The 57671-nt window shown below is 50.9% G+C and carries 53 protein-coding genes, 3 tRNA genes and 5 pseudogenes (1 of these 61 cut by a window edge); 32 read left to right on the forward strand and 29 right to left on the reverse strand.

Features of this window, described 5'->3' with window-relative positions; all coding sequences use genetic code 11:
• The 5 genes from yceG to ptsG form a co-directional block, all read left to right on the forward strand.
• Positions 1–519, forward strand: partial view of a cell division protein YceG gene (gene yceG, locus On2M_RS13330; protein WP_210904959.1) — the 3' portion only. It extends 504 nt beyond the left edge of the window; 519 of the gene's 1023 nt are visible here — the last part of the coding sequence; its start codon lies beyond the left edge, outside the window; the stop codon is at positions 517–519.
• Complete coding sequence (tmk, locus tag On2M_RS13335) at positions 509–1150, forward strand: dTMP kinase (protein WP_151218929.1); 642 nt, start codon at positions 509–511, stop codon at positions 1148–1150. Before yceG ends, tmk begins: the two co-directional genes overlap by 11 nt.
• Positions 1147–2151: a DNA polymerase III subunit delta' gene (holB, locus tag On2M_RS13340; RefSeq protein WP_210904960.1), complete on the forward strand. Its 1005-nt coding sequence runs from the start codon at positions 1147–1149 to the stop codon at positions 2149–2151. The genes tmk and holB overlap by 4 nt, the downstream gene beginning before the upstream one ends.
• A 10-nt stretch (positions 2152–2161) precedes the next feature.
• Positions 2162–2959: a metal-dependent hydrolase gene (locus tag On2M_RS13345; RefSeq protein ID WP_210904961.1), complete on the forward strand. Its 798-nt coding sequence runs from the start codon at positions 2162–2164 to the stop codon at positions 2957–2959.
• A gap of 293 nt (positions 2960–3252) precedes the next feature.
• Positions 3253–4686 (forward strand): PTS glucose transporter subunit IIBC, encoded by a 1434-nt coding sequence (gene ptsG, locus On2M_RS13350; RefSeq protein WP_151218926.1) that lies wholly within the window; start codon positions 3253–3255, stop codon positions 4684–4686.
• Between the two features lie 55 nt (positions 4687–4741).
• On the opposite strand, the gene On2M_RS13355 is transcribed toward ptsG, so the two are convergent.
• From On2M_RS13355 to On2M_RS13370, 4 genes are all read right to left on the reverse strand, one after another.
• Positions 4742–6520, reverse strand: a complete 1779-nt coding sequence (locus On2M_RS13355; RefSeq protein WP_210904962.1) for an aminopeptidase P family protein — start codon at positions 6518–6520, stop codon at positions 4742–4744.
• A 15-nt stretch (positions 6521–6535) separates the two neighbouring features.
• Entirely contained in the window at positions 6536–7990 is a 1455-nt protein-coding gene (locus On2M_RS13360; RefSeq protein ID WP_151218924.1) for an AMP nucleosidase, read from the reverse strand.
• A gap of 118 nt (positions 7991–8108) precedes the next feature.
• Entirely contained in the window at positions 8109–9425 is a 1317-nt protein-coding gene (gene shiA / locus On2M_RS13365; protein WP_210904963.1) for a shikimate transporter, read from the reverse strand.
• Between the two features lie 208 nt (positions 9426–9633).
• Positions 9634–9709: transfer RNA gene (locus On2M_RS13370), tRNA-Asn, on the reverse strand.
• Between the two features lie 326 nt (positions 9710–10035).
• Here On2M_RS13370 and nac point away from each other — a divergent pair.
• Together nac and cbl are read left to right on the forward strand one after the other, a co-directional pair.
• Positions 10036–10953 carry a nitrogen assimilation transcriptional regulator NAC gene (gene nac / locus On2M_RS13375; RefSeq protein ID WP_151218923.1) on the forward strand — a complete coding sequence of 306 codons (918 nt, stop codon included), beginning with the start codon at positions 10036–10038 and terminating at the stop codon, positions 10951–10953.
• Between the two features lie 101 nt (positions 10954–11054).
• Positions 11055–12005: an HTH-type transcriptional regulator Cbl gene (cbl, locus tag On2M_RS13380; RefSeq protein ID WP_187252634.1), complete on the forward strand. Its 951-nt coding sequence runs from the start codon at positions 11055–11057 to the stop codon at positions 12003–12005.
• Between the two features lie 42 nt (positions 12006–12047).
• On the opposite strand, the gene On2M_RS13385 is transcribed toward cbl, so the two are convergent.
• Together On2M_RS13385 and On2M_RS13390 are read right to left on the reverse strand one after the other, a co-directional pair.
• Positions 12048–12123, reverse strand: a tRNA-Asn gene (locus On2M_RS13385).
• Between the two features lie 99 nt (positions 12124–12222).
• Complete coding sequence (locus On2M_RS13390; RefSeq protein ID WP_282096867.1) at positions 12223–13710, reverse strand: EmmdR/YeeO family multidrug/toxin efflux MATE transporter; 1488 nt, start codon at positions 13708–13710, stop codon at positions 12223–12225.
• A gap of 160 nt (positions 13711–13870) precedes the next feature.
• On the opposite strand from On2M_RS13390, the gene On2M_RS13395 reads away from it, so the two are divergent.
• A tRNA-Asn gene (locus On2M_RS13395) sits at positions 13871–13946 on the forward strand.
• Between the two features lie 43 nt (positions 13947–13989).
• Here the strand turns inward: On2M_RS13395 and On2M_RS13400 are convergent.
• Positions 13990–14682: pseudogene (locus On2M_RS13400) on the reverse strand (MFS transporter); the annotation flags it as partial.
• Between the two features lie 26 nt (positions 14683–14708).
• Between On2M_RS13400 and On2M_RS13405 the strand changes: the two are divergent.
• The 9 genes and pseudogenes from On2M_RS13405 to On2M_RS13445 form a co-directional block, all read left to right on the forward strand.
• Positions 14709–14984: pseudogene (locus tag On2M_RS13405) on the forward strand (LysR substrate-binding domain-containing protein); the annotation flags it as partial.
• Between the two features lie 271 nt (positions 14985–15255).
• Complete coding sequence (gene hinT, locus On2M_RS13410) at positions 15256–15615, forward strand: purine nucleoside phosphoramidase (protein WP_016156204.1); 360 nt, start codon at positions 15256–15258, stop codon at positions 15613–15615.
• Between the two features lie 2 nt (positions 15616–15617).
• Complete coding sequence (locus On2M_RS13415) at positions 15618–15992, forward strand: YcfL family protein (RefSeq protein ID WP_151220019.1); 375 nt, start codon at positions 15618–15620, stop codon at positions 15990–15992.
• A gap of 22 nt (positions 15993–16014) precedes the next feature.
• A complete protein-coding gene (gene lpoB / locus On2M_RS13420) occupies positions 16015–16647 on the forward strand; it encodes a penicillin-binding protein activator LpoB (RefSeq protein WP_151225697.1) in 633 nt (210 codons plus the stop codon).
• Positions 16628–17452, forward strand: coding sequence for a thiamine kinase (gene thiK / locus On2M_RS13425; protein WP_151225257.1), 825 nt, complete (start codon positions 16628–16630; stop codon positions 17450–17452). Before lpoB ends, thiK begins: the two co-directional genes overlap by 20 nt.
• 10 nt (positions 17453–17462) lie before the next feature.
• Entirely contained in the window at positions 17463–18488 is a 1026-nt protein-coding gene (nagZ, locus tag On2M_RS13430; RefSeq protein ID WP_210904965.1) for a beta-N-acetylhexosaminidase, read from the forward strand.
• Between the two features lie 21 nt (positions 18489–18509).
• Positions 18510–19052, forward strand: a complete 543-nt coding sequence (gene ycfP / locus On2M_RS13435) for an alpha/beta hydrolase YcfP (protein ID WP_187252632.1) — start codon at positions 18510–18512, stop codon at positions 19050–19052.
• 236 nt (positions 19053–19288) lie between these two features.
• Entirely contained in the window at positions 19289–20593 is a 1305-nt protein-coding gene (gene ndh, locus On2M_RS13440; RefSeq protein WP_151220016.1) for an NADH-quinone dehydrogenase, read from the forward strand.
• Between the two features lie 167 nt (positions 20594–20760).
• Positions 20761–21300 (forward strand): glycine zipper 2TM domain-containing protein, encoded by a 540-nt coding sequence (locus On2M_RS13445; protein ID WP_003030814.1) that lies wholly within the window; start codon positions 20761–20763, stop codon positions 21298–21300.
• Positions 21301–21357: 57 nt separating this feature from the next.
• Here the strand turns inward: On2M_RS13445 and On2M_RS13450 are convergent, their stop codons facing one another.
• Positions 21358–23538, reverse strand: coding sequence for a TonB-dependent siderophore receptor (locus On2M_RS13450; RefSeq protein WP_210904966.1), 2181 nt, complete (start codon positions 23536–23538; stop codon positions 21358–21360).
• 254 nt (positions 23539–23792) lie between these two features.
• A complete protein-coding gene (comR, locus tag On2M_RS13455; RefSeq protein WP_210904967.1) occupies positions 23793–24428 on the reverse strand; it encodes a TetR/AcrR family transcriptional regulator in 636 nt (211 codons plus the stop codon).
• Positions 24429–24670: 242 nt separating this feature from the next.
• Here comR and bhsA point away from each other — a divergent pair, with 242 nt between their 5' ends.
• Positions 24671–24928, forward strand: a complete 258-nt coding sequence (bhsA, locus tag On2M_RS13460) for a multiple stress resistance protein BhsA (RefSeq protein WP_029139491.1) — start codon at positions 24671–24673, stop codon at positions 24926–24928.
• Between the two features lie 84 nt (positions 24929–25012).
• Here bhsA and On2M_RS13465 read toward each other — a convergent pair whose 3' ends face one another.
• The 3 genes from On2M_RS13465 to On2M_RS13475 form a co-directional block, all read right to left on the reverse strand.
• Positions 25013–25978 (reverse strand): L,D-transpeptidase family protein, encoded by a 966-nt coding sequence (locus tag On2M_RS13465; protein ID WP_151220014.1) that lies wholly within the window; start codon positions 25976–25978, stop codon positions 25013–25015.
• 148 nt (positions 25979–26126) lie between these two features.
• The gene (gene mfd, locus On2M_RS13470) at positions 26127–29573 is read right to left on the reverse strand and encodes a transcription-repair coupling factor (protein WP_151220013.1); all 3447 of its coding nucleotides are present in this window, start codon (positions 29571–29573) and stop codon (positions 26127–26129) included.
• A 116-nt stretch (positions 29574–29689) separates the two neighbouring features.
• Positions 29690–30754: an acyltransferase family protein gene (locus On2M_RS13475; RefSeq protein WP_210904968.1), complete on the reverse strand. Its 1065-nt coding sequence runs from the start codon at positions 30752–30754 to the stop codon at positions 29690–29692.
• A gap of 261 nt (positions 30755–31015) precedes the next feature.
• Here On2M_RS13475 and lolC point away from each other — a divergent pair, with 261 nt between their 5' ends.
• From lolC to cobB, 5 genes are read left to right on the forward strand one after another with little or no spacing between them, the layout of a single operon-like run.
• Positions 31016–32215 (forward strand): lipoprotein-releasing ABC transporter permease subunit LolC, encoded by a 1200-nt coding sequence (lolC, locus tag On2M_RS13480; protein WP_003030806.1) that lies wholly within the window; start codon positions 31016–31018, stop codon positions 32213–32215.
• Positions 32208–32909 (forward strand): lipoprotein-releasing ABC transporter ATP-binding protein LolD, encoded by a 702-nt coding sequence (gene lolD, locus On2M_RS13485; RefSeq protein ID WP_151220011.1) that lies wholly within the window; start codon positions 32208–32210, stop codon positions 32907–32909. The genes lolC and lolD overlap by 8 nt, the downstream gene beginning before the upstream one ends.
• Entirely contained in the window at positions 32909–34153 is a 1245-nt protein-coding gene (lolE, locus tag On2M_RS13490; protein ID WP_210904969.1) for a lipoprotein-releasing ABC transporter permease subunit LolE, read from the forward strand. Before lolD ends, lolE begins: the two co-directional genes overlap by 1 nt.
• 43 nt (positions 34154–34196) lie before the next feature.
• Complete coding sequence (gene nagK, locus On2M_RS13495) at positions 34197–35108, forward strand: N-acetylglucosamine kinase (protein ID WP_151225263.1); 912 nt, start codon at positions 34197–34199, stop codon at positions 35106–35108.
• A 15-nt stretch (positions 35109–35123) separates the two neighbouring features.
• Positions 35124–35945 carry a Sir2 family NAD+-dependent deacetylase gene (gene cobB, locus On2M_RS13500; protein ID WP_151220008.1) on the forward strand — a complete coding sequence of 274 codons (822 nt, stop codon included), beginning with the start codon at positions 35124–35126 and terminating at the stop codon, positions 35943–35945.
• A 51-nt stretch (positions 35946–35996) separates the two neighbouring features.
• On the opposite strand, the gene potD is transcribed toward cobB, so the two are convergent.
• From potD to potA, 4 genes are read right to left on the reverse strand one after another with little or no spacing between them, the layout of a single operon-like run.
• On the reverse strand, positions 35997–37043 hold the full coding sequence (gene potD / locus On2M_RS13505) for a spermidine/putrescine ABC transporter substrate-binding protein PotD (protein WP_003030797.1): 1047 nt from the start codon (positions 37041–37043) through the stop codon (positions 35997–35999).
• Between the two features lie 27 nt (positions 37044–37070).
• Complete coding sequence (gene potC / locus On2M_RS13510; RefSeq protein WP_003030794.1) at positions 37071–37850, reverse strand: spermidine/putrescine ABC transporter permease PotC; 780 nt, start codon at positions 37848–37850, stop codon at positions 37071–37073.
• Positions 37847–38704, reverse strand: a complete 858-nt coding sequence (potB, locus tag On2M_RS13515; RefSeq protein WP_003030793.1) for a spermidine/putrescine ABC transporter permease PotB — start codon at positions 38702–38704, stop codon at positions 37847–37849. Before potB ends, potC begins: the two co-directional genes overlap by 4 nt.
• The gene (gene potA, locus On2M_RS13520; RefSeq protein WP_043015989.1) at positions 38688–39824 is read right to left on the reverse strand and encodes a spermidine/putrescine ABC transporter ATP-binding protein PotA; all 1137 of its coding nucleotides are present in this window, start codon (positions 39822–39824) and stop codon (positions 38688–38690) included. The genes potB and potA overlap by 17 nt, the downstream gene beginning before the upstream one ends.
• A gap of 250 nt (positions 39825–40074) precedes the next feature.
• Here potA and pepT point away from each other — a divergent pair, with 250 nt between their 5' ends.
• Entirely contained in the window at positions 40075–41301 is a 1227-nt protein-coding gene (gene pepT / locus On2M_RS13525) for a peptidase T (RefSeq protein WP_187259991.1), read from the forward strand.
• Between the two features lie 53 nt (positions 41302–41354).
• On the opposite strand, the gene roxA is transcribed toward pepT, so the two are convergent.
• The 5 genes and pseudogenes from roxA to On2M_RS24225 all read right to left on the reverse strand — a co-directional run.
• Complete coding sequence (gene roxA / locus On2M_RS13530; RefSeq protein WP_003030786.1) at positions 41355–42476, reverse strand: [50S ribosomal protein L16]-arginine 3-hydroxylase; 1122 nt, start codon at positions 42474–42476, stop codon at positions 41355–41357.
• Positions 42477–42568: 92 nt separating this feature from the next.
• Positions 42569–44032, reverse strand: a complete 1464-nt coding sequence (gene phoQ, locus On2M_RS13535) for a two-component system sensor histidine kinase PhoQ (RefSeq protein ID WP_151220004.1) — start codon at positions 44030–44032, stop codon at positions 42569–42571.
• Positions 44032–44703: a two-component system response regulator PhoP gene (gene phoP, locus On2M_RS13540; RefSeq protein ID WP_151220022.1), complete on the reverse strand. Its 672-nt coding sequence runs from the start codon at positions 44701–44703 to the stop codon at positions 44032–44034. The genes phoQ and phoP overlap by 1 nt, the downstream gene beginning before the upstream one ends.
• Positions 44704–44790: 87 nt before the next feature.
• Positions 44791–45339 (reverse strand): hypothetical protein, encoded by a 549-nt coding sequence (locus On2M_RS13545; protein ID WP_247604990.1) that lies wholly within the window; start codon positions 45337–45339, stop codon positions 44791–44793.
• Positions 45340–45512: 173 nt separating this feature from the next.
• Positions 45513–45641, reverse strand: a pseudogene (locus On2M_RS24225) (hypothetical protein); the annotation flags it as partial.
• A gap of 10 nt (positions 45642–45651) precedes the next feature.
• Here On2M_RS24225 and On2M_RS24230 point away from each other — a divergent pair.
• A pseudogene (locus On2M_RS24230) lies at positions 45652–45783 on the forward strand (cold shock domain-containing protein); the annotation flags it as partial.
• Positions 45784–45914: 131 nt separating this feature from the next.
• Here On2M_RS24230 and On2M_RS13555 read toward each other — a convergent pair.
• Positions 45915–46085, reverse strand: coding sequence for a YnfU family zinc-binding protein (locus On2M_RS13555; protein WP_210904971.1), 171 nt, complete (start codon positions 46083–46085; stop codon positions 45915–45917).
• A 411-nt stretch (positions 46086–46496) separates the two neighbouring features.
• On the opposite strand from On2M_RS13555, the gene cspG reads away from it, so the two are divergent.
• The 4 genes from cspG to On2M_RS13575 all read left to right on the forward strand — a co-directional run bounded on the left by cspG (position 46497) and on the right by On2M_RS13575 (position 47589).
• Positions 46497–46709 (forward strand): cold shock protein CspG, encoded by a 213-nt coding sequence (gene cspG / locus On2M_RS13560; protein ID WP_000066494.1) that lies wholly within the window; start codon positions 46497–46499, stop codon positions 46707–46709.
• Positions 46710–46719: 10 nt separating this feature from the next.
• Positions 46720–46908 carry a cold-shock protein gene (locus On2M_RS13565; protein ID WP_151220020.1) on the forward strand — a complete coding sequence of 63 codons (189 nt, stop codon included), beginning with the start codon at positions 46720–46722 and terminating at the stop codon, positions 46906–46908.
• A 73-nt stretch (positions 46909–46981) separates the two neighbouring features.
• A complete protein-coding gene (locus On2M_RS13570) occupies positions 46982–47212 on the forward strand; it encodes a hypothetical protein (RefSeq protein ID WP_151220003.1) in 231 nt (76 codons plus the stop codon).
• Positions 47213–47415: 203 nt separating this feature from the next.
• Positions 47416–47589: an addiction module toxin, GnsA/GnsB family gene (locus On2M_RS13575; RefSeq protein WP_003841960.1), complete on the forward strand. Its 174-nt coding sequence runs from the start codon at positions 47416–47418 to the stop codon at positions 47587–47589.
• A gap of 450 nt (positions 47590–48039) precedes the next feature.
• Here On2M_RS13575 and purB read toward each other — a convergent pair whose 3' ends face one another.
• From purB to rluE, 5 genes are read right to left on the reverse strand one after another with little or no spacing between them, the layout of a single operon-like run.
• A complete protein-coding gene (purB, locus tag On2M_RS13580; RefSeq protein ID WP_210904972.1) occupies positions 48040–49410 on the reverse strand; it encodes an adenylosuccinate lyase in 1371 nt (456 codons plus the stop codon).
• A 3-nt stretch (positions 49411–49413) separates the two neighbouring features.
• On the reverse strand, positions 49414–50055 hold the full coding sequence (gene hflD / locus On2M_RS13585) for a high frequency lysogenization protein HflD (protein WP_151225271.1): 642 nt from the start codon (positions 50053–50055) through the stop codon (positions 49414–49416).
• A gap of 34 nt (positions 50056–50089) precedes the next feature.
• Entirely contained in the window at positions 50090–51196 is a 1107-nt protein-coding gene (gene mnmA, locus On2M_RS13590; protein ID WP_151225273.1) for a tRNA 2-thiouridine(34) synthase MnmA, read from the reverse strand.
• Positions 51197–51249: 53 nt separating this feature from the next.
• A complete protein-coding gene (locus On2M_RS13595; RefSeq protein WP_210904973.1) occupies positions 51250–51711 on the reverse strand; it encodes an NUDIX hydrolase in 462 nt (153 codons plus the stop codon).
• A 13-nt stretch (positions 51712–51724) separates the two neighbouring features.
• A complete protein-coding gene (gene rluE / locus On2M_RS13600) occupies positions 51725–52348 on the reverse strand; it encodes a 23S rRNA pseudouridine(2457) synthase RluE (protein ID WP_210904974.1) in 624 nt (207 codons plus the stop codon).
• A gap of 202 nt (positions 52349–52550) precedes the next feature.
• Between rluE and icd the strand changes: the two genes are divergently transcribed.
• The gene (gene icd / locus On2M_RS13605; protein ID WP_003841892.1) at positions 52551–53801 is read left to right on the forward strand and encodes an NADP-dependent isocitrate dehydrogenase; all 1251 of its coding nucleotides are present in this window, start codon (positions 52551–52553) and stop codon (positions 53799–53801) included.
• Positions 53802–53913: 112 nt separating this feature from the next.
• Here the strand turns inward: icd and On2M_RS13610 are convergent.
• Both On2M_RS13610 and On2M_RS13615 read right to left on the reverse strand, forming a co-directional pair.
• A pseudogene (locus tag On2M_RS13610) lies at positions 53914–54099 on the reverse strand (integrase); the annotation flags it as partial.
• A 230-nt stretch (positions 54100–54329) separates the two neighbouring features.
• Complete coding sequence (locus tag On2M_RS13615) at positions 54330–55808, reverse strand: diguanylate cyclase (RefSeq protein ID WP_247604991.1); 1479 nt, start codon at positions 55806–55808, stop codon at positions 54330–54332.
• Between the two features lie 297 nt (positions 55809–56105).
• Here On2M_RS13615 and On2M_RS13620 point away from each other — a divergent pair, with 297 nt between their 5' ends.
• Both On2M_RS13620 and On2M_RS13625 read left to right on the forward strand, forming a co-directional pair.
• Entirely contained in the window at positions 56106–56525 is a 420-nt protein-coding gene (locus tag On2M_RS13620; RefSeq protein ID WP_151218948.1) for a hypothetical protein, read from the forward strand.
• Positions 56526–56750: 225 nt separating this feature from the next.
• On the forward strand, positions 56751–57479 hold the full coding sequence (locus On2M_RS13625) for a MerR family transcriptional regulator (RefSeq protein WP_151218949.1): 729 nt from the start codon (positions 56751–56753) through the stop codon (positions 57477–57479).
• Positions 57480–57671 lie beyond the last annotated feature (192 nt).

Here is a 57671-nt window from a genome sequence, read left to right on the forward strand (position 1 = left end):
ACCGCGAATACCACCGACGTGGCGCTGCTAAAACGCGCGCATCAGAAAATGGTTAAAGCGGTGGATGCCGTCTGGGAAGGACGCGCAGACGGCCTGCCTTATCAGGATAAAAACCAGTTGGTCACCATGGCCTCTATTATTGAAAAAGAAACCGCGGTTGCCAGCGAGCGCGACCAGGTGGCTTCAGTGTTTATTAACCGCTTACGTATTGGCATGCGTTTGCAAACCGATCCAACGGTGATTTACGGAATGGGGGCACGGTATAATGGCAAATTATCGCGTGTGGATTTAGATACCCCTACCGCCTATAACACCTATACCATTACGGGGCTGCCGCCTGGCCCGATTGCCATGCCGGGCGAGGCTTCGTTACAGGCCGCAGCACATCCAGCCAAAACGCCGTATCTCTATTTCGTGGCTGACGGTAAAGGCGGCCACACGTTTAACACCAATCTTGCCAGCCATAATCGGTCCGTGCAGGATTACCTGAAAGTGCTTAAGGAAAAAAATGGGCAGTAACTATATCGTCATCGAGGGCCTGGAAGGCGCCGGAAAAACCACTGCGCGTAACGTGGTGGTTGAGACACTTGAGCAACTCGGTATTCGTGACATGGTGTTTACCCGCGAGCCTGGTGGAACGCAGCTTGCAGAGAAACTAAGAAGTCTGGTGCTGGACATTAAGTCGGTTGGTGACGAAATTATTACCGACAAAGCCGAAGTTCTGATGTTCTACGCCGCGCGCGTGCAACTGGTCGAAACCGTTATTAAACCTGCGTTGGCAAAAGGTAAATGGGTTATTGGCGATCGTCACGATCTGTCGACTCAAGCGTATCAGGGCGGCGGACGCGGCATCGATCAACACATGCTGGCAACCCTGCGCGATGCGGTGCTCGGCGATTTTCGCCCGGACCTGACGCTCTATCTGGATGTAACTCCAGAAGTCGGCTTAAAACGTGCCCGTGCTCGTGGCGAGCTGGATCGTATCGAGCAGGAATCTTTTGATTTCTTTAATCGCACCCGCGCACGCTATCTTGAACTCGCCGCTAAAGACGCCAGCATTCGTACTATTGATGCTACGCAGCCGCTGGAGGCTGTAATGGCTGATATCCGTAATACCATCACCCAGTGGGTGAAGGAGCAGGGCGCATGAAATGGTACCCATGGTTACGACCGGATTTTGAAAAACTGGTAGCCAGCTACCAGGTGGGTCGTGGTCACCATGCGTTACTGATTCAGGCATTACCCGGCATGGGCGACGACGCACTGATTTACGCGCTCAGCCGCTATTTAATGTGTCAGCAACCGGAAGGGCATAAAAGCTGTGGTCAGTGCCGGGGCTGTCAACTGATGCAGGCGGGGACGCATCCTGACTACTATTCGCTGTTGCCGGAAAAAGGCAAAAGCGCACTGGGGGTTGATGCGGTACGCGAAGTCAGTGAAAAGCTCTACGAACATTCGCGCCTTGGCGGTGCGAAAGTGGTGTGGATCCCTGATGCTGCTCAGCTAACCGATGCTGCCGCTAATGCGTTGCTGAAAACGCTGGAAGAACCGCCCGCGCAAACCTGGTTTTTCCTTGCCAGCACAGAGCCAGCTCGCTTGCTGGCGACATTACGCAGCCGCTGCCGGTTACACCATCTTGCGCCGCCGCCTGAGTCATATGCAGCTTCCTGGCTTGCCCGTGAAGTAACAGCGTCGTCAGAAGCGCTGTTGAGCGCGTTACGCCTTAGCGCAGGTTCGCCTGGTGCGGCCCTCACGCTGTTACAGGCCGAAAGCTGGTCGCACCGCACCGATTTTTGTGCGGCACTGTCGAACACATTAAACACAGGTGACTGGTATATACTGCTCGCGGCGTTAAATCACGATCAGGCTCCCACCCGTTTACACTGGCTGGCAACATTGTTGACGGATGCGTTGAAACGCCCATACGGAGTTTCCCATTTAACGAATCCAGATGCTCTGGACCTGATATCTTCTATCGCTGAGCGGTTATCCGTTGCCCAAATACAGGCGATACTCGGTGACGTTTGTCATTGCCGTCAGCAGTTGCTGAACGTGACGGGTTTAAACCGCGAACTGGTGTTAACCGATCTTATCCTGCGTATTGAACATTACCTGCAACCAGGCACCGTATTGCCTGTTCCCCATCTTTGAGAGAGACATTATGTTTTTAGTCGACTCGCACTGCCATCTTGATGGCCTGGATTATCAATCTCTGCATAAGGACGTGGATGACGTGCTGGCGAAAGCGGCCGCACGCGATGTGAAATTCTGTCTTGCCGTCGCGACCACTCTGCCAGGATACCGCAGTATGCGCGAACTGGTCGGCGAACGTGACAATGTGGTTTTTTCCTGCGGCGTGCATCCGTTAAATCAGGACGAAACCTATGATGTTGAAGACCTGCGCCGTTTTGCCGCCGAAGAGGGCGTTGTCGCGATGGGGGAGACCGGGCTGGACTATTTCTATACGCCAGAAACCAAGGTGCGCCAGCAGGAATCTTTTATCCACCATATTCAAATTGGCCGTGAGTTACAGAAGCCGGTTATCGTGCATACCCGTGATGCGCGAACCGATACGCTGTCTATTCTGCGTGAAGAAAAAGTGACGGATTGTGGCGGCGTACTACACTGTTTTACAGAGGACAGAGAAACGGCAGGCAAATTGCTGGATCTCGGATTTTATATCTCGTTTTCCGGTATTGTCACGTTCCGTAAAGCTGATCAGCTTCGTGATGCCGCGCGTTATGTTCCTCTGGATCGGCTGTTGGTTGAGACGGATTCTCCCTACCTTGCGCCTGTTCCGCATCGTGGAAAAGAGAACCAACCCGCCATGACTCGTGACGTTGCAGAGTACATGGCCGTAGTGAAAGGTGTTGCCGTTGAAGAACTGGCGCAGGCAACCACTGATAACTTTGCCCGCCTGTTTCATATCAACGTTTCTCGCCTGCAATCAGTTCGTTAACTGACTTTTTTTAAAGCTCGTAATTAATAACTAAAGCGAGTAAAGTTCACCGCCTTAAAATGGGCGGTGGACAACTGATTTGACACATTCAGAAACGCATTTTATCGGAATGTGCGGATTTTGCGGCCATCTACGACCGAATTGTGATAGCCGTCAAACAAAAATAAACCGAATTATTTTACTCTGTGTAATAAATAAAGGGTACTTAGATGCCCTGTACACGGCGAGGTTCTCCCCCCTCGCTAATGCGTGAGAACGTAGAAAAGCACAAATACTCAGGAGCACTCCTAATTATGTTTAAGAATGCATTTGCTAACCTGCAAAAGGTCGGTAAATCGCTGATGCTGCCGGTATCCGTACTCCCGATTGCAGGTATCCTGCTGGGTGTCGGTTCCGCTAACTTCAGCTGGCTGCCAGCCGTTGTATCGCACGTAATGGCAGAAGCAGGCGGATCTGTTTTTGCAAACATGCCGCTGATTTTTGCCATCGGTGTTGCGTTAGGCTTTACCAACAACGACGGCGTATCTGCACTGGCATCCGTTGTTGCTTATGGCATCATGGTTAAAACCATGGCTGTTGTTGCGCCGCTGGTTCTGCATTTACCTGCTGAAGAGATCGCTGCTAAACACCTTGCGGATACGGGTGTTCTCGGGGGGATTATCTCCGGTGCGATTGCAGCGTATATGTTCAACCGCTTCTACCGTATCAAATTGCCTGAGTATCTTGGCTTCTTTGCGGGTAAGCGCTTCGTTCCAATCATTTCTGGTCTGGCTGCCATCTTCACGGGTGTGGTTCTGTCCTTCATTTGGCCGCCGATCGGCACGGCTATTCAGACGTTCTCTCAGTGGGCTGCATACCAGAACCCGGTCGTGGCGTTCGGTATCTATGGCTTTATTGAACGCTGCCTGGTACCGTTTGGTCTGCACCATATCTGGAACGTTCCATTCCAGATGCAGATCGGTGAATACACCAACGCTGCGGGCCAGGTTTTCCACGGCGATATCCCTCGCTATATGGCGGGTGACCCGACAGCGGGCAAACTGTCCGGTGGCTTCCTGTTCAAAATGTACGGTCTGCCGGCTGCCGCTATCGCTATCTGGCACTCTGCTAAACCAGAGAACCGCGCGAAAGTGGGCGGTATCATGATCTCCGCAGCGCTGACCTCGTTCCTGACCGGTATTACCGAGCCGATCGAGTTCTCCTTCATGTTCGTGGCGCCGATCCTGTACGTCATCCACGCCATTCTGGCTGGTCTGGCATTCCCGATTTGTATCCTGTTGGGCATGCGTGACGGTACGTCGTTCTCTCACGGTCTGATCGACTTTATCGTTCTGTCCGGTAACAGCAGCAAACTGTGGCTGTTCCCGATTGTCGGTATCGGTTATGCGATCGTTTACTACACCATCTTCCGTGTGCTGATTAAAGCACTGGACCTGAAAACTCCGGGTCGTGAAGATGCTACCGAAGACAGCAAAGCGGGGGCATCCGGTGAAATGGCTCCGGCTCTGGTTGCAGCATTCGGCGGTAAAGAAAACATCACTAACCTCGATGCGTGTATCACCCGTCTGCGTGTCAGCGTGGCTGATGTTGCCAAAGTTGATCAGGCTGGCCTGAAGAAACTGGGTGCAGCGGGCGTGGTGGTAGCAGGTTCCGGTGTTCAGGCTATATTCGGTACCAAGTCCGATAACCTGAAAACTGAAATGGATGAGTACATCCGTAACAGCTAAGCTGTAAGATGTTGGGGAGAACTAAGGCAGCCTGCGGGCTGCCTTTTTTATTACCTTAATTTGCCTGAACGCGAATCGGCACGGTGGCGGCGAATAGCCACGGACGAGCCTCTGCATTTACGCGTGCAGATAACGTCTCTCTGACCTGCTGGTGGTAATCATCAATCCACTGTTTCTCTGCATCGCTGAGCAGATGCAGTTCAACCAGATTCAAATCAATCGGCACCAGCGTCAGCGTTGAGAAACGACAGAAGCCAGGGCGACTGTTGATAATCTCAACCTGATTCTCAATACGGATCCCATATTGTCCGGCCAGATAATAACCCGGCTCGATGGTAATGATATTGCCCGCAACCAGGGGCCAGGGGTTAACTTTTTTGGCAATACGATGGGGTTGCTCATGGATAAGTAGCTGATGACCCACACCGTGTCCGGTACCGTGATCAAAATCCAGACCTAAATCCCACAGCGCCCGACGACTAAAGGCATCCAGTTGATGTCCCTGGGTACCGGTAGGAAATTGAAGCGAGATAAGCGACAAAAAGCCTTTCAACACGGCGGTATAATGCAGGCGACGCTGCGGATCCTGTGGACCAAATGCGAGGGTACGCGTCGTATCTGTTGTACCATTTTGGTACTGACCGCCGGAATCATTCAGATACATGGCCTTAGTAGTAACTGGCGTATTGGTTTTTTCGCTGGAATGGTAATGGCACATCGCCGCATTGCTGGCAGAGGCCGAAATCGTGCTGAAACTTTGCTCGATAAATCCCGGCTGTTGCTGGCGAAATTCCAGTTGTTTTGCCTGAGCTTCCAGTTCGGTGACCGGATTGCCTGCAGCTTCGCGCACGGGGACTTCATGCGCCAGCCAGGCGAGGAAGTTAACCCAGGCCGCGCCATCCTGTTCATGACATTCCCGATAGCCCGCCAGTTCAACATCGTTCTTATGCGCTTTCATTAAGGTAATGGGGTCGGGGGACCATAAGACATCGCCGCCATGTTCTTCAATGGCAAAGCGCAACGCGACCGGGGCGTAGTCTTTATCAACCAGGAAGCGTTTACCCTTGGCTAACGCCTGGCAGCGCGCAAGGAAATTCTCTTGCGGGAGCAGCGTCAGCGTATTCAGTAGCGATGCGGGGAGCTGCTGCGTTTTGTTGCTATCCACAAACCATTCCAGCTCGCCGCTGCGATGAAGCAGGGCAAACGAAAATGGCACAGGCACCATGGCCAGATCCGAACCGCGCACATTCAGCAGCCAGGCAATGTTATCCGGCAGCGTGATCGCCAGAACATCAGCGTGGTGTTGGGCGAGCAACTCTACGACGCGGGCACGTTTTTGCGTGCTACTTTCTCCGCTGATTTCAATGGGCATTTCGCGAATGATGCCGCAGGGTGCTGCCGGACGGTCAAGCCATACCTGGTCGAAAGGATCTTGTTCAAGAGGCACCAGTTCGCAATGAGTTGCCGAAAGCGCTTCAAACTGACTGTTGACCATTAGTAGCGGTTCAAAAGCGATACGTGCACCCGCTGCAACGTGAGACTGTAAGTAGTCGGCCAGCGGCTCATCGTGTAAATGGTGAATTTCAAAATCATCCAGCGAGACTTCATTGCGTACCTGGACCTGATAACGTCCATCGACAAACATCAATGCGCGGTCGCGCAGGACCAACGCGAGTCCCGCAGAGCCGCTAAAACCGGTCAGCCAGGCCAGCTTATTGTCATGCGGCGTACAATCTTCGCTTTGGTGAGCGTCGGCGCGCGGAACAATCATGCCATCCAGCCCCTGCGCTATCAGCAGGTTGCGCAGGGCGGAAAGAGGAGTTGAGTTATGCATAGTTACCTTCAGGCCTTAACGGAACGGCGGTTCGTTGAACGTACGTAATTTACGGGAGTGCAGTCGGTCGCCTTCAGCACGTAGACGATCGATAGCCCGGATACCTATTTGCAGATGCTCAGAGATGGCACCTTCATAAAAACGGTTGGCCTGGCCAGGTAGTTTGATCTCACCATGGAGCGGTTTATCGGAAACACACAGCAGCGTGCCGTAAGGGACGCGGAAGCGGTAGCCCTGAGCGGCGATGGTGGCGCTTTCCATATCGATAGCTACCGCGCGGCTGAGGTTAAAACGCAGCGCAGAAGCGGAATAGCGTAGCTCCCAGTTACGATCGTCGGTGGTGACGACAGTACCGGTACGCAAGCGCTGTTTAACCTCTTCACCGGGCATACCGCTGACTTCTTTGGTGGCGTCATACAGTGCGCGTTGCACTTCCGCGATGCTCGGAATTGGAATGTCCGGCGGTAGTACGGCATCCAGCACGTGGTCGTCACGCAGATAAGCATGGGCCAGAACATAGTCGCCAATTGCCTGGCTTTCACGCAGGCCGCCGCAGTGACCAATCATCAGCCAGACGTCAGGACGCAGTACGGCCAGATGATCGCAAATGGTTTTGGCGTTAGACGGGCCAACGCCGATATTGACCAGCGTGATCCCCTGACCGTCAGCGGTGATTAAATGCCAGGCAGGCATCTGATGTTTCTTCCAGGCGAGATCGGAGATGGCTTCTTCTGGCGCTTCAGTTTCCGCGGTGATCCAGATCCCGCCCGCGCACGACAGTGCAATATAGGGGCTGTCCGGATCGAGGATCTGGCTGCAACCCCAGCGCACGAACTCATCGACGTAGCGGGTGTAGTTAGTGAACAGCACAAACGGCTGGAAGTGTTCAACCGGCGTTCCCGTGTAGTGACGCAGTCGTGCCAGCGAAAAATCTACCCGTCGGGCGTCAAAGTGAGACAACGGAGAGAACTCTGCCGGATGATAGGTACCGTCTGCTGTTTCATCGCCAATCTGTGATAGCTCTGTGGTCGGGAAATGGCGTGTCAATCCGGCGCTCATCGAGCGGTCGAGCGTCAGTTCAGAGCCGTCAATGACATAGGGATAAGGGATTTCATGCTGCGACGGCTCCACGGAGATATGCGCATCATAATCCTGATACAGTAGCGTGAGTTGCTCTTCAAGATAGGGGCGAAAAAGTGACGGACGGGTAATCGTTGTGGTATAGCATCCCGCATGGGTAAAACGGCCATAGGCGCGGGTTTTGGGGGGATTGGTGGCGCTGCCATCCCAGGTTACACAAAGCGATGGGTAAACAAAAAGACCATTATTGCGGGCGATTACGTCAGGGAGCGTCCCTGTTTCAATATACTTACCAATGGCGCTACGCAGTGCTTTAACCGACTGCTCGTACAGCGCGTCCAGTTTATCCAGTGCCTGAATTGGGGTCAGGCTGGAGCCCTTATTGTTCATGTCTGTCTCCTTGTTCCACAGATGTACTGCTCTCCCGATAGTATGTCACAGGAATGTGAAACAAAAGTCAGACGTTGAGGAAGATAGTGCGAAGACCGAAGGGTCTTCGCATCCGGGCTTAACCGTGCTGTTTATCCCGCATCAGCAACGCGGTGGCAGCGGAAATAAGACAACCGGCCATCAGATAAATGGCCACGCTGTGCCAGTTTCCGCCCGAGAATGTGACCAGTGCTGCAGCAATAAAGGGGGTAAAACCACCGCCAACTACGCTTGCCACCTGATAACCCACGCCCGCGCCACTGTAGCGATAGCTTGCGCCAAACAAACCGGTAAACATAGGCTGCTGCACACAGACCACCATATCGTGTGCAATGTTGGCCAGCATAATCGCGAAGAACACGATCCAAAAAATAGACTGTGCTTCAAGCGCCATAAAGAATGGGAAGGCGCTCAGCGTACCGACCAGCGCGCCGGTAATGTAGACGCGTCGTCGACCAAACCGGTCGGCAAGCCAGGCAAAGCAGGGGATGGTCAGGCAGCTCAGTCCACCGACTAACAACCCGATATTCAGAAAAAGCTCGCGGGGAAGTCCCAGGTTCTGCGTGGAGTAATTGAGGGCAAACGCAGTGACGATATACATCGTCAGCAGTTCGCACAGGCGCAGGGCGATAATTTTTAAAAATGCACCGGGATGCCGGATTAACGCCTCAACTACCGGCAGCCGTTTTTTCTCAGGTTGATGTGTCTGCTGCTGCTGTTCGAATTCGGCAGATTCATCCATTCTGTTACGCATCCACAATGCGCCCAAAACCAGCACAATGCTGAACAGGAACGGAATACGCCAGCCCCAACTCAGGAACTGCTCATCGGTGGTTTGCGAGCTTATCAGCGAGACCAGACCGGTAGAAAGCAGTAGCCCGACACCGTAACCAACCTGAACGCCACTGCTGTAGAAGGCTTTTTTATTTTTCGGCGCGCTTTCGACCGAGAGCAACGCCGCGCCGCCCCATTCACCGCCCACGGCGAATCCCTGAACGGCGCGCAGCGTCACCAGCAGCACAGGAGCCCACCAGCCAATGGCGTCAAAGGAAGGAATAATCCCGATCAACGCAGTGGCAATCCCCATCATCCAGACGGTGAGCATCAGCATGCGTTTACGACCCAGGCGATCGCCGAAGTGGCCGAAGATCACCCCGCCTAACGGACGGAACAAAAAACCGACACCGAAGGTGGCGAATGCGGCAAGCGTTCCCATCGCCGGACTGACCTGCGGGAAGAATTCGCGATTAAATACCAGCGCGGCGGTGATGCCATAAAGCAGAAAATCATACCAGTCGACCACGGCGCCAGCGAAGCTACCAAGCGCAGCACGACGGGCACGAACAAGCGAAGAGGTGTCCTGTTGAGGACCCGTGGAGGTGAGGGTGGAATCCATAGTTATCCTGTCTGTACTGTCTTTTAGTTATTAGTATTCGAATTGGGTTACACACATTGCAGTCGATATATTAACGACCGTTATGAGATTACCGCGACAGACGGGAAGAGAAAACGATTATCTCCCTCACCAGAGGGTTACATGAAAAATAAGACGAATGAAAAACAGAAAAGCAAAAAGCCCGCTATAAAGCGGGCTTTTCTAAATTTGGCTCCTCTGACTGGACTCGAACCAGTGACATACGGATTAACAGTCCGCCGTTCTACCGACTGAACTACAGAGGAATCGTTTGAACGAGGCGCATATTAGCGAGGGCGAGGATGCTTGTCAAAGGGGTAAATTCATTTGCGCGATCGTTTGCTGACAAAATCAGCAAAGCGGCGATCTTTACATCTTTTTATACGTTTGCCCCATTGTGGTGCGCGTCTACCTCTTCTTGGGCAACCAGAATGAGAGATACCGATGAGCAAACTGCTCATCCTGCACCTTTACTCCTGACATTACGCAGTTTTAACCATAAAACATGACTTGTGATGAAACTGGCAAGCATCTTGCAATCCTGAATTCAATGACTGCCAGCACGGGTTCTGGTATTCCGACAGGAGGCAAAATGAACTTCAGACGACTGAAATATTTCGTAAAAATCGTCGATATTGGTAGCCTGACGCAGGCCGCGGAAGTATTGCACATCGCGCAACCCGCGCTGAGCCAGCAGGTTGCTACGCTTGAAGGCGAACTGGATCAGCAGTTGTTGATTCGCACCAAACGCGGCGTCACGCCGACGGAAGCTGGGAAAGTGTTGTATACCCATGCCCGGACGATTTTACGTCAGTGCGAGCAGGCGCAACTTGCGGTCAATAACGTGGGGCAGACCTTGGGGGGCCAGGTTTCTATTGGTCTCGCACCGGGGACGGCCGCGTCATCTATTACGATGCCATTATTACAGACTGTACGTGCCGAGCTGCCCGATGTGTTGGTCTATTTGCATGAAAACAGTGGGACGGTGCTGAATGATAAGCTGCTCAGTGGGCAATTAGACATGGCGGTACTCTACGAGCGATCGCCTGTGGCGGGTATATGCAGCCAACCGCTGCTTAAAGAGGATCTTTACCTGGTCGGGACGCGTGAGTGCCCGGGGCAAAGCGTTGATTTAGCCGCGGTGGCGCAGATGAATCTGTATTTGCCACGGGATTACAGTGCAGTTCGCCTGCGCGTGGATGAAGCGTTTTCGCTTCGTCGCTTAACGACCAAAGTTATTGGCGAAATTGATTCTATTGCCACCTTAACCGCTGCCATTGCCAGCGGTATGGGCGTGACTGTATTGCCTGAGTCGGCGGCTCGTTCATTATGCAATGCTGCAAATGGCTGGATGGCGCGAATAACAACCCCATCGATGAATCTGCCATTATCATTGAATGTCTCAGCCAGAGGGAGCTTATCGCCGCAGGCACAGGCGGTGAAAGAGATTCTGCTGTCGTTGGTCAGCCGTCCAACGCTCGAAAACCGCGAGCTGCAGCTGGTTAGTTAAAGCTTATTCCCGCGAGGAATAAGATTCAGGTTTTTATTATTTGTTATGCCGGGCATCAGACTTTAACAATAGCGTAATGTCTGATGTGTCCGGAGCAAAAAGTGAATTTCCAGCAACTTAAAATAATCCGCGAGGCGGCCCGTCAGGATTACAACCTGACAGAAGTCGCGAATATACTGTACACCTCGCAGTCGGGTGTCAGCCGACATATTCGTGAGCTAGAAGATGAACTTGGCATTGAGATTTTTATCCGTCGCGGTAAACGTCTGCTGGGCATGACTGAACCGGGCAAAGCCTTGCTGGTTATTGCCGAGCGTATTCTCAATGAAGCCAGCAACGTTCGTAGACTGGCGGATCTGTTTACTAATGACACCTCCGGTATCCTGACGATCGCCACCACGCATACACAGGCGCGCTATAGCCTGCCCGCGGTGATTAAAGCTTTTCGTGAGCTCTTTCCTGAGGTGCGACTGGAACTTATCCAGGGTACACCGCAGGAGATTGACGTACTGCTGCAAAATGGCGGGGCAGACATCGGGATTGCCAGTGAGCGACTTAGTGGCGACCCGTTGCTAGTGGCATTTCCCTGGTTTCGTTGGCACCACAGCCTGCTTGTTCCCCACAACCATCCCTTAGTGAAAACGTCTCCTCTCACGCTGGAGTCCATCGCCCACTGGCCGCTGATTACGTATCGGCAGGGGATTACGGGGCGTTCCCGTATCGATGAGGCGTTTGCTCGCAAAGGGCTGGTTCCGGATATTATCCTCAGCGCCCAGGACTCTGATGTGATTAAAACTTACGTGTCGTTGGGTCTGGGTATTGGGCTAGTGGCGGAGCAATCCAGCGTAGAGCAGGAAGAGGGGGGCTTGACCCGGCTGGATACCAGGCACTTATTTGATGCGAATACCGTCTGGCTGGGGCTGAAACGCGGGCAATTGCAGCGCAACTACGTCTGGCGATTCATCGAGCTATGCAACGCAGGGCTATCCGTCGATGAAATCAAACGCCAGGCGATGGAACCGGATGAAACAGTGATTGATTATCAAATATAATGCAAAAAGCCTGCTTAGTTTCCTGAGCAGGCTTCTTAAATTTGGCTCCTCTGACTGGACTCGAACCAGTGACATACGGATTAACAGTCCGCCGTTCTACCGACTGAACTACAGAGGAATCGTGTGAACGAGGCGCATATTAGCGATACCACTCAGCGTTGTCAAAGCCTGAATCGATAAATTCAATCGTTTGCCGAAATATTCCCCATTTCGCCGATTATTCAGACGCAACCGGTTGTTTTATGCACTTTTCCTGTTCGGGACGCGGGTATTTCCATAGCCAGCGGCCTGTGACCATACGCCAGTAAAATAATGCGGCGCGTACGGCCCAGTCGAAGAACATCCCTAACCAAACGCCGACTACCCCCCATCCTAATACGATTCCCAACGTGTATCCTGCCACAACACGACAGCCCCACATGCCCAACATCGATACCCACATGGCAAAACGTACATCACGTGCGCCCTTAAACCCTGACGGTAGCACCCATGAAGCCGCCCATATCGGCATAAATGCTGCGTTGAGCCAAATCAGGACGACTATGACCTCTTTTACATCCTGATCGTGGGTATAAAATGAGGCCATGACGCCGGCGAAAGGCGCAGTTAGCCAGGCGATAGCAGTTAAGCCGATCGTGGATAGCCAAAAGATATGGCGTAACTGGATTTCAGCCTGTGCAATTTGACCATTTCCCAGACGTCTGCCGGTAATGATTGTCGATGCGGAGCCTAAAGCATTCCCCGGCAGGTTGATTAGCGCGGCAATAGAAAATGCAATGAAGTTTCCCGCAATGACGCTGGTTCCCATGCCGGAGACAAACATCTGTGTTAGCAGTTTACCGCCATTAAACAGTACTGACTCGATACTAGCCGGAATACCAATTCCCATAACCTCCCAGATAATGGCGAGATTAAGCGGCTTAAAATAGCTTTTGAAGGGAATCCGCAGCGCCGGATTAAAACCAATCATCAGCACCCAGATAATGGCGAACGCACCGATGTAGCGTGAAATGGTCAGTCCGAGTCCCGCACCCACGAATCCCAGTCCTTGCCAGGAAAAGATCCCATAGATCAGAATGCTGCTGATGATGATATTCAGAATATTCATGCCGCCATTAATCAACAGCGGTATTTTGGTATTTCCAGCTCCACGCAGTGCGCCACTACCGATCAGCGCAATGGCTGCCGCCGGGTAGCTGAGCACCGTCAGCTCCAGATAGGTTAGCGCTAAAGCCTTAACGTCGGGCGTTGCTTCACCAGCGACAACGTCAATAATCTGTTTGCCAAAATAGTGAATTACCGCAGCCAGCACGGTAGCAAAAATCGTCATGATCACCAGCGATTGTCTGGCAGCCGATCTGGCTCGTCGGCGATCTCGTTTTCCCAGGCTAAATGCTACTACTACCGTAGTACCCAGGTCGATGGCGGCAAAAAACGCCATAATAACCATATTGAAACTGTCTGCGAGACCAACCCCAGCCATTGCTTCTTTTCCCAACCAGCTCACCAGGAAGGTACTCAGAACGCCCATCAACAGCACACAGGTGTTTTCCAGAAAAATGGGGACCGCGAGCGGAGTGATTTCACGCCAAAAGAGAACCTTATAACTCTTGCGTTTGGTATACCAGGGCGTGCGGGAAGCAACCTGGCGGAAGGCAGCGGAGACGTTCAAAGTGGACCTTAAAGAAGAAAGTTGAAACCTCATTTCAAATGATGAGGGAGAATCCAAAAAGCTGCAAAGTTTTTTCCATTTAAAATGTCTGGAAATGCAACAAACTGTCGAGAGAAGCATCAATTGATACTTATGCGAGGAAATGGGATTTGACAAAATTTTTTTCGCCGCTAAGATAAGCCTCCACAACGATTCCTCTGTAGTTCAGTCGGTAGAACGGCGGACTGTTAATCCGTATGTCACTGGTTCGAGTCCAGTCAGAGGAGCCAAATTTAAGAAGCCTGCTCAGGAAACTAAGCAGGCTTTTTGTTTTCAACGCGTCAAATTGGCATCAAATTTTTCGCTGGCCTTTACCCTAATCAGGGGAGCAAGCAGCATAATCATGCCCAACATGGCGGCCATCCCGGTATATACAGCAGGAAAACCTGTGATTTCAGCCACCAGGCCTATAGGTGCAGGGGCCATTAGCGTACCCAAATAACCGATCGTGGTGACGATGCTCATTCCCGTGTTGGTCGAAATATCAGGCTGGTTTCCCGCAGCGGAAAAAGCAATCGGTACCAGATTGGCTATGCCAATACCGGCAATAGCGAAGGCAACGGTGGCTTGCCAGGGATGACTAGCCATTGCGGCTGTCAGCAGCCCAAGCCCAGCTAACAGACTGGATGAGCGCATTACGAGAATGGCATTAAAGCGGTTACGAATAAAGTCTCCCATGAAGCGAAAGATTGCCATTGTTCCCGCAAAGCAGGCAAAGGAAAGGCTTGCCGTTTCTGTAGTCGCATTGAGATTTTTCAATAAATAACGTGACGACCAGTCCACAACAGCACATTCCGGGATCATGGCGAGCAGGGCAATAACGCCTATAAAGTAGATCGTGCATGAGCGATGTGGCTGCTTTCCTTTGATTAACCGTTTTATTTTTATCGATTTATCTTTGATGATATGTGGATATACCGACAGCGTGATCGCTAAGGAAATAGCACTAATTAAAAACAGGTGCATGAAGCACATGTCTTGCGGAACAAACCTCACTCTTTCTACAAAGCATCCAACTTAGCGCTGAACCGGTCTCTGTAACAAATGACATGACTACGCTATTGGCATTGGTTGCCGGGGGGATCGGAGTCGCCTTTTTACCCACAAGTGTCCGGCATTTTTTGCCTGCCGAAGCGAGACTATTGATGCTCACTGAAAAACAAATTCGCTGGAACATTGGTGTGGCATGGAACCCCAAAATTAAAAACCATCGGCGGGACGATTTCTTGCACCTGGCGGTGGCCGGAGAGGCCGATATCGTCATGTAGCCGTTATACGCCCTGACGAGAAGGTAACGGCCACGCATTGATGCCTGACGTGTAAACCGCTTTGGGCATAAATGAAATAGGATTTCAGTACTATGCTTAAGCAATAGCGACGGGAAATGGTTATAAGAACAGCAGTGACAGGGCTTTTTGCTTAAAAAATCGAGGGTTAAAGTTGAAAGAGCGTGAGTAACTCGCTCATACTCTATACTCGCAGAGTTACCCGGCGTAGCATGGCATAACGCTTGGGCTGTTAATGAAAAAGGAAAACGTCGTGGCAGAAGAAACTATATTCAGCAAAATTATCCGTCGTGAAATTCCGTCGGATATCGTGTACCAGGATGAACTGGTCACCGCGTTTCGTGATATTTCCCCTCAGGCACCTACGCACATTCTCATCATTCCTAACGTATTGATCCCAACCGTCAACGATGTGACGGCGGAACACGAGCAGGCGTTGGGTCGCATGATTACCGTTGCGGCAAAAATCGCCGAGCAGGAAGGCATTGCTGCGGATGGGTACCGTTTAATCATGAATACCAATCGTCATGGTGGTCAGGAGGTGTATCACATTCATATGCACCTGCTGGGTGGCCGGGCGCTTGGTCCAATGCTTGCGCATAAAGGTCTGTAAGCATGACCAGAGGATGCATTGCACTTTCACTGAGCTTGCTGCTACTGGCTGGCTGTCGAACACATCCTGAAATTCCGGTTAGTGATGAACAATCACTGGTGATGGAATCAACGATTCTTGCAGCGGGCATTACAGCGGAACAGCCGACGTTAACCACGTCTGATATTCAGGCCTCAGCATCCTCTCGACTTTATAACGAAAGACAAGAGCCCGTTACCGTTCATTACCGGTTTTACTGGTATGACACCAGAGGACTGGAAATGCATCCTCTGGAAGCGCCGCGTAGCGTGACTATCCCGGCTCATTCGTCGGTGACGCTGTACGGCAGCGCCAATTATCTGGGGGCGCACAAGGTTAGACTTTATCTTTATTTGTAAGGGGTGAATCTTGAAGATAAAAATGAATCGCTACGCACTGATTGCCGCGCTGGCGATGTTTCTCTCTGGTTGTGTGGCGCAACGTGAACCCGCACCGGTAGAGGAAGTGAAGCCGGTGCCGGAACAACCCACGCAGCCGCAACAACCGGTACCGGTTGTACCAACGGTTCCCACCATTCCACAGCAGCCGGGGCCGATTGAGCACGAGGACCAGACGGCGCAGCCGACGCCACGTCAGCGTCATTATGACTGGAACGGGGCTATGCAGCCGATGGTCGGCAAAATGCTGCAGGCTGAGGGCGTCAAAGCGGGGGGCGTTCTGCTGGTTGATAGCGTCAATAACCGCACCAACGGCTCGTTGAATGGAGGGGAAGCCACCGAGACTTTGCGCAGCGCGCTGGCGAATAACGGCAAGTTTACTCTGGTTTCCGCCCAGCAGTTGGCCGTCGCCAAACAGCAGCTAGGTTTGTCGCCGAACGACAGTCTGGGTACGCGCAGCAAAGCGATTGGTATCGCCCGTAACGTTGGCGCACAATATGTGCTCTATTCCAGCGCATCAGGCAACGTCAATTCGCCTGCGCTGCAAATGCAATTAATGCTGGTACAAACTGGCGAAATTATCTGGTCAGGTAAAGGTGCCGTTCAGCAACAATAACCGACTGAAGCGCGACGAAGTGTTGTCGCGCTATTTCCCGCAGTATCATCCCGTCGCAGGTAGTCAGAGCGGCCTGAGCGGCGGGAGCTGCATCATCGAACATCATACCCACCGCTTAGTATTGCGTTGTCATCACGATCCTGACGCGCCGGAATCGCATTTCTTACGCCACTATCATGCGTTAAAGCACCTGCCAGAAAGCCTTGCGCCGCGCCCTCGCTTTTATACGCGCGGGTGGATGGCCGTGGATTTTTTTCACGGTCAGGTAGAATCCAGATTACCGGACGCCGACGAACTCGCTGGCTTATTGTATCATCTGCACCAGCAGCCCCGATTCGGCTGGCGAATCAGCCTGCTGCCGCTACTCGAACGATACTGGCAGTGTGGGGATCCGGCGCGTCGTACGCCATGTTGGTTACGCGCGCTTAAGCTGCTAAGGAAAAGCGGTGAGCCTCGACCTTTGCGCCTGGGGCCGCTGCATATGGATGTCCACGGCAACAACATCGTACGTACAGACTCAGGGCTGCGGTTGATTGACTGGGAATATGCCGGCGACGGTGATCTCGCGCTGGAGCTGGCGGCGGTTTGGGTCAGCGACGAGTCCCAGCATCAACGGCTGGTTAGCGCCTACGCCCAACGAGCGCACATTGAGCCAGACGTGCTCTGGCGACAGGTCAGGCGATGGCAACCCTGGATAATGATGCTGAAGGCGGGGTGGTTTGAGTATCGCTGGCAACAAACCGGCGATCGACAATTTATCAGGCTGGCCGATGAAACCTGGCGGCAGCTAACAATGAAAGGATAAGGAGAGCAGTGTGGGCCCAGTAATGTTGGATGTCGAAGGGTATGAGCTGGACGCTGAAGAACGTGAGATTCTGGCGCATCCGCTGGTAGGTGGGTTGATCCTCTTTACCCGAAATTATCATGACCCGGAACAGTTGCGGGAATTAGTGCGCCAGATCCGCGAGGCATCGCGTAATCATCTGGTGGTGGCGGTAGATCAGGAAGGCGGCAGGGTGCAGCGTTTTCGCGAGGGTTTTACGCGTCTGCCTGCGGCCCAATCGTTTGCAGCGCTGCACGGTCTGGAAGAGGGTGGCAAACTGGCTGAAGACGCCGGATGGTTAATGGCCAGCGAAATGATCGCAATGGACATTGATATCAGCTTTGCACCGGTGCTGGATGTGGGGCATATCAGCGCAGCAATCGGCGAGCGCTCTTATCATGCCGATCCGCTAAAAGCGCTGGCTATAGCAACCCGCTTTATTGACGGTATGCATGGCGCTGGCATGAAAACGACTGGTAAACATTTCCCCGGACATGGGGCGGTGACGGCGGATTCACACAAAGAAACCCCAACCGATCCACGCTCGGAAGCCGAAATTCGGGCGAAAGATATGTCCGTGTTCAGGACGTTGATTACCGAAAACAAACTCGACGCCATTATGCCTGCACACGTCATCTACAGTGATGTAGACCCGCGCCCGGCGAGTGGCTCGCCACACTGGTTGAAAACGGTGCTGCGTCAGGAGCTGGGTTTCGACGGCGTTATTTTCTCTGACGATCTGTCGATGGAAGGTGCGGCGATTATGGGAAGCTATGCGGAACGCGGCCAGGCATCGCTGGATGCAGGTTGCGATATGATCCTGGTCTGCAATAATCGTAAAGGAGCGGCCAGTGTGTTAGATAATCTGTCGCCGATCAATGCAGAACGTGTTACACGTTTGTATCATAAAGGTTCATTTTCACGTCAGGAACTGATGGGCTCGACACGCTGGAAGACGGTAAGCGCCCAGCTCAACCAGCTTCATGAGCGCTGGCAGGAAGAGAAAGCAGGTCATTAACGCACGTTTGGCGAGGATGCGATGATTATCTATTTACACGGTTTTGACTCTAACAGTCCAGGCAACCACGAAAAGGTGCTGCAGCTGCAGTTCATCGACCCGGACGTCAGGCTGATTAGCTACAGCACGCGGCATCCTAAACATGATATGCAGCATCTGCTTAAAGAAGTGGACAAAATGCTGCAGCTTAATGTCGACGACCGACCGCTGATTTGTGGCGTGGGGCTCGGAGGATTTTGGGCTGAAAGAATTGGTTTTCTGTGTGATATTCGCCAGGTTGTGTTTAATCCCAATCTGTTCCCGTATGAGAACATGGAGGGAAAAATCGACCGGCCTGAAGAATATGCCGATATCGCGACAAAATGCGTGACCAATTTCCGCGAAAAAAATCGCGATCGCTGTCTGGTTATCTTGTCCCGTCATGATGAAGCACTTAATAGTCAGCGTTCGTCAGAAGAACTGCACCACTTTTATGAGATTGTCTGGGACGAAGAGCAGACGCATAAGTTTAAGAATATCTCCCCGCACTTGCAGCGTATCAAAGCGTTCAAAACGTTGGGTTAACCTTCAATGAGCGTGTAAAAAACCAGCCTCCGGGCTGGTTTTTTTGTTCTTAAAGTTCGGGTTGTCTATCTTTTCAGCATCAAAACTTGATACACATCAATTTTGGTATGACCAATGCACCGTTCGTGTTATTCTCACTCTCGAAGAACATTTTCATTATCGTAACTTGTTGTTAATTAAAGGCTATGACAATAACTTTTAATTAACAATTGGTTAATAAATTTGAGGGGGTCACGTTGACTACACCATTGAAAAGGATCGTGATTGTCGGCGGCGGTGCTGGCGGACTGGAAATGGCGACGCAGCTGGGTAAAAAGCTGGGCCGCAAGAAAAAGGCCAAAATTACGCTGGTGGACAGAAACCACAGCCATTTATGGAAACCGTTACTGCATGAAGTCGCGACAGGTTCGCTGGATGAAGGTGTGGATGCGCTGAGCTATCTGGCGCATGCCCGCAACCACGGGTTCCAGTTCCAGTTGGGCTCGGTGGTGGATATCGATCGTGAAGCGAAAACCATTACTCTCGCCGAGCTGCGCGATGAGAAGGGCGATCTGCTGGTTCCTGAGCGTAAAGTACCGTATGACACGCTGGTGATGGCGTTGGGTAGTACCTCTAACGATTTCAACACGCCGGGCGTCAAAGAAAATTGCATTTTCCTGGATAACCCGCATCAGGCGCGTCGTTTCCACCAGGAAATGCTGAATCTGTTCCTCAAGTATTCCGCGAATCTGGGCGCTAACGGCAAAGTTAATATTGCTATCGTCGGCGGTGGTGCGACGGGGGTTGAACTCTCCGCCGAGCTGCATAATGCGGTAAAACAACTGCACAGCTATGGTTACAAAGGGCTGACCAACGAAGCACTGAACGTGACGCTGGTAGAAGCTGGTGAACGTATTCTGCCTGCGTTGCCGCCGCGTATTTCCAGCGCTGCGCACAATGAGTTGACCAAACTGGGCGTACGCGTCCTGACCCAGACGATGGTAACCAGTGCAGATGAAGGCGGACTGCATACCAAAGATGGCGAATACATTAAAGCCGATCTGATGGTGTGGGCGGCGGGGATCAAAGCGCCAGACTTTATGAAAGACATTGGCGGACTTGAAACGAACCGTATCAATCAGCTGGTGGTTGAGCCAACTCTGCAGAGCACGCGCGATCCCGACGTCTACGCGATTGGCGACTGTGCTTCCTGCGCTCGCCCGGAAGGGGGCTTTGTACCGCCGCGCGCTCAGGCTGCGCACCAGATGGCAAGCTGCGCAATGAACAACATTCTGGCGCAGATGAACGGTAAGCCGCTGAAAGCGTATCAGTATAAAGATCACGGCTCTCTGGTTTCGCTCTCTAACTTCTCTACCGTGGGCAGTTTGATGGGCAACCTGACCCGTGGGTCGATGATGGTGGAAGGGCGTATTGCGCGCTTTGTGTACATCTCACTGTACCGTATGCATCAGATTGCTCTACACGGTTACTTCAAAACCGGTCTGATGATGCTGGTCGGCAGTATTAACCGGGTGATTCGCCCGCGTCTGAAACTGCATTAATCTTGACCTATGGCGTCGGTTGATTTTACTCATCCGGCGCCTTCCTTCAGAGTTCTCCGAATCATTCTGCATTCGCTTCTCCTTGCGCTATTTTCATCCGTAATCTGATTGGCATTCCTTACCTTCTGTTGCAAAGTTGTTACTAATAGCAAAAAGGAGGAAGTCCCGTGAATAAATCAATGTTGGCGGGTATAGGGATTGGCGTAGCTGCTGCGCTGGGTGTTGCAGCGGTGGCCAGTCTTAACGTTTTCGAGCGTGGCCCACAATACGCACAAGTTGTCTCTGCAACGCCAATTAAAGAGTCGGTAAAAACACCACGCCAGGAGTGCCGGAACGTGACGGTCACGCACCGTAAGCCGGTACAAGATGAAAACCGTATCGCGGGTTCCGTGCTCGGTGCCGTGGCGGGGGGCGTTATTGGTCACCAGTTTGGCGGCGGACGTGGTAAAGATATTGCCACCGTGGCCGGTGCCTTAGGCGGCGGTTATGCTGGTAACCAGATCCAGGGTTCGATGCAGGAAAATGATACTTACACCACGACGCAGCAGCGTTGTAAAACGGTGTATGACAAATCAGAAAAAATGCTGGGCTACGATGTGACGTACAAAATTGGCGATCAGCAAGGGAAAATCCGTATGGATAAGGATCCTGGCGCGCAAATTCCGTTGGATAACAACGGACAGCTGGTACTGAATAACAAAGCGTAAAATAGCATTATCCTGAACATTAGCCCCCCATTCGCTCAGGCTGGGGGGCTTTTTTTATCAGAAGGTTAAAGCGTAGTTCAGCCCAAAGGTGCGGCCCCGACCCTTGTATTCATACAGTGACGTGCTGCCGTAGGTCGGGCTATATAACAGTGGCGCACGTTGTCCCCACAGCGTGGTGTACTCTTCATTCAGCAGGTTTTCCACGCTAAAGGTCAATTTACCCAACGGGAGTTGATAGCTGCCGATAAAGTCCATGGTGTTATAGCCATCCAGCTTGTTGCCGCTGGCGTCGGTCAGATCAAATGCTTGCTGGCTCTGTACGCGCAATGACCACGGTTCAGGCGCCCAGCCGACCCAGGCGGTTGCTTTCGACGGTGAGGCCAGAGTGACATCCCATTTCCGCCATTTCCCGTTTTGCTTCACTTCTGATTTTATGATGTTGAAGTTGCCGCCCAGGCTCCAGTTCGTATCCGCAATGAAATAATCCACTGCACCTTCAAGGCCATAAATACGCCGATCGTCGGGCTGAACGTTGATGGTCATATCGCTACGGTTGATAACAATTGATTTATCCGAAGTCGAGTAGTAAGCGGCTAACTGCGTGCGCAGGCTATCGCCGGTGTAGCGCCATCCCAGTTCGTACGAGTTGACTTTAATCCCTTCCAGGCGTGAATCCGCCACATTGACGCTGCGCTGGAGCCGGTAATGATCGCCCACCAGGGAATAAGTACCGTTGCCATAATATTTACCCGGGTCTGGCAGCTCGACACCCTGAGAGAAGTTAAACCATGTCTGCTGGCGGTCGGTCAGGTGGGCGAGGATACCGGCGTTAAACAGGAAATTATCGTAATCGGTTTTACCGCCAGGAATGGTGTCGGCGGAGTTTGCCAGTCCGGTCGCAATTCCCTGCTGTTGGGCATAGCCGACGAAATCATCAACTCTGTTTTCTGTCCATTGATAGCGCACCCCTCCGCTGAGGGTAAAGATGTCGTTAATGTCATAGCTGTTTTGCAGGAAAGGTGCGAAGTTGGTGATGCTGTAACCCGGGTAACGCCCGGTGGTATACGCGGTTCGGTTGTCCATACCGCCGGAGGGCAGGGACCAGGCCAGATCGAAGAATTTCTGATTGGAATCGAAGGTTTCGTGATCGGCATCGACACCCCACGTCAGTTCCCAATTGTCCATCAACTGGCTGTTGAGGGTAATTTTGGCGCCAAACTGGTCGGTGTCTTGCTGTGATGCGGAGAAACTGGTGACCTTGCCTTTGCTTAGCGTTGGGAACGGATAAAATTTCAACGATTCGTCGCGGTAATAGATTTGGCTGATCAGGTTCTGGCCGAAGAAATCCGCATCAGAATATTGCAGGCTGATCAGATGACGCTCGGTGCCGGGTATACGATCGGAGTTCAGCCCGCTGCTGGTATAAGCTTTACCGTTTCCCGTCACGGCGGACATGTTCTCACCAAGATCCAGCCCGTAATCTTCATCCCCCTGGCTTTTATAATACTGCGTAACCAGTTGCAACTGTCGGTTGTCGTCAAGTTCAATCGTCCCGGTACTCATTACGTCCAGACGATCGGAGTGCTGCAGGCCAGTTTGGGTGTTATCCAGCATTAAGGCATCGTGGTTACCGTCATACCAGCCGCCAAACCGTTGATACGCAACGGACATGCGCCCGGCAGCGCGATCGGTTCCTCCGCTCACTGCCACAGCAACGCGTTCATCATGATCGTTGCTGTTATTGAAACCGCTTTTACCCCCCAGTTCGAGTTCGACTTCACGCTCCGGCTGGCCTTTTTTAGTAACGATGTTGATTAATCCGCCGGTACTGCCGCCGCCATAAAGTGAAGTGGCGCCTGAGATGACTTCTATGTGAGCAATGTTAAACGGGTCAATGGAGTCAAGCTGGCGACTGTCGGTGCGCGAGGAGTTCAGACGGACGCCGTCAACCAGCACGACGATGGCGCGACCGCGCATATTCATGCCGTAGTTGGTGCGTCCCTGGCTGCTGACATCGATTCCCGGGATTAACTGAGCCAGAACATCCTTAAACTCTTTCCCACCCTGAACCTGTTGTTCAATCTCGCTTCCTTCGATAACCCAGGTCGTTTGCGCCATTTCTGCCACGGTGCGTTGGCTCCGGTTGGCGCTGACGATGAGATTATCTTCTTCAGCCGCAATAGCCGGGAGAGTTAAAGATAACAGGATAGGATTGAGCACCCAGAGACGCTTATGCATTTGTGTTCCTTTTAAAAAATTCGGTCTGTTTTTGTTATGGCGGTAGAGAAACCGATGGTTACATCGTGTAACGGGTGTTAAAACAAATGCGAATATTGCTGATAATGATTGCTGTTATCAATACATTTTACAAAAAATAATCGGATAAGATAATGAAAACAGTGAAGAATGTGTGGGTAATGTGCGCGAATTTAAGCGGGAGCCTTATCAGCTCCCGATGGTGTCAGTACAGCGGGGGAAACAGCGGAAATACGTTAAGCTTTGATGAGTTCGGGCCACAGTCGCAGGGTTGTACGAGCGATCTGCATCAGCTTTTCAAACGTTGCACCTTCGCGGGCGCTGATCGACATACCCTGTAAAATACAGTTCAGATATTCGGCCAGTTTTTGCACGTCGCAATGGGCCGGAATTTCGCCTCGCTGCTGGCGCTGGTGCAGGAACTGGGTTAGCGTCTGTTCCTGCATTGCATGGCGAGACTTCACCGTACGCGCAATATCACGGGAAGAGGCTGCCAGTGTCGCAGAGGTGTTAATCATGAAACATCCCGCCGGGGTGTCCTTGCTGGTAAAGCAGGTTGCTATTGCGGTGAAATAGTCTTCCAGCGCGGACTCAAGGCTTTTTTCTTCACAAAACAGCTGGGCCTCGTGTTTCGCTGCGAAGCGCGTGATGTAGCGGTCCAGCACGGCACGAAACAACCCTTCTTTGTTGGTGAACTCTGCATACAGCGTGGGCGCTTTTGCACCTGTTGCTTCTACGAGATCGGCGAGCGATGTTGCTTCATATCCGTGTTGCCAGAAGAGTGTCATGGCCTTATCAAGCGCGGCTTCCCTGTCGAACACTTTTGGTCGGCCACGGCTTTTTTTAGCACAACCTGTCGTTTGAGTTGTCATGGTGCCGCTGTACCTTTGTTGAGTTTATTGAATAACCATTATAAAAATATTCGACTGCACACTCCAGCGGATTAATGATAAAAAAATTTATGGCTATTAGTATGAAAAATAGAGATTTTATATTTTATATAACGATCATTATAAAAACTTGTTGACGTGTGACCTGGATCACATCTATGATTTAACTATCGATCGTTAAGTTAATCTTTTCGACACACATTCATCTGCTAAAGGTCACTATCATGAAAAACGTAAAAACTCTGTTCGTTGCTGCTGTTCTTAGCTCATTGTCATTTGCAAGCTTTGCCGCTGTTGAAGTTCAGGCCACACCTGCGGGTCAACAGAAAGTCGGTACTATTTCTGCGAATGCGGGCACTAACTTAGGTTCTCTGGAAGATCAGCTGGCGCAAAAAGCGGATGAGATGGGGGCGAAGTCTTTCCGTATTACTTCCGTTACCGGTCCTAACACTCTTCACGGGACTGCGGTTATCTACAAATAAGTTTTAACCCTTCGCAATGCCACTGCGAGTTAAATAAAAAACCCCGCGGAATAAAATCCGACGGGGTTTGTTTATATGTGGAGTTTACAGCGGTTGTTCAGCGACGTCTTGATGACGGGTTACATCAACCGGCATGCCTGAGCGAATTTCCATCGCATGCTCCATGACTGTGCTATCCGTCTGCGCTGCATTTTTAAACGTCTGCATTGATTTGTTCAATACGATCGGCAGCAACTGCGGGTCGTCATTGATTTTTTCTGACAGCGGCTGATGAACTTCAACCAGTCTCACGCCGTTAGGTTCAACAGATGCTTTGATCGGCGTATTGATAATATTGACCTTGGTTCCGGGCGTTACCTGACGGAACAGGGTTTCGATATCTCCATCGCGCAGACGAATACAACCAGAACTGACACGCATTCCTATGCCAAAATCAGCATTGGTTCCGTGCAGCAGGTACACGCCGCCGTAAGCCGCTAAGCGAATGGCATGATGACCCATCGGGTTATCCGGCCCGGCAGGTACTACGGCAGGAAGGTCGATCCCGTTCGCTTTATATCGTGCGCGGATATTTGCCGTGGGTGTCCAGGTGGGGTTGGCGCGTTTATCAGAAATAGTCGTCACCATTGTCGGAGTTAGCGTGTCACCGCCTAACTGGCCAATACCAATAGGATAGACGGTCACCGAATTTGTACCCGGCTGGTAATAATACAGACGCAGTTCGGCGAGGTTGATGACAATGCCTTCGCGCGGCGCGTCTGGCAGCAGGGTTTGCAATGGGATAGTCAAAACGCTGCCCGGACGGGGGACATACGGATCAACGCCGGGGTTGGCCTGCAATAGCGCTAAAAAGCCGACATTATATTTTTTAGCAATCGCTTCCAGAGAGCCACCATTGTCTTCAACAACGTGAACAGCATTCTGACCTACCACGCGGCTTCCCGGTGGCGGTAGCGGCCAGGTATTGGCCTGAACCGGAAGTGCTAACGTGAAGGTCGCTGCCAGCGTAAAAAACGCTAACCAGCGTGAGAGTCGTTTATTGTTTAACATCACCATAAATCCATTGTTTTTACGTGGTTTTTATTATGTAAAAGTAAACAGGAATTATGGCGGCTTACTGTGTCGGGAAGTGCAGGGAAGTGCAAAGAGTTTGTAAATTCATCAGGCCGGGTGAGTGGTCTGCTCACCCGGCCTGATGCTAGGCTACGGCGTTCTCTTCAAGCTGGCGCATAAACTGGCGGACCCAGTCGATTCGCGTTTTACGCTCACCCAACTCCTGCATGAATTTCAGGCGGGTTGGACCATCCAGACGGAAATGCTGCGGCTGCTTTTGCAGTAAACCAATCAGCCAGACCGGGTTGACGTGATTTTTCTCGGCAAATTCAATCGTACCGCCTTTTTCATTGCTTTCGAGCTTTCTAATCCCCAGTTTCTGCGCCTGTTGACGTAAACGGGCGATATCCAGCAACGTACGAGCCGGATCGGGAAGCAGACCAAAACGGTCTATCAGCTCGACTTTAATTTCTTCCAGCTCGGTTTCACCTTTCGCACTGGCAATGCGCTTGTAGAACGACAGTCGCGTGTTGACATCCGGGATATAGTCATCCGGAAGGAGTGACGGCATACGCAGTTCAACTTCGGTTTGTTGGCTGGTGAGATCTTCCAGCGAAGGTTCTCGCCCTTCTTTGAGCGCATCGACGGCGTTCTCCAGCAGCTCCATATACAGCGAGAAGCCGATGCTTTCCATAGAACCGCTTTGATCTTCGCCCAGCAGTTCCCCGGCGCCGCGAATTTCGAGGTCGTGGGTCGCCAGCGCAAAGCCTGCACCCAAATCTTCCAGCGAGGCGATGGCTTCCAGGCGCTTTTGCGCATCGGTGGTCATCGCTTTTGGATGCGGCGTCAGTAGCCAGGCGTAGGCCTGATGGTGTGAGCGTCCCACACGACCGCGCAGCTGATGTAATTGCGCCAAACCGAAGTGGTCAGCACGTTCAATGATGATGGTGTTCGCGGTGGGAATGTCGATCCCGGTTTCGATAATGGTGGTACACACCAGGACGTTAAAACGCTGATGATGGAAATCGTTCATCACGCGTTCCAACTCGCGCTCGCGCATTTGCCCGTGGCCGATGCCAATACGTGCTTCCGGTACCAGTTCCGCTAATCTGTCGGCGGTTTTCTGGATATTTTCGACGTCGTTAAACAGGTAATAAACTTGTCCCCCACGCAGAACTTCACGCAGGATCGCCTCACGTACCACCAGGCTGTCGTATTCGCGTACGAAGGTTTTGACCGCCAGACGCCGGGCGGGCGGCGTGGCGATGATCGACAGATCGCGCATGCCGCTCATTGCCATATTGAGCGTGCGTGGAATTGGCGTTGCCGTCAGAGTCAGAATATCGACGTCCGCGCGCATGGCTTTGATGCGTTCTTTGTGGCGCACGCCGAAACGGTGCTCTTCATCGACGATCAGCAGCCCCAAATCTTTTAGCTTCACATCCGCTTGCAGCAGTTTGTGAGTGCCAATGAGAATATCGATTTTACCTTCGGCAACCTGCTCCAGGATCTGCGCTTGCTCTTTGGCACTACGGAAACGGGACAGCATTTCAATGCGTACCGGCCAGTTGGCAAAACGATCGCGGAAGTTGTCGAAGTGCTGCTGGGCGAGCAGGGTGGTCGGCACCAGCACGGCAACCTGTTTGTGGTTCTCTACGGCGAGGAAGGCGGCGCGCATCGCGACTTCGGTTTTACCGAAGCCGACGTCGCCACACACCAGGCGGTCCATGGCCAGCGGCTGACACATATCGCTGAGTACCGCGTTGATCGCCTGTGCCTGGTCGGGCGTGGTTTCAAACGGGAAGCTGTCGCAAAACAGCTGGTACTGCTCACGGTCATACTTAAAAGCAAAACCTTCTTTCGCCGCGCGCTGAGCGTAAATATCCAGCAGCTCTGCTGCAACATCGCGGACCTTCTCGGCGGCTTTCTGGCGCGCGCGTGACCAGGCATCGCCGCCAAGTTTATGCAGCGGCGCATTCTCTTCCGCGCCACCGGCGTAGCGGCTGATCAGATGCAGCGATGACACCGGCACATACAGTTTGGCGTCGTTGGCGTAGGTGAGCATCAGGTATTCACCAGTGATGCCGCCAGCTTCCAGCGTGGTCATCCCGGCATAGCGACCAACGCCGTGCTCCAGATGCACCACTGGCTGACCGGGATGCAGCTCCGCGAGGTTACGAATTAACGTATCCGGGTTGATAGTGCGACGAGAATCCTGACGGCGGCGCGCCACGCGTTCGCCCAGCAGATCGCTTTCACAAATCAGCGCCAGATTACGTTTGCTATCGATGAAGCCATGCTCGGCGGCGCCAATCATCAGATAACGACCGTTGTCTGCGGCTTCATCGAGACGCAATATCCGCTTCGGCGCGACCTTGATGCGGGCGAGCAGTTCGCCAAGCGCTTCCCGGCGTCCTTCACTTTCCACCGAGAAAATTACCGGACCGGTAAAACCCTCAAGGAATTTACGTAACGCATCTAGCGGCGATTTTTGCTGCGCCTGCACGGCGATATCCGGCAGCTTCTGGAACCCAAGGTTGGTATTCGCAGCTTTGTTCGCCAGACTCTCGGTTTTTAGCTGAACGCGCGGCCAGCGTTTCAGTTCAGTAAACAGCTCATCCACCCGCAGCCACAGCGATTCCGGTGGCAGAAGCGGGCGCATTGGATCTACGCCTCGATTCTCAAAACGTGACAGGGTATCGGCCTGGAAGCGTTCTGCGCTGGTCTCGATATCGCCGGTATTGACCAATAACGTATTGGCGGGAAAGTAACTGAACAGCGACGGCAGCGACTCGCTGAAAAACAGCGGCTGCCAGTATTCAATACCCGCTGGCAACGTGCCTTTGCTGACCTGCTGATAAATATGTTCGGCGTCGCGTTTCACCTCAAAGGTGTCACGCCACTGGCTACGGAACAACTCGATGGCCGTTTTGTCGGTCGGAAATTCGTGCGCGGGCAGCAAATTAATGGCGTCGACTTCTTCCAGCGTGCGCTGGGTGTCAGTATCAAACAGGCGCAGGCTGTCGATTTCATCATCAAAGAAATCGAGGCGATAAGGTAACTCGCTGCCCATCGGAAACAGATCCAACAATGCGCCACGTGTGGCATATTCACCGTGTTCCATGACCTGATCAACATGACGATAGCCTGCGCTGTCTAACTGTTCGCGCAGGGCGTCGCGCGATAGACGCTGACCTTTTTTCATCACCAGCGCATGGCCGTGCAGATAGCTGTGCGGACAGACACGTTGCATCAGTGTATTGACCGGAACGATCAATACGCCGCGCTGCATGGCAGGCAGTTGATATAGCGTGGACAGGCGTGAAGAGATAATCTCCTGATGGGGAGAAAAGCTGTCGTAGGGCAGCGTTTCCCAGTCGGCCAGGTTCATCACCATCTGGTCGGTAAACTGACGAATTTCGTCATGCAAACGTAACGCATTTTGCATATCCGGTGCAATCAGCACCACTGGCCCCGCGTGATGTTCAGCGATTTCTGCGACCAGCGTTGCGCAGGCGGCGCCGGTGAGTTCACCCAACTGGCGCTGATCGCCTGCTTTCGCTGGGAGCGTGTAACGATGTTGTTCAGGCATTCGGTTGTCAGGATCTCGTATATATACATCTGATAAGCAATGTCCTTTATTATCCGTGATCGTTTCTCATAAGCAAATTGATTCGCCCCCAAAGGGGGGCAAAAAACGCGTTGAGGTTAGCGCGAGGAGGTCGATAAAGAAGGCGGGGAAAAGAGCAGATCGGCCACGGTTTTTTGCGAAATTTTACGCACCAGCAGGCCAAGCAGGGTGCACAGCAGAAGGCAAGCGAACGGATACACCAGAAGCAGGGCCAGCTCCGCATATGCAGGCCAGATAGCATGATTAATTTTGGGTATTAACGTTAAGCTGAACAGCTCAACCAGAATACGGTGAGTGGTGTAAATGGCGATGGTATTGGCACCAATCACGCTTAACGGACTGGACGTGCGCATACCAAAGCGGAGCTCAAATTGATAAAACAGCTTCATGATCAGCACAATGGAAAGAAGAGAAAGCAATAGTGAGACATTTGCCAGCCACGCGGCGGCGGCGACGATTGTGCTAACCAGAAAAAACACAGCATGGCGGCGCAAGGGAACCTCTTTGATCCATTCCATCAGCGTTGCGCCAAACCATGCGCCGAGGCTGTAGTATGGCAGATTACGCATCACGCTGTTCATTCCCCACCACGGCGTCGGGACAAAATTGATCGCCACGCTTAGCGCCACAAATAGCGCTAATAGCGGCATCGCCCAGCGGCTGAAAATCTTACACAGAACAAAATAAACAATCAGCGCGTACAGATACCACAAGCTGGTGCTGGCGGTGAGCATCCCGTGGGCAAAGCCACCGAGTGAACCGGCATAGGCGGCATTGGCGGTATGGCTCAGATCGCGCTGCGGGGCCAGCCAGTTATTGAGCGCGACTAACGCCAGCCATTGCGCCACTCCCCAGAGCACCAACACCCAGGCGATGTTCCAGATCCGTTTATCCAGGCAGGTTGTCCACGGGACGCTATCGATATAGCGACGGATCAGATACCCCGATATAAAGAAAAACACCGGCATGCGAAACGGCGCCAGGTACAAGTTCAGATAAACCCAGCATTTGCTCAGCATCTCTGAAAGCGGATGTTGAAAGGAGGTGAGGTGCGGGTAAAACGTGATCACCGAGTGATATATTACCACCAGACAAATACATAACCCTTTGATCTGATTAATCCATAGTTCTTTTTTAATCATCGAGACGGCGTATCCATATTGATTGCTATAGCCTGCCATCCTGCGCAACTCGCGGTGGGCTGTAATGCGTAACTGTCTGCATTTTGTTTTTTTAAGATAAAGATCAGGGGGCTGGACTTAAGGAAAGAGGGACAACTTTAGCGGATTGATTTATTTATACTTTTAGGACAAGTGCTGACGAACACTTACGGTTCAGTCATTTACCCATTCCGCTTTCGCTTATATACTCGTGACTTTGCTAACAGCAACCAGACGGATTTCATGTACCAACCTGTCGCTCTATTCATCGGCCTGCGTTATATGCGTGGGCGTGCAGCAGATCGCTTCGGTCGCTTCGTTTCCTGGCTCTCCACCATTGGCATTACTCTCGGGGTAATGGCGTTGGTCACGGTGTTGTCGGTGATGAACGGTTTCGAGCGCGAGTTGCAAAATAATATCCTTGGTCTGATGCCTCAGGCCGTTCTCTCGTCTGAACAGGGTTCCCTGAACCCACAGCAACTGCCGGAAAAAGCGGTGGTGTTGAACGGCGTCAACCGCGTCGCACCGATAACTACAGGGGATGTGGTGCTGCAAAGTGCGCGTAGCGTGGCGGTCGGCGTGATGCTGGGTATCGATCCAGCGCAAAAAGATCCACTCACGCCGTATCTGGTCAATGTGAAGCAAACAGATCTGCAGCCGGGTAAGTATAATGTCATCCTTGGTGAGCAGCTTGCCGGACAGTTGGGCGTCAATCGCGGCGATCAAATTCGCGTAATGGTGCCCTCAGCCAGCCAGTTTACCCCGATGGGACGTCTGCCGAGTCAGCGTCTGTTTACGGTGATTGGCACCTTTGCTGCCAACAGTGAAGTTGACGGCTACCAGATGCTGACCAACATTCAGGATGCGTCCCGCCTGATGCGCTACCCGGTAGGTAATATCACCGGCTGGCGTTTGTGGCTGAATGAACCGCTAAAAGTTGACACGCTGAGCCAGCAAACGCTGCCACAAGGTACCAAATGGCAGGACTGGCGCGAGCGCAAAGGGGAATTGTTCCAGGCCGTGCGCATGGAGAAAAACATGATGGGGCTGCTGCTTAGCCTGATCGTGGCGGTGGCAGCTTTTAATATTATTACCTCGTTGGGTCTGATGGTAATGGAGAAGCAAGGGGAAGTGGCGATTCTACAAACGCAGGGGCTAACGCCGCGGCAAATCATGATGGTGTTTATGGTGCAGGGGGCCAGTGCCGGGATTATCGGCGCGCTGCTGGGCGCGGTGCTGGGCGCATTGCTCGCCAGCCAACTGAACAACCTGATGCCAATTATCGGGGTGCTGCTGGATGGCGCTGCGTTGCCGGTGGCCATCGAGCCGCTGCAGGTTATCGTCATTGCGCTGGTGGCGATGGCCATCGCGCTGCTGTCTACGCTTTACCCTTCCTGGCGCGCTGCCGCCACTCAACCCGCTGAGGCTTTACGTTATGAATAAGATCCTGTTGCAATGCGACAAACTGTGCAAACGCTATCAGGAAGGCACTGTGCAAACCGATGTCCTGCACGATGTCAGTTTTAGCGTCGGCGAAGGCGAGATGATGGCAATTGTCGGCAGCTCCGGCTCCGGGAAGAGTACATTGCTGCATCTGCTGGGCGGGCTGGATACGCCGACTTCCGGCGACGTGATTTTTAGCGGCCAGCCGATGAGCAAGCTCTCGTCGGCGGCGAAAGCGGAACTGCGCAATCAGAAGTTGGGCTTTATTTATCAGTTTCACCATCTGTTGCCGGATTTCACCGCGCTGGAGAACGTGGCAATGCCGCTGCTGATAGGCAAGAAAAAACCGGCTGAAATTACCGAGCGCGCACGGGATATGCTAAAAGCTGTGGGGCTGGATCATCGCGCCAGTCATCGCCCGTCTGAACTATCTGGCGGAGAACGCCAGCGCGTGGCCATCGCGCGTGCGTTGGTAAATAACCCGCGCCTGGTACTGGCTGACGAGCCAACGGGTAACCTTGATGCGCGAAACGCGGACAGTATTTTCGAGCTTCTGGGTGAGCTGAATCGCTCTCAGGGCACGGCATTTCTGGTGGTGACGCACGATCTACAGTTAGCGAAGCGAATGAGCCGCCAGCTTGAAATGCGCGATGGTCGCCTGACGGCTGAACTGAGCCTGATGGGGGCTGAGTAATGGCGTCGCCTTTATCATTATTGATTGGTCTGCGCTTTAACCGCGGTCGGCGGCGCGGCGGTATGGTGTCGCTGATTTCCGTGATTTCTACCGTCGGTATTGCGTTGGGCGTGGCGGTGTTGATCGTCGGTCTAAGCGCGATGAACGGATTTGAGCGTGAGTTGAACAACCGTATTCTGGCCGTGGTTCCGCATGGTGAGATTGAAGCCGTAAATCAGCCGTGGAACAACTGGCAGGAAGCGCTCGATAAAGTTCAGAAAGTGCCCGGCATTGTCGCTGCGGCGCCTTATATCAACTTTACCGGGCTGGTGGAGAGTGGGGCGAACCTACGCGCAGTGCAGGTGAAGGGTGTTGATCCGCAGCAGGAACAGCGCTTGAGCGCGTTGCCCTCCTTCGTGCAGAACCACGCCTGGAATAATTTCAAAGCCGGTGAGCAGCAGATAATCATTGGCAAGGGTATTGCCGATGCGCTGAAGGTGAAGCAGGGCGACTGGGTGTCAATTATGATCCCCAACGCCAGTGCGGATCATAAGTTACAGCAGCCTAAACGCGTGCGTTTACACGTCACTGGGATCCTGCAACTGAGCGGCCAACTCGATCACAGCTTTGCCATGATCCCAATGCAAGACGCGCAGCAATACCTGGATCTGGGATCCAGCGTTTCCGGGATTGCGCTGAAAGTTAACGACGTGTTTAACGCCAATAAGCTGGTGCGAGACGCGGGCGAAGTGACCAATAACTATGTTTATATTAAGAGCTGGATCGGTACTTACGGCTATATGTATCGCGATATCCAGATGATTCGCGCCATTATGTATCTGGCGATGGTGCTGGTGATTGGTGTGGCCTGCTTTAATATCGTTTCCACGTTAGTGATGGCGGTAAAAGACAAAAGCGGCGATATTGCGGTATTAAGAACCCTCGGGGCAAAAGATGGGTTGATACGAGCCATTTTTGTCTGGTACGGCCTGCTGGCGGGTCTTTTCGGTAGCTTGATCGGCGTGGTTATTGGGGTAGTTGTCTCACTGCAACTGACGCCGATCATAAACGGTATCGAGGCGCTTATCGGTCATCAGTTCTTGTCCGGCGATATCTATTTCATTGACTTCCTGCCATCTGAATTACATTGGCTGGATGTGATTTACGTGCTGGTGACAGCATTAGTGCTGAGTCTTTTGGCGAGTTGGTATCCGGCGCGTCGCGCCAGCAATATTGATCCTGCGAGAGTACTTAGCGGCCAATAACAATATATACATTAAAGCATTTATGCTGCATCAAGGAGCGGTGATGTATTACGGATTTGACATCGGTGGGACTAAAATTGCGTTAGGCGTATTCGATAATCAACGTCGTTTGCAATGGGAAACGCGCGTCCCTACGCCGCGTGATAGTTATGACGCTTTCCTTGATGCGGTTTGCAATTTGGTAAAGGAAGCAGACCAACGGTTTGGCGTTAAAGGTTCGGTAGGCATCGGCATTCCTGGTATGCCGGAAACGGAAGACGGTACGCTTTATGCAGCCAACGTTCCCGCTGCCAGTGGTAAACCTTTACGTGCTGACCTCAGCGCGCGGTTGGACCGGGATGTACGCCTGGATAACGACGCTAACTGTTTTGCTCTCTCCGAAGCCTGGGATGACGAGTTTACTCAATATCCGCTGGTGATGGGATTGATCCTTGGTACGGGAGTGGGCGGCGGCCTGGTACTTAACGGGAAATCCATCACTGGACACAGCTATATTACCGGTGAGTTTGGTCATATTCGTTTGCCAGTCGATGCGCTGACGCTGATGGGTTTTGATTTCCCGCTACGCCGCTGCGGATGCGGCCAGCTGGGATGCATCGAAAGCTACCTTTCCGGCGGCGGATTTGCGTGGTTGTATCAGCATTACTACCATCAACCGCTGGATGCCCGTGAAATTATCGCGCTGTGGGAGCAGGGTGATGAGCAAGCGCGTGCTCACGTTGAACGCTATCTGGATTTGCTGGCGGTGTGCCTTGGAAATATTCTGACCATCGTCGATCCTGATTTGGTGGTGATTGGCGGAGGCTTGTCGAATTTTACCGCTATCACGACGCAGCTGGCGGATCGGCTGCCACGTCATCTGCTGCCGGTCGCACGGGTGCCGCGTATTGAGCAAGCGCGGCACGGCGATGCGGGCGGGATGCGCGGGGCCGCTTTCCTACATCTTACCGATTAATACAAAGAGGTTGTTATGCTGTCGCGTCGGGGTCATCGGTTAAGCCGCTTTCGTAAAAATAAACGCCATTTGCGCGATCGCCTGCGTCAACGAATCTTTTTCAGAGACAGAGTGGTGCCTGAATTGATGGAAAAACCAAGAGTGCTGGTACTGACGGGAGCGGGAATCTCCGCTGAGTCAGGAATTCGAACCTTCCGCGCGGCGGATGGTCTCTGGGAAGAACATCGGGTTGAGGACGTTGCGACACCGGAAGGATTTAGTCGTAATCCGCAACTGGTTCAGTCGTTTTATAACGCCCGTCGCCACCAGTTGCAGCAACCAGAAATCCAGCCCAATGCGGCGCATATCGCGCTGGCAAAACTCGAAGCCGAGCTGGGCGATCGTTTTTTACTGGTCACACAGAACATTGATAATCTGCATGAACGTGCGGGCAGCCAGAACGTTATCCATATGCACGGCGAACTGCTCAAGGTTCGCTGCTCGCAAAGTGGGCAGATTCTGGAATGGAAGGACGATGTGACCCCGGAAGATAAATGTCACTGCTGTCAATTTCCGGCACCGCTGCGACCGCACGTGGTGTGGTTTGGTGAAATGCCGCTGGGCATGGATGAAATTTACATGGCGCTGGCAATGGCGGATGTATTCATTGCAATTGGTACGTCGGGCCATGTGTACCCGGCTGCGGGGTTTGTGCATGAGGCGCGACTACATGGGGCGCATACGGTAGAGTTAAATCTTGAACCGAGCCAGGTGGGAAGCGAGTTTGAAGAGAAGTATTACGGTCCGGCAAGCCAGGTGGTACCTGAGTTTGTGGAGAAGTTGTTGAAGGGACTGTGATCAATTTTATGTGCCGGGTGGCAGCTTCGCCTTACCCGGCATCACGCTGAATTAGCGTCCTGCTTTCAGCTTCTGATAGTACTCTTCGTAAATAGCGCTGGCGGAACCGACGTCGTTCTGCCATTCCCCTTTGTTGATGGTTTCTGCATCCGGGTACAGGGTTTTATCGTTCGCGACTTCAGGACTGAGCAGCTTGCGTGCCGCCAGGTTTGGCGTTGGATAACCAATAGTTTCCGCAACTTCTTTCGCCACGTCCGGGCGCAGTAAGAAGTTAATCAGCTTCAGCGCACCTTCTTTGTTTTTCGCGTTAGCCGGAATAGAGAGGCTGTCCATCCAGAAGATCCCACCTTCTTTTGGCCAGACGACTTCAAGCGGTGTGCCTGCCTGACGCGCAACATACGCGGAGCCGTTCCACACCATCCCCAGATTGACTTCACCTTCCATATACGGGTTGGCAGGGTTGTCAGAGTTAAACGCTGCAACGTTTGGCATCAGTTTCTTCAACTCGTTATAGGCAGCTTCAATTTCTTTCGGGTCAGTGGTATTGCCGGAATATCCCAGCTTGCGCAGTGCCATCTGGAACACTTCACGTGCATCATCCGTTAACAGCAGGCTGCCTTTGTATTCCGGTTTCCACAGATCGGCCCAACTGGTCACCGTTTTCGGGTCGATGGCATCGCTATTGACGCCAATAGCCGTAGCACCCCAGATATACGGGATGGAGTAATCATTGTTGGGGTCAAACGGCTTGTTGAGCATTTCCGGATCGAGGTTGTGGAAGTTGGTCAACGTCGACTTGTCGATCTTTTGGATCATGCCTTCTTTGCGCATTTTATCGACGTAATAGGTGGACGGAACCACCAGATCGTATGCGCCGTCTTTATAAGTTTTGAGCTTGGCATACATAGTTTCATTCGACTCATAGGTCGAATAGATCACCTTAATGCCGGTCTCTTTGGTGAACTGTTCCAGCAGTCCAGGCGGGACATACTCGGTCCAGTTATAGAAATAGAGCGTGTTGTTGTCATTGGCGTGAGCGGCGCTCATGCCCAGTGCCAGAGCACCCGCCGCGAGCAGGTGGCGTGACCATTTTTTCATCATTTAACGTCCCCTGAATTAAGGGCCTTAACGGCCCTTGGTTTTATCACGTGCAATAAGCTGGCTGGCAATGACCATAACCAGCGACAGAACCAACAAAATGGTCGCCAGAGCGTTCACCTCTGGTGATACGCCGACTTTGACCATTGAGTAGATTTTTAATGGCAAAATTTCATAACCCGGCCCGGTAACGAATGACGAAACGACAACATCATCCATCGACAGCGTAAAGCTCAGCAACCAACCGGCAGCCACCGCAGGCATAGCCAATGGCAGTATGATCTTGCGCAGAATGGTTACTTCACTGGCACCCAGATCTTTGGCCGCCTCAAGCATGCGTACGTCAAAGCCTTTCAGACGTGAGTAGACCGTTACAACCACGAAGGGCAGACAGAATGTGATATGCGAGAACAAAAGTGACCAAAAGCCCAGTTGAATGCCGATCAGCATAAACAGCACCAGCAAAGAAATCGCCATCACAATATCTGGCGACATCATCACCACGAACAGCATGCCGCTGACAAACGGTTTACCGCGAAAACGGTAGCGGTACAGTGCGACTGCTGTGAGTGAACCGATCAGCGTGGCAAACGTGGCGGAGAGTACTGCCATCGTCAGCGAGTGCTGCGCCGCCTGTAGTAGGCTGTCGTTGTTCATCAGCAGGCCGTACCATTTGGTGGTGAATCCCTGCCAGTTGATGCCGAAGCGCGAGCTGTTAAAGGAGTTCACAATCAAAATAATGATTGGAATATACAGATACGCGTAGATAGCGGTCATGAAACCGCCTCTGAGCAGGCGACCGATCATTCGAGTTCCACCTTCTTGTTCAGCAAGCGGGAGGCGCGCCAGTAGATTAGCAGCATCAGCCCCATCACAATGGTCAGCGTAATGCTGGTGGCGGCACCAAACGGCCAGTCGCGGATGTTCAGGAACTGAACTTTAATCACATTACCAATCAGCAGGTTTTTCGCCCCGCCCATTAAGTCGGATACGTAAAACAGCCCCATTGCGGGCAGCATAACCAACAGGCATCCGGCGATAATTCCCGGCATCGTCAACGGAATAATGATGCGGGTGAAGGTCTGAAGTTTACTGGCGCCCAGATCGCGCGCGGCTTCCAGCAGCGGTTTATCGAGTTTTTCAATGCTGGAATAGAGCGGCATTACCATAAACGGCAGCAGGATGTACACCAGGCCGATAATCACCGCGCTGGGGGTAAACATGATGCGAATAGGGGTATCGATAACGCCGAGCCACAACAGAAATTCGTTGAGATAGCCCTTGGTGCTGAGGAAAATTTTGAGTCCGTAGATGCGAATAAGTGAATTGGTCCAGAACGGAACAATCAGCAGGAACAGCAGCAGTGGACGCACTTTTTCCGGCAGTTTCACCAAAAACCAGGCAAACGGGTAGCCGAGTACCAGACAGGCGAGCGTAGCAATCAGCGCCATATTGAGAGAATGAACCAGCACCTCAAAATAGAGCGGATCGAGCAGGCGTGTATAGTTTTCCAGCGTAAAGACCATTTTGACGAAATTGGCGTCGTCGCGAGTCAAAAAGCTGGTGCCGATGATCATCAGGTTGGGCAGAAAGACAAATAACACAAGCCAACCGACAATGGTGACGATCACCACACTCTGGAATTTACTTGTGTTCTTCATCAGCCAGTACGACCTCCCAGCTTTCTACCCAGTTAATCGCCATTTTCTGGTCGAGCGAGTGGTCAAAGTCAGGATCGTCTTCGTTGAAGAACTCACTGACCATCACCATCTTGCCGTTTTCCAGTTCCACAACCGACTCCAGCGTCATGCCTTTGTAGTTGCGCTCACGCACGTAGCCGATAAGACCTTCGATATGATTATCGTCGTTGATTTCATCCACGCGCAGATCTTCCGGGCGTAACAGAACGTGCAGCTTCTGCCCAGGAATCACCGCAAAGTTGACATAAATATTGCACTCACGACCTTCAACGTTAGCACGAACGCGCTGTTCGTCCAGACGTTCTATCACCGTGGCGTTAAACATGTTGATCTCGCCAATAAATCCGGCGACGAACAGATTTTTAGGCTCTTCGTAGATTTCGCGCGGCGTACCGTCCTGCTCAATCTTACCATCGCGCATCACCACGATGCGATCTGACATGGTCAGCGCTTCTTCCTGATCGTGTGTGACAAAGACAAAAGTGATACCCAGCTTACGCTGCAACGCTTTCAGTTCGTTCTGCATCTGCTTACGCAGTTTGTAGTCAAGTGCAGAGAGGGATTCATCTAACAAGAGTAGGCGAGGTTTGTTCACCACCGCACGGGCAATCGCTACGCGCTGCTGCTGTCCACCGGAGAGTTGATGTGGTTTTCGCTGGGCGAATTCTTCCAGTTGCACCATGCGCAGAGCTTCAGTAACGCGGGGAGAAATGTCGGCTGCGGGCGTTTTTTGCATGCGTAAGCCAAAGGCCACATTCTCAAATACGGTCATGTGGGGGAATAACGCATAGCTTTGGAAGACGGTGTTCACGTAGCGGTTTTCCGCAGGAACGTGAGTGATGTCCTGGTTGTCCAACATAATATGACCGGAATCAACAGTTTCCAGGCCGGCAATCAGGCGAAGAACGGTTGTTTTACCGCAGCCAGAGGGGCCGAGCAGCGTGAGAAACTCGCCATTATTGATGGTCAAATCCAGGCTGGAAATCACCTCTTTGCCATCGAAACTTTTGCGAATTCCCGCTAATTGCACCAGTGGAGAAAGCGAACGCGGTTGTTTATTCAATTTTTTACTCTGTCCCATGTAAACGCAACGGATGGCTGACCGATGCGGGGTTTGTGGTTAACCACCTTGATGACTCTTAATGAGGGCGGTTATTCTACGGCAAACCATTGTAATCGCCAATCCTTGTTGCGAATTACTGACTTAACCCTATAGTCAGAGGGGATGTCGAGGAGAAATATTCTTACTTGCGGGGATAAAAGTGACCTGACGCAATATTTGTCTTTTGTTGCTTATTGATAATGTTGTCACAAAAAGTGAGGGTGACTGCATGGATAAACTACTTGAGCGTTTTTTACACTACGTGTCGCTGGACACCCAATCAAAATCGGGCGTGCGGCAGGTACCCAGCACCGAAGGACAGTGGAAGTTGTTACAACTGCTCAAACAACAGCTCGAAGAGATGGGGCTGGTTAATATTTCATTGAGCGAAAAGGGTACGCTGATGGCGACGCTGCCCGCTAACGTTGCTGGCAATATTCCCGCGATCGGCTTTATTTCCCATGTGGATACCTCACCGGATTTCAGCGGTAAAAACGTTAATCCGCAAATCGTCGAAAACTATCGCGGCGGCGATATTGCGTTAGGCATTGGTGATGAAGTTCTGTCGCCGGTGATGTTCCCGGTGCTACATCAACTTCTGGGCCAGACGCTAATCACTACAGACGGTAAAACCCTGCTGGGCGCGGATGACAAAGCAGGTGTGGCGGAAATCATGACCGCGCTGGCCGTGCTTATTCAAAAAAACATTCCGCACGGTGATATCCGCGTGGCCTTCACGCCGGATGAAGAGGTTGGTAAAGGGGCCAAGCATTTTGACGTTGCGGCATTCGATGCGCAGTGGGCCTACACTGTTGACGGTGGTGGCGTAGGTGAGCTGGAGTTTGAAAACTTCAACGCCGCCTCGGTTAATATCAAAATTGTCGGCAACAATGTGCATCCCGGTACTGCAAAAGGGGTGATGGTGAATGCGCTGTCGCTGGCGGCGCGTATTCACGCTGAGGTTCCGGCAGACGAAAGCCCGGAAACGACGGAAGGCTACGAAGGCTTTTATCACCTGGCGAGCATGAAAGGGACGGTCGATCGTGCAGATATGCACTACATCATCCGTGATTTTGACCGCAAGCAGTTTGAAGCGCGTAAACGTAAGATCATGGATATCGCCAAAAAGGTCGGCAAAGGGTTACACCCGGATTGCTATATCGAACTGGTGATTGAAGACAGTTACTACAATATGCGCGAAAAAGTGATTGAACATCCACACGTGCTGGATATCGCCCAGAAGGCAATGCGCGATTGCGATATTGAGCCGGTGCTGAAACCTATTCGTGGCGGTACTGACGGCGCACAGCTGTCGTTTATGGGATTACCGTGTCCGAATCTTTTCACCGGTGGTTATAACTATCATGGCAAACATGAGTTTGTAACCCTGGAAGGAATGGAAAAAGCGGTGCAGGTGATTGTGCGTATTGCGGAGTTAACTGCGAAGCAGCAGTAACAAGCCCGAAGTAGATGCCGGATGCACAAAACGTCATCCGGCAAAATGACTCATCACCCTTCGAAGAACCAGTACCCACTGTTGACCAGCGCGGCAAGCATGGCAAGGAAAGACGGATCTTCCAGCGCATCCTCAAAGTTCTCAGCCGTTAGCACGATATGGCTGGCCAGCGCTTCCAGGGCAGGACGATGCGGCGAGTCAATTTTTTCACCGTTGGCGTAGACGTCGTCGCCGATGCGCAATACGCGTAATCCGCCCAGACGCACTAACACATCCCCTTGCTTCAGGGCATCGTAAATTTCATCTGGCTGATACGGTGGCTCCGGCGGCGCAATATCCAGCTCATGACGAGACTGAGAAATAAACTCGCCAAACCACTGCTGGAAATGTTCCGGTTGATTAATCAGCCCCAGCATCATTTCGCGCAGCTTGTCCATCTCTTGTGGCAGTACGTCGGCAGGATGGTCGCGCGGCGGCAGGTCAGGATCGCTGTAATACGTGCTGCCCAGCTCACGTTGTAATACGTAGTCGGCGAACCCGCTAATCAGTTCGCGCGTGTTTGGCGCACGGAAGCCGACCGAATAGTTCATGGCGTTTTCCAGCGCATAGCCTTCGTGCGGGAACCCCGGTGGAATATACAGGATATCGCCGGGTTCCAGCTCTTCATCGATGATGGCTTCAAACGGGTCGACCTGAAGGAGATCCGGGTGAGGACAGTGTTGTTTTAACTGCAGTTTTTCACCTACGCGCCAGCGGCGACGTCCGGTTCCCTGGATGATAAATACATCGTACTGATCCAGATGCGGGCCAACCCCGCCGCCAGGGACGGAGAAGGAGATCATCAGATCGTCGATACGCCAGTCAGGCAGTTCGCGAAACGGACGCATCAGCGCAGCGGTTGGCTCGTGCCAGTGATTGACCGCCTGGACCAGAAGCGACCAGTTGTTCTCGCCGAGATGGTCATAGCTTTCAAAGGGACCGTGGCTAACTTGCCATTTGCCGTCCTGGTGGCTGACGAGTCGGCTGTCGACCTCACTTTCCATTGCCAGTCCAGCCAGTTCGTCAGGAGAAAGTGGGTCAATAAAGTTGTTAAACCCGCGTTTTAATACCACCGGGCGTTTCTGCCAGTGGCGTTCAAGAAAATCGGGCCAGTTAAGTGTGAGTTGGTATTCCATAGTGAGCTTCCCGCAGGCTGGTATCTGCAACCGATTATAACGGATACTTAACCTCAAGCGTGAAGTCAGCACATATTTATTACACGTGGCGATTACTCGTCTTTCTGCCCCGGCTGCTGGCGACCAAAAATAACCTCCATGCGCGCGCCACCCAGCAGGCTATCACTGGCAATAATCTGCCCGTCATACTGTTCAGTTATTTCTCGCGCCACTGCCAGTCCGACGCCTTGTCCAGGTCGTAACGTATCGACGCGCTGACCACGGTCAAACACCACTTCCCGTTTGCTTTGCGGAATACCAGGACCATCATCCTCAACCAGAATATGCAGTTGATCTTCTGACAGATGCGCTGAAATCTCGACAAACTCCAGACAGTATTTACATGCGTTATCCAGTACGTTACCCATCACTTCGACAAAGTCGTTCTGCTCGCCTACGAAACTGATTTCGGGGGAGATATCGAGACTGATATTGACGCCTTTACGCTGATAAACTTTATTCAGCGCGGAGGTGAGTTTATCAAGCAACGGCGCGACTGGATGCAGTTCGCGACTGAGCAGAGAGCTGCTGCCACGCATGCTTGCACGATGCAGGTAATAGCCAATCTGCTGGGAAATACGGCTGATTTGTTCCAGCATGATAGGCTCGGCGTCGCTCACGTTCATTTTTTCATTACGCATCGAGCGCAGGGTACTCTGCAATACCGCCAGTGGTGTTTTCAGGCTGTGGGTGAGGTCAGTTAATGTGGTGCGGTATTTGTCGTAGCGCTCACGTTCGCTTTTTAAAAGTCGATTCAGGTTACGAACCAGACTGGTCAGTTCGCGCGTGGTGGCGGGGTTCAGCATCTCACGATGATGCTCCTCAAGCTCGCGGACTTCACGCGCCAGCGACTCAATTGGCCGCAGACTCCACCAGGCGGCCACCCATAAGAGCGGAATGACCAGCAACAGATTGGCGACCAGCACATAAATAAACCAGCTCCAGACCATGTATGAGCGCTTTAGCTCAATAGGAATTGTATCGACAACCACAATGGTTAACTGTGGCATTCTGGCAGTGGCGGGGTAGACGTTAACCGCCACGGAGTGGGTCATTTCGGCGTCGTCGTCATCCTCTCTGACTTCTTTTAACTGTTGCTGTGCGGAGTGGTCTTCGCCCAGTAGGGTGCTGGTGGCGTCAACGTTGGCTTCAATCTCATGAAAACCGTTGGTTTTAAGCCAGTCTGGTTGGATGCTTTGCGTCAACCAGGGCACGTTGCGCTGTGCCCACAGAAGCTCACCCGCTTCATTGTAAATCAGCGACATTGTTGGGCTTTGCATGTCGAGGTTCTCGGGCAGCTCGATGTTAATCTTGCCGTTTTCCCATTTCGCCAGGGTATAAAACAGATTGCTTTCACCGCGCAACAGGCGGAACGTGGTCTTATCAAAACTAACGCTGTAACCTACCAGGGCAACCATGCCGTAGGCCAGTGAAAGCACCAATACCACACCTGCGGTTGCCAGTAAAAAGCGCAGCCGCAGCGATAACGGGAAAAAATGACGCAATAATTTGTTCATTAGCGCAGTTCGAAAAGATAGCCTTGCCCACGTACTGTGGTAATTACTTCATGCGGATATTGCGCCTGAATTTTTTTACGCAGACGTCCCATCAGGACATCAATAGTGTGACTTTCACGTAGTTCAGCATCCGGGTATAGCTGCAGCATGAGCGAATCTTTACTGACGACTTTGCCGCTATTACGGATGAGTGTTTCCATAATGGTATATTCGAACGCCGTGAGCTTAATAACTTCATCATTGACGGATAATTCGCGGCGAGAGAGATCAACCTGGAAAGGCGGAAGGGAGATAATCTGCGAGGCCAGACCGCTGTTGCGACGCATCAGCGCCTGCATGCGCGCAGCCACTTCTTCAATGTGAAACGGTTTGGTGACGTAATCATCAGCGCCGGCGCTGAGTACTTCCACTTTGTCCTGCCAGCCTTCACGCGCGGTCAATACCAGAATCGGCAGCGAAACCTCATTGCTGCGCCAACGGCGGATCAACGACAAACCATCTTCATCGGGAAGGCCTAAGTCAACGAGTGCGATATCCGGAAGATGTTCATTCAGATAATAGTCTGCTTCCTTGGCATCTTCTGCATCATCTACCTGATGACCTAAATCCTGTAGCTGAACCTTAAGGTGGTGGCGTAATAAAGCATTATCCTCGACAACCAGTACGCGCATCATCGTTTCTCCCTAAAATAACGGTATGAATAGTTTAACGCTGATTATGTGGATTGAAAGCAGCGCTATGAACTTAAATAACTTTTCTCATGCTCCCCTGCCTGTGGGGCGTTCTGGGGGCAGTGCTGTTGGCATCTGATTGTTCAGCATATTGACCTGATCCTGGTTCATGTCGCCAATCCACTTGGAGTAAATCTCGTACACCATATGTGCATCGTCTTCCCATGCCAGGGCGCCTATCTCGCCCGGCCTCATCCCTGTATATACGGCAACAATGATGATTAATGCCTGGCTACGGGGAAGGGTGGTTATCAGTGCCTGGTACTTATGAAGTAAAAGTGGGTCGGGATCATTTTTAGATAACTTGAGTCGCGACACGCCCTCATAAGGAGCATGCAATATAAACTGGCTTCGGTTTACGAGCTTAGGCATTTCTGATAAAACTGCCATCTGTTTATTGACTGTTGAGGGCGCGCGACCCTGCCTGGTGAGATTCGGCATTGCCGGGTTAATAATTGTCCCGGTCAATAACTCTTTTCGGTAATGCAAAATGTCGGCATGCTCAATATCTACCAGACGGGTATTTTCTCCGATAACACGCTGTAATGTGTATACAATAGAAGTAATCGACAGCATTGTTGCACCAGATACCTCTAAAGCTTTGGTGTCTGTAAAAAAATCACTTAGCCTGGCAGGTTAGATGACAGAAAGTGTAGTCACTACCAGCGTGCAACATGAGCTCTTAAGGCCTGTCAACCAGTCGTTTAGATATATTTTCGGATACATGTGAACCTCTCCCTGTTTTTAATTTATCTTTTATGATTCCAGAAATCAGGGGCTACAAATGATGAGAGATACATGTTCGCTACAGACGGGCCTCGAAGACCATTTATTCGACAAAACTCAACGCGTAATCCGGGAAGGAGTACTTCTGAGTCATGCAGATTAGATGTGTTTGTTCATTTCTCTGCTACCCAGAACGGTAATTTTCGCACTTTGTTTGAAGGTCAAAAAGTCTCATTCTCTATTGAACATGGTACTAAAGGTCCGGTTGCCGGCAGTGGAGTTATCGCAAAGTAAAATCCGCTTTATGTGTGTATGCGATAACAATGACGGCTAAGGCCTGAGCGTTTTTTTTATTATCGGTGGCTTGAACAATATTAAAATACAGATGTGGTGATTCTGTGCGAGAAACGGTATCTCAAACAGATTCAGGCTGCTTCTTTTTGATTTGTTTGGAATACTTTATTGCAATGAGGACAGATTAAAAGGGAACCTTTTTGTAATCTTGCAAAACTATGTTCAGATTGATGGGTACAGTTTGGGCAAGTGCATTTGACAAGATAGTTACGGCGTGATTTAGAGTCTTTACGTTCTGACATAGGCTTTTCCTTGATTGGATGGACTTTAACTTTACCTTAATTTGTCCAGGAAATCTTAATTTTATTAACCAATGGGGGCTGATAAAAAAGTCGGTAGTTCAGGGCATGAAGCTGTCTACTGAGAAATGCGCCTGGATGAACGTCACAATGCTCACCGACATGCTCGGAAATATTGCAGTTTAAATTAATTTTTATGCTCAAAGTTATGGGTGATTTCCTTACAAAACTAAAGCTTGCTATGTTTGGTTAATCATGCGTTAATGAATCTCTGGTTTGTTACGAATTTATCTGAAGCAGTCGCTGAAATAATTTTATTCCTTGTTCCTGTTGAGATTTCCTTGTTAGCTTTTCTCTCTGATAATTTTTTTCGGACCAATCTGCCCAAGGGCTCACTCAATTAAGGTAATGATTATGTCTAATAAAATGACTGGTTTAGTAAAATGGTTCAATCCTGAAAAAGGTTTTGGGTTTATCACCCCTAAAGATGGCAGTAAAGATGTGTTTGTACACTTCTCTGCTATCCAGAGCAATGATTTCAAAACTCTGAATGAGAATCAGGAAGTTGAATTTAGTGTTGAACAGGGACCCAAAGGCCCCACAGCAGTTAATGTTGTGGCTGTATAAGGTAACTGTTATTACCAATAATATTCACTTCAGATGCCCGTGTTGTCACGGATCTCAGTACAGAACGTCAAACTTTGATGTTACTGAAAAAAATCCTTTCGGAGCGAAATGTATTTTTTGCAAATCAACAATGATAACATTTGATAATGTGGCACTATACATTCGTTCTGGTCAGTCTTCATCAGATTATAGAAAATAAATTTCAGGCTCCTTATGGAGCCTTTTTTGTATGCTTAACCGTTCATTTATATAAGAACCGTCACGGTAAAATTATGAAAAAAGTAATTGTTTTTTTTAACTCACAACCGGCAGTCGTTGTATCTGTAATGAAAGGTATTACGACGATAATGCGTGAGTTTCCCAATGGAGAAAAAGCGCATCTATCCGTAATGTCTGCGGGCTTTCCATCTCTGACTGGAGACCATAAAATAGTTTATGTGGCTTCAGATCGTGATGTCAGTTCCGAAGAGATTCTCGAGGCCGCATCGAAGCTTTTGAAATGAGAACTGGTTGTTTCGTGACCGACCCAGATTTTAGTCAGTGGTTTGTGGGGTTACGAGCTCTTTTGCATGAAGATTATACTGCAACCTCTTGATAATTCAGGATTTCCATTCTATCTTTTAAATATGTCAGCGCTTTTACCTGTGCTCCACGGGGAAAGTAACGCGCCTGGCGTTGATGCGTTAGAGATCAAGAGAGGTAAATAATGAACGTCGAAGATTTAAAAAGAAAAACTGAAGCGGATATTTCTGAATTCATCACAAAAAAAATTATTGAACTCAAAAAAAAGACAGGAAAAGAAGTCTCTGATATCCAGTTTACTGCTCGTGAAAAAATGACTGGGCTTGAAAGTTACGATATTAAAATTACATTAATCTAATTGTTATAAGAATCAGTTCAGGTGAAAAAGCATTATCTTGAAAGATAATGCTTTTTTATTTCTGTCATAAAACATAAAACTTTGCTAAAACCTTCACTTTTTACCTGGACTGACGCCTCCAGGTAGACGATGCTGCCTAGGCTTGATTTTAAAGTGTTTGTTAAACCTGTGGCAATTCAGACCAACATCGATTATTACTTTTGGGCCAAATTTGGGGCGCTGAAATGACTCATATTTCCCGCAATGGTCCAAAATAATATTTTATTAAGCTATTGATTTTAATATAATTTATCAGTAAAGAACTTACAAAATTACTTTTTTAGTCTAGCGCTGAGCATGATCCGTGGGGATAACCATTTAATAAAACGGGAAAGGGATGTTCATACGGCGATAAAAAACCGGAATCGCTTACGCTCATCCGGCTTCAGTTCAGCATCTGCGGGTTGTTGATTACTTCAGTTCATCAACCATGATGATGGCACGACCAATGTAATTGGCTGGCGTCATGGCTTTCAGGCGCGTTTTCTCTTCTTCCGGCAGTGCCAGACTGTCGATAAACTGCTTCATACCTTCGGCGTCAACGCGTTTTCCACGGGTCAGTTCTTTCAGCTTCTCGTACGGTTTTTCAATGCCATAGCGACGCATCACGGTCTGAATCGGCTCTGCGAGAACTTCCCAGTTATGATCCAGTTCGTCCAGCAAATGATCGCGGTTCACTTCCAGTTTGCTCACACCTTTCAAGGTGGACTGATAGGCGATCAGCGCATAGCCAATACCTACGCCCAGATTACGCAGAACGGTTGAATCCGTCAGATCGCGCTGCCAACGCGAAACCGGCAGTTTGCTCGCCAGATGTTGCAGAACCGCGTTAGACAGACCCAGGTTACCCTCAGAGTTTTCGAAATCGATAGGGTTCACTTTGTGTGGCATGGTCGAAGAACCGATTTCTCCCGCGACAGTTTTCTGCTTGAAGTGACCCAACGCAATGTAACCCCAGACGTCGCGATCGAAATCGATCAGAATGGTATTAAAGCGGGCGATGCAATCAAACAGCTCAGCGATGTAATCGTGCGGCTCGATCTGTGTGGTGTAAGGATTCCACTGGATCCCAAGCGAGGTGACGAACTCTTCGCTAAACTGATGCCAGTCAACTTCCGGGTAAGCGGCGATGTGGGCGTTATAGTTACCCACAGCACCGTTGATTTTACCAAGGATTTCAACCTGGTTGAGTTGGCGGTACTGACGCTCCATGCGATACGCCACGTTTGCCATTTCTTTGCCCATCGTTGATGGGGTGGCCGGTTGCCCGTGAGTACGAGAGAGCAGGGGAATATCGCGATATTCAACAGAAAGTGCTGTGATGCCATCAATCAGTTGACGCCAGTACGGCAGGACTACTTCGTCGCGTGCGGTTTTCAGCATCAGCGCGTGAGACAAGTTGTTGATGTCTTCTGAGGTGCATGCGAAGTGGATAAACTCGGAAACGGCGTGCAGTTCCGGGATATCCGCAACTTTTTCTTTGAGGAAATACTCAACTGCCTTCACGTCATGGTTGGTCGTACGCTCGATGGTTTTGATACGCGCAGCATCTTCTTCATCGAAGTTAGCGACGATCGCATCAAGGTAACCGATTGCGTCGGCAGCAAAAGCAGGAACTTCCTTGATCGCTGCGTGCGCGGCCAGTTTTTGCAGCCAGCGTACTTCAACCTGTACACGGAATTTCAGCAAACCGTATTCGCTGAAAATCCCGCGCAGCGCGCTGACTTTATCGCCGTAGCGTCCATCGACAGGGGAAACGGCGGTCAGTGAGGATAATTCCATAGATCACAACTCCGGGGTTAAATGAGCAAGAATTTGTTTTGCCTGAGTCGTCAGGCGATTACGAGAAAACATGAGTTGCAGACGGCCTCCACCCACCTGATGCCAGAGTACGGCCGCGCGAATGCCAGCCAGCAGCGAAGCGCGAACTTTGGCCTGAACCTGTGGGCTCTGAAGGATGGCCGGGGAGCCAGTGACCTGAATACGCGGGCCGAGTGGACTGATAACGTCAACATAAATGCCTGCCATCGCACTCAGTAGCGTTTCTGACTGCAAATCAAAATGGTCCAGCTGGCGCTGCAAGCCGTTAATACGGTCTCCCAGCGTGTCCATGGCGCCTTTAGCGGCTGAAAGTTTACGCTCCAGCACCATCAGGCTTAATGTATAGCGAGTAAGTTCCGCGTTCAGTCCCTGACGACTGCTGGCGTTGAGCACGCCGAGCAGTGTTTCCAGGCCGAGACGAAGGTTGGCTTCGCTGCCGCCAAACACGCCCAGCGTAGAGCTGGGATTCATGTCAATGACGCTGTTCAGTGAAACGTGTAATGCATCGGCATCACAATGCCCCTGGTGCGCCAGTTCTTGCACCAGGCGTGCCGACTGACAAATGCCTGCCAGGGCGAGGGTGATGTCATAATAATTCTTTGCCACGTTCACTGCTTCCTTGTATCAAATGTGTAGGTAATTATACCGACAGAGGCAATCGTTGTTCGATAATGCCGCCGCCGAGGCACACTTCGCCATTGTAAAAGACTGCCGACTGACCCGGCGTTACCGCCGCGACGGGTTCATCGAAAATGACTTCAATACGCTCGGCATCCAGTGCCTTAACGGTGCACGGAATGTCGGTCTGACGATAACGGGTTTTCACCGTGCAGCGCATTGTGCCAGTGAACGGTTCGCGATCGACCCAATGTAACTGTTGCGCCACCAGGCCAACGGACATCAGGCGCGGGTGTTCATGACCCTGAGCAACAACCAGAATGTTGTTCTCAACGTCTTTATCCACCACATACCACGGATCTTCCGTGCCTTCTTTCGTCCCGCCAATGCCCAGACCTTTACGCTGACCCAGGGTGTGGTACATCAGCCCCTGATGCTGGCCAATCTCTTCGCCATCAACGGTGATGATTTTACCGGGTTGAGCCGGCAGGTAGCGACCGAGAAATTCTCGGAACTTACGTTCGCCAATGAAGCAGATACCGGTGGAGTCTTTTTTCTTGGCCGTAATCAGACCGAGATCTTCAGCAATTTTACGCACCTGCGGTTTTTCCAGTTCGCCCACCGGGAACAGGCTTTGCGCGATTTGCTCATGGCCGAGCGTGTAGAGGAAATAGCTCTGGTCTTTATTGCCATCGAGCCCACGCAGCAGACGGCTTTTACCGTCGACATCCGCGCGACGCACGTAGTGACCGGTGGCGATGTAATCGGCACCTAAATCTTCAGCGGCAAATTCGAGGAAGGCTTTAAACTTAATCTCTTTATTACACAGAATATCCGGGTTTGGCGTACGGCCCGCTTTGTACTCTTCAAGGAACAATTCAAAGACGTTGTCCCAATATTCTGCGGCAAAGTTGACGGTATGCAGCTCAATGCCGAGTTTGTCACAGACAGCCTGTGCATCTGCAAGATCGGCAGCCGCTGTGCAATATTCCTCGCCATCGTCCTCTTCCCAGTTCTTCATGAACAGGCCTTCTACCTGATAACCCTGTTGTTGCAACAGCCAGGCAGAAACGGAGGAATCGACACCGCCGGACATGCCGACGATCACTTTTTTTGGGCTTTCAGACATAGGAATACTCACGACATTGAACTTCAAGGCGGCATATTCTAGCACGCAGCCCCTTACTTGACACCCTCTGTAAACGGCCAGTTAAATTCACCGATCATCGCCAGCGGGTAGCGTTGTCCGCTCTGATAGCAGCGAATGCTCTCCGCAACTAACGGAGAGCGCAGGTTTGGCGCGCAGATAACCTCTTCTGCACTGACCCAGCGACAGCAGTCGATATCGCTGTCATGAGGTTCAGTAGCGCACATATTGGCAAGCTCGATAGAAAACAGAAAACGCAAAAAGGGCGTTTTGTCCGGCGCAATCCATTGATGCATTCGAATGAAATGTTGTGGCTGCGCGTGGATACCTGTTTCTTCCCATAGCTCGCGAGCGGCGGCCTGCACTAACGTCTCATCCGCTTCCAGATGTCCGGCTGGTTGATTCCATAAGGCTTTGCCATTGATTGTTTCCTCAACGACTAAAAACTTATCTTCTGCATGCACGATGCAGGCGACCGTAACGTGCGGTTTGAACATACCTGTTCCTTATTCAGTTAGTTGCATCTCGCCATTCACCATTGGCGAGATTATCCAGTGTGTAATCCCCCATGGCATAGCGAATGAGGCGCAGCGTCGGGAATCCAACATGGGCTGTCATGCGGCGTACCTGACGGTTGCGGCCTTCATATAAGGTGACTTTCAGCCAGGTGGTAGGGATATTTTTCCGCTCCCTGATAGGCGGGTTTCTCGGCCACAGCCATGCAGGTTCTTCTGTTACTTCAATACCTGCGGGCAGCGTGGGACCGTCATTGAGCGTTACCCCGTTACGCAGCGCATTAAGCGCTTCTACCGTCGGCTCGCCTTCGACCTGGACGTAATAAATTTTCCCGGTACGCTTACCGGGCTGCGTTAACCGGGCCTGCAGCGCACCATCATTGGTCAGCACCAAAAGCCCTTCACTGTCCCGATCGAGTCGACCCGCAGCATAGATCCCCGACACGGGAATAAAATCTTTTAACGTTCTTCTGCCAGCCTCGTCAGTAAATTGCGGCAAAACATCGTAGGGTTTATTGAACAAAACCACGCGTTTTGGCTGGTTTTCTTTACGCTGTCTGGTGACTTGTCGTGAGCTGAATCGCTCAACCCGGTGATTTCTAAAAGAAGTTTTTTGCATGGTATTTTCAGATTATATCAATTGCCGCATTATAGCCTAAGAACGAGTGTCTTTCATGGCGGCGAACATTAGGGTAGTATTGACATGCTCATTACAAAACATTAACAAAAAATTGCTCTAACGCATTCGTGCAGCAGGACGCAAACGCACATGCAGCGCGATGACAGACGAGCAGAACCAGAAGCGCTCGAAGGAGAGGTGAATGGAAAGCAAAGTAGTTGTTCCGGCGGAAGGTAAGAAGATCACCCTGCAAAACGGCAAACTCAACGTTCCTGAAAATCCGATTATCCCGTTCATTGAAGGCGACGGTATCGGCGTTGATGTAACCCCACCGATGATCAAAGTTGTCGATGCTGCTGTCGAGAAAGCCTATAAAGGCGAGCGTAAAATCTCCTGGATGGAAATCTACACCGGCGAGAAATCCACCCAGGTTTATGGCCAGGACGTCTGGCTTCCTGCTGAAACCCTTGATCTGATTCGTGAATATCGTGTTGCCATCAAAGGCCCACTGACTACTCCAGTTGGCGGCGGTATTCGCTCTCTGAACGTTGCCCTGCGTCAGGAACTTGACCTGTATGTCTGCCTGCGTCCGGTGCGTTATTACCAGGGTACGCCTAGCCCGGTTAAACACCCAGAACTGACCGACATGGTCATCTTCCGTGAGAACTCTGAAGATATCTACGCGGGTATCGAGTGGAAAGCGGACTCTGCCGACGCTGAGAAAGTGATTAAATTCCTGCGCGAAGAAATGGGCGTGAAGAAAATCCGCTTCCCTGAGCATTGCGGTATCGGTATCAAACCATGCTCTGAAGAAGGAACTAAACGTCTGGTTCGTGCAGCAATCGAATATGCCATCGCTAACGATCGTGATTCTGTTACTTTAGTACATAAAGGTAACATCATGAAGTTCACCGAAGGCGCGTTCAAAGACTGGGGTTATCAGTTGGCGCGTGAAGAATTCGGTGGTGAGCTGATTGACGGCGGTCCTTGGGTCAAAATCAAGAACCCGAAAACCGGCAAAGAGATCGTGGTTAAGGACGTTATTGCCGATGCGTTCCTGCAACAGATCCTGCTGCGTCCGGCTGAATATGACGTGATTGCCTGTATGAACCTGAACGGCGACTACATCTCCGATGCGCTGGCAGCACAGGTTGGTGGTATTGGTATCGCTCCGGGCGCGAACATCGGTGACGAATGCGCGCTGTTCGAAGCAACTCACGGTACTGCACCGAAGTATGCCGGTCAGGATAAAGTGAACCCGGGTTCTATCATTCTGTCCGCTGAAATGATGCTGCGCCACATGGGTTGGACCGAAGCGGCTGACCTGATAGTTAAAGGTATGGAAGGCGCGATTAACGCCAAGACCGTAACCTATGACTTCGAACGTCTGATGGACGGTGCTAAGCTGCTGAAATGTTCAGAGTTTGGCGACGCGATCATCGAAAACATGTAATCCACATTATGGGTTGTATGATAACGGGAGCCAGGTGGTTCCCGTTTTTTATGCCTGCAACATTGTTTCCCCAAAACTCTCTCCAAAACGTTTTCCCAAAAACCAGGCATGCTCACCTCTTTTTTACTTCGACAACTATCCAATCCTTACCTCTGTCGTCGTTATATTTGTCTGTCATTTTTCTTGATTTATGTCCCAATAATTTCTGTGTATCAATTCTTTGTTCCCTATTAATTCTTACTGAAAGCGATCGTTGCTCATGAAAGGTTGGGGCGGTTCCTGCTTCCCATTCAATGCCGTATTTGCCTCTGAAGTGGTCAACTTAAACTGGCTACAGCTTTAGGTTTTTTCCAGTATCAGTTTTTGGGATAACCCACTGATTCCGTTGCGAACTGCCGTTTATTGCACAACTGCTTTACCCATCGGTCATGGTAGAAAGACCCACATCCATACCACTGCCCGCAGCTGCAACGGTGTCGTTCTGATTAAGAACCAATTGAGCGGGTTCGCGTCGAGATAGAGACTCGATTAGCCCTGATGGTCTGCTAAATTGACTACTTTTACCTTATTTCGCCCAGACCTTTTAGCATCATAGAGTTTGGAGTCTGCCACTTTCAATAAATCATCAAAGGTAACAAGCTTCCCTTCTCTGGGATGGTAGGTTACTGCACCAATACTGATTGTGACCGGTCTTCTGAGCGAGCTCAGTTTCTCAATGCTTTTCCTTAATCTTTCGCAAGCCAAAAAACAGCCTTTTTCATCCGTTTCAGGGAAAAGCATGATAAATTCCTCACCACCAAATCGTGCGACTTTATCTTGGCTTCGCAGGGTATGGCTAAGTTCTTTGGCGATATTCTTAAGTGCATAGTCACCTTCCTGGTGGCCATAGGAATCATTATATGATTTAAAAAAATCGATATCGGCAATGGCAAGTGACACAGGTACGGGATGTCGCGCCATTCTGGTCATTTCATTCTCAAACCAGAGCATAAACTTTCGGCGATTTGCAATCTCCGTCAGACTGTCCTCAGTGGCCATTCGCTCCAGCATAGTATTGATTTTGTGTAACTCCTCCTTTTGCTTTTTGAGCTCAATTTCCATCTTTTTACGCTCATTAATACTTTGTATTTGAGCAATATAATATTTGACTTCACCATTATCTTCGCGTACCAAAGAAACACTCAGAAGTATCCAGATATAATTCCCGGTCGCTGTCAGATATCTCTTTTCTAGTTGGTAGAATGGAATTTCTCCTCGAGAAAGTGCATCTAATTGTTTTAAATCAGTGCTTAAATCATCGGGGTGGGTTATATTTTGAAAGTTAATGGAAAGCAGATGTTCTTCAGTATATCCCAGCATACGGGTCAGTGAATTGTTAACTTTTTTCCATTGGCCAGAAGAAGCGACAAGAGCCATCCCGATAGTTGAGTTCTTAAAAATAGCTTCGAGTATGTCATTGTTTTTTTGTAGTGCTGAAATAACAATTTCATTTTCACTGATTAATAAATTTATCTCGATTAACGAACCAATACCCTCGGCCATTAAACTAATAAATTCATAGTCATCCTCAGAGAATTCTATGGTTCTTATCTGAGTGGAGGAGAAATTGATTGTGCCCCATAATTTTTCTCTCACCCATATTGGCGCTGAGATATAACTTTCCAGCCTCATACCAATGTAGACTGGATGGGAATTAAAGTCAGGATGTGTTCCTGCATGTTCAACGCTTATTATTCTTTTTTCTCTGACCACTTGCTGACAATAAGTGTTTTTCAGATCAAAAACCATACCAGCTGAAATGTCTCCTCTTGTTGGAGAAACCGCAAGTAGAGAGTAACGCTCACCCTCTATCTGACTAATAATACCAAGAGACAGGTCAAAGGCTTTCAATCCTTCATTCAGAATGGCCAGGTATTTATCTTCAGGGGAAGCATGTCTCCTGGCCAACGCCTCATAAAGAAAGTGAATTCGGTTGATATTAATGTTGTTTTCTTTCATTTTTAACATCGCATTATCTTTTCGTCTTTTTACGCATCAAGATGGTTGCTATTCGGCCTTGATTAGTTTGTCACATTGTACCGTAGCAACAGCAGTCGGTATTCGAATAACTATCTTGCTCATTGCCCCTTGCTGCTTAAAAATTTATCAAAAAATCGAATGGTGATACTCTTTTTATAACAGGTATCTACGATCTTGACTAAGATTTTAGAAGGGTAGCTATTCGCTGCTTCTCATCTGGGCTTATCATCGTGAGGTCGCACTATGTGTACAAAAAGGGTAGTTATTTGCCTGTCATTAGTTTCTATGCTGTTCACATCCACTACCTGGGCTATCAATAAAGATTATCGGCATAAACTTGAGCAGTCTGGTTGTACTCAGGTCTCTGAGGCGCAAGGTTGTGATATCAACAAATCTAAAGCTGAAAATGCAAAAGCTGGTTTTGTTAATGAGAGCAGCGATACCACAGCATCAGCAACCAGTCCTTATGCAGGTAAGTGGTTAGCTTTGAGTGATAGCGGTGATACGGTTGCGAACATCAGTATTGATAAAAATGATAAAGTCATCGTCAATGGAAAGAGCGTACATGCCACAAAAACAGATGGTGGGCTGCAGTTCAAGCAGGGGATGGTGATTTATACCCTCCAGGGAGACCGTCGCGTGAAAGGCGAGGATGTCTGGCGGGATACGGATGCCGGAACGCAGGGGAAAATCTTCAAAAAGTAAGAATATTTTAGGAACAACAGCTACCAGGAAGCCGTAAAGTTAATAGCCTAATATATCAATTAGTTAGAATTGAAAAATTGCGCGCTACTCTCAGGTTATTTTGTTTACGTCTTCCTGAAGGCGGTTGTATGGTATTTAGCAATTGTAAGGCAAGTAGTTTTCGTTTATCTAATCCAACGTAGTTCGTAGTATATTGAGCGTATTCTTTGTTATCAGGTGTTCTGTATGTCCTATTCCATCGGTGAATTTGCGCGGCTTTGTGGAATAACCGCCACAACGCTGCGTGCCTGGCAACGTCGTTATGGACTTCTCAAACCACAGCGTACGGATGGTGGGCACCGGTTGTATAGCGATGACGATATCCGGCAGGCGCTTAAAATTCTCGATTGGGTGAAAAAAGGCGTACCAATTAGTCAGGTAAAACCGTTGCTGGCCCGCCCTGGCGCCCGGCGAACGAATAACTGGCTCGCCCTGCAAGAGAGTATGCTGCAGCGCCTGAATGAAGGGAAAATTGAATCCCTGCGCCAGCTTATTTATGATGCGGGCCGCGAGTATCCTCGTCCTGAATTGGTGAGTGAGGTGTTGCGACCCCTGCGAAGTCAGGTCTCGGCCAACGTGCCGGCTATCATGACACTGCGTGAAATCCTTGATGGTATTATCATTTCTTACACCTCATTTTGTCTGGAAGGGGATAAGCGTGCGCCGGGCGATAACTACCTGATTACCGGCTGGCATCTTACCGACCCCTGCGAAATCTGGCTTGAAGCGCTTTGTCGTACCGGACAGGGACTGCGCATTGATGTGCTTCCCGTGCCGCCCGCGACGCTTGCGCCTGAGATTTTTCCCGAGCGAAAATGGCTGCTGGTTACGTCTGGTAAGCTCACTGCGGCGCGTAAAAAACAGATAGAGCTCTGGCAGCAACAGGTCAACTCCCTCGAAGTGATCCCGCTTTAATCCTCTGTCACGACCTTTCCTGTGTGTCGATCAGCCACTGCTTTAGTAGCTTCTGAATGATTTATCTAAAAATAATTATTTCTAATTTATTGAATTAAATAGATTTATAAATATTTTTTAGCAAAAACTTGGACAAATTTAAGTGTTTGTGTAAGTTTTAATTATGCCACTACGTCATGTGGTTCACTTAAG

It is taken from the genome of Citrobacter sp. On2M (assembly GCF_018035235.1).
Classification (GTDB): domain Bacteria; phylum Pseudomonadota; class Gammaproteobacteria; order Enterobacterales; family Enterobacteriaceae; genus Citrobacter; species Citrobacter meridianamericanus.

What these genes read in the sequence shown, in the direction of transcription:
- tmk (WP_151218929.1), top strand. Translation starts at nt 509, where the DNA reads ATGGGCAGTAACTATATCGTCATCGAGGGCCTGGAAGGCGCCGGAAAA.
- holB (WP_210904960.1), top strand. Translation starts at nt 1,147, where the DNA reads ATGAAATGGTACCCATGGTTACGACCGGATTTTGAAAAACTGGTAGCC.
- On2M_RS13345 (WP_210904961.1), top strand. Translation starts at nt 2,162, where the DNA reads ATGTTTTTAGTCGACTCGCACTGCCATCTTGATGGCCTGGATTATCAA.
- ptsG (WP_151218926.1), top strand. Translation starts at nt 3,253, where the DNA reads ATGTTTAAGAATGCATTTGCTAACCTGCAAAAGGTCGGTAAATCGCTG.
- On2M_RS13355 (WP_210904962.1), bottom strand. Translation starts at nt 6,520, where the DNA reads ATGCATAACTCAACTCCTCTTTCCGCCCTGCGCAACCTGCTGATAGCG.
- On2M_RS13360 (WP_151218924.1), bottom strand. Translation starts at nt 7,990, where the DNA reads ATGAACAATAAGGGCTCCAGCCTGACCCCAATTCAGGCACTGGATAAA.
- shiA (WP_210904963.1), bottom strand. Translation starts at nt 9,425, where the DNA reads ATGGATTCCACCCTCACCTCCACGGGTCCTCAACAGGACACCTCTTCG.
- nac (WP_151218923.1), top strand. Translation starts at nt 10,036, where the DNA reads ATGAACTTCAGACGACTGAAATATTTCGTAAAAATCGTCGATATTGGT.
- On2M_RS13390 (WP_282096867.1), bottom strand. Translation starts at nt 13,710, where the DNA reads ATGAGGTTTCAACTTTCTTCTTTAAGGTCCACTTTGAACGTCTCCGCT.
- On2M_RS13415 (WP_151220019.1), top strand. Translation starts at nt 15,618, where the DNA reads ATGACCAGAGGATGCATTGCACTTTCACTGAGCTTGCTGCTACTGGCT.
- lpoB (WP_151225697.1), top strand. Translation starts at nt 16,015, where the DNA reads ATGAATCGCTACGCACTGATTGCCGCGCTGGCGATGTTTCTCTCTGGT.
- ycfP (WP_187252632.1), top strand. Translation starts at nt 18,510, where the DNA reads ATGATTATCTATTTACACGGTTTTGACTCTAACAGTCCAGGCAACCAC.
- On2M_RS13450 (WP_210904966.1), bottom strand. Translation starts at nt 23,538, where the DNA reads ATGCATAAGCGTCTCTGGGTGCTCAATCCTATCCTGTTATCTTTAACT.
- comR (WP_210904967.1), bottom strand. Translation starts at nt 24,428, where the DNA reads ATGACAACTCAAACGACAGGTTGTGCTAAAAAAAGCCGTGGCCGACCA.
- bhsA (WP_029139491.1), top strand. Translation starts at nt 24,671, where the DNA reads ATGAAAAACGTAAAAACTCTGTTCGTTGCTGCTGTTCTTAGCTCATTG.
- On2M_RS13465 (WP_151220014.1), bottom strand. Translation starts at nt 25,978, where the DNA reads ATGTTAAACAATAAACGACTCTCACGCTGGTTAGCGTTTTTTACGCTG.
- mfd (WP_151220013.1), bottom strand. Translation starts at nt 29,573, where the DNA reads ATGCCTGAACAACATCGTTACACGCTCCCAGCGAAAGCAGGCGATCAG.
- On2M_RS13475 (WP_210904968.1), bottom strand. Translation starts at nt 30,754, where the DNA reads ATGATTAAAAAAGAACTATGGATTAATCAGATCAAAGGGTTATGTATT.
- lolC (WP_003030806.1), top strand. Translation starts at nt 31,016, where the DNA reads ATGTACCAACCTGTCGCTCTATTCATCGGCCTGCGTTATATGCGTGGG.
- lolD (WP_151220011.1), top strand. Translation starts at nt 32,208, where the DNA reads ATGAATAAGATCCTGTTGCAATGCGACAAACTGTGCAAACGCTATCAG.
- lolE (WP_210904969.1), top strand. Translation starts at nt 32,909, where the DNA reads ATGGCGTCGCCTTTATCATTATTGATTGGTCTGCGCTTTAACCGCGGT.
- nagK (WP_151225263.1), top strand. Translation starts at nt 34,197, where the DNA reads ATGTATTACGGATTTGACATCGGTGGGACTAAAATTGCGTTAGGCGTA.
- cobB (WP_151220008.1), top strand. Translation starts at nt 35,124, where the DNA reads ATGCTGTCGCGTCGGGGTCATCGGTTAAGCCGCTTTCGTAAAAATAAA.
- potD (WP_003030797.1), bottom strand. Translation starts at nt 37,043, where the DNA reads ATGAAAAAATGGTCACGCCACCTGCTCGCGGCGGGTGCTCTGGCACTG.
- potC (WP_003030794.1), bottom strand. Translation starts at nt 37,850, where the DNA reads ATGATCGGTCGCCTGCTCAGAGGCGGTTTCATGACCGCTATCTACGCG.
- potB (WP_003030793.1), bottom strand. Translation starts at nt 38,704, where the DNA reads ATGAAGAACACAAGTAAATTCCAGAGTGTGGTGATCGTCACCATTGTC.
- potA (WP_043015989.1), bottom strand. Translation starts at nt 39,824, where the DNA reads ATGGGACAGAGTAAAAAATTGAATAAACAACCGCGTTCGCTTTCTCCA.
- pepT (WP_187259991.1), top strand. Translation starts at nt 40,075, where the DNA reads ATGGATAAACTACTTGAGCGTTTTTTACACTACGTGTCGCTGGACACC.
- roxA (WP_003030786.1), bottom strand. Translation starts at nt 42,476, where the DNA reads ATGGAATACCAACTCACACTTAACTGGCCCGATTTTCTTGAACGCCAC.
- phoQ (WP_151220004.1), bottom strand. Translation starts at nt 44,032, where the DNA reads ATGAACAAATTATTGCGTCATTTTTTCCCGTTATCGCTGCGGCTGCGC.
- phoP (WP_151220022.1), bottom strand. Translation starts at nt 44,703, where the DNA reads ATGCGCGTACTGGTTGTCGAGGATAATGCTTTATTACGCCACCACCTT.
- On2M_RS13545 (WP_247604990.1), bottom strand. Translation starts at nt 45,339, where the DNA reads ATGCTGTCGATTACTTCTATTGTATACACATTACAGCGTGTTATCGGA.
- On2M_RS13555 (WP_210904971.1), bottom strand. Translation starts at nt 46,085, where the DNA reads ATGTCAGAACGTAAAGACTCTAAATCACGCCGTAACTATCTTGTCAAA.
- cspG (WP_000066494.1), top strand. Translation starts at nt 46,497, where the DNA reads ATGTCTAATAAAATGACTGGTTTAGTAAAATGGTTCAATCCTGAAAAA.
- On2M_RS13570 (WP_151220003.1), top strand. Translation starts at nt 46,982, where the DNA reads ATGAAAAAAGTAATTGTTTTTTTTAACTCACAACCGGCAGTCGTTGTA.
- On2M_RS13575 (WP_003841960.1), top strand. Translation starts at nt 47,416, where the DNA reads ATGAACGTCGAAGATTTAAAAAGAAAAACTGAAGCGGATATTTCTGAA.
- purB (WP_210904972.1), bottom strand. Translation starts at nt 49,410, where the DNA reads ATGGAATTATCCTCACTGACCGCCGTTTCCCCTGTCGATGGACGCTAC.
- mnmA (WP_151225273.1), bottom strand. Translation starts at nt 51,196, where the DNA reads ATGTCTGAAAGCCCAAAAAAAGTGATCGTCGGCATGTCCGGCGGTGTC.
- On2M_RS13595 (WP_210904973.1), bottom strand. Translation starts at nt 51,711, where the DNA reads ATGTTCAAACCGCACGTTACGGTCGCCTGCATCGTGCATGCAGAAGAT.
- rluE (WP_210904974.1), bottom strand. Translation starts at nt 52,348, where the DNA reads ATGCAAAAAACTTCTTTTAGAAATCACCGGGTTGAGCGATTCAGCTCA.
- icd (WP_003841892.1), top strand. Translation starts at nt 52,551, where the DNA reads ATGGAAAGCAAAGTAGTTGTTCCGGCGGAAGGTAAGAAGATCACCCTG.
- On2M_RS13615 (WP_247604991.1), bottom strand. Translation starts at nt 55,808, where the DNA reads ATGTTAAAAATGAAAGAAAACAACATTAATATCAACCGAATTCACTTT.
- On2M_RS13620 (WP_151218948.1), top strand. Translation starts at nt 56,106, where the DNA reads ATGCTGTTCACATCCACTACCTGGGCTATCAATAAAGATTATCGGCAT.
- On2M_RS13625 (WP_151218949.1), top strand. Translation starts at nt 56,751, where the DNA reads ATGTCCTATTCCATCGGTGAATTTGCGCGGCTTTGTGGAATAACCGCC.